The following is a 57,671-nucleotide window of genomic DNA, read 5'->3' on the forward strand; positions in this document are numbered from 1 at the left end:
CCTGTCGTTCCTTGCCGCACTCCGCTGGGTTCCCGCCACCAACTCTCCCGGACACCGCTCTCTCGACCTGGTTGGCACGCTCCTGCTGGGAGCAGCATTGATCTCGTTGCTCGTCCCCGTTTCCCAGGGGGCCGCTCTCGGCTGGCCGATCTGGTGCTGGGTGCTGTTGGTCGCGGCCCCATTCCTGTTCGCCCTCTTTTGGGTCCGGCAACTGCAGCTCCACCGCGCTGACACCGCCCCGCTCGTCCCGCCGCCGCTGTTGCGCCTCGCCTCCTACCGCCTCGGCCTCGTGATGGCCCTCATGCTGCAATCCGCCTTCGGCGCGTTCACCTTCGTGTATGCACTCACCACTCAAACCGGACTGGGCTGGACCCCACTACACGCGGCGCTCGTCCTACTGCCCTTCGCCCTCAGCTTCTTCGCCGTTTCCGTCTGGTCCGGGAAACTCACACCCCGTTTCGGGTTCCGACGGCTTCTTGTCATCGGCGGCATCATCCAGGCGGTCATGCTGTTCGCAACAGCCGTGTCCGTGCTCCTCCAAGGCACCGGCATGAACTCGTGGACGCTCGCCGGACTCCTGATCGGGGTCGGGGTCGGCCAAGCATTCATGTTCGGACCCCTCGTCGGCGCGATGGTCGCCGACGTGCCGCCCTCGTACGCCGGAGCCGCCTCCGGAGTGCTTCAGACAACACAGCAGGCAGCAATGGGCCTCGGCGTCGCCATCGCCGGCGGGTTCCTCATCACCGTCACCAACGGACCAGCAGAAACCGTTACGAGCGCCTACACCACTGCCCTGGCCGTCTCCATGATCGTCCAGGCCGCATTCGCCACCGCCTTCACCCTTGCTGCCCTCGCCCTCCCGAAACGCTGACATGAAGGCGGAGGAACGGAACCAGACCTGAGCTGCCATAGGTGGTGGTTTCCTCACCCTAGACGGGAGCTCAGGTATACGTGGCGCGAGTAGGTGCGGGTGAGCGCGTCGCGGCAGGTTCTCGAATCCATCGGTCAGGCAGGCCACTCTCACCGAACTGGAAGCGGTGACCGCCCAGGTACGCACGCTCGCATCCCCGCTCGGCCGGGAACTGCGATTCTGGAAACAGTTCCGAGTGGTACTCGGCGACACCGACGCCCACGCCCGGGAGACCGTGTCGTTCCTGCGCGCCCGCGCTCACGATGTCCTGACCGCTCTGCCCGACGAGGCCGTCCGGTCGTCGGCGTAATTCGCGCGCGATCGTGAACGCGGTCTCGGTGCCGGCGCTCAAGGGCACTCCCACCGAACAGCTACTACTGACAGGCGTTCGAGGAGGCGCCGAAGGCCACAGTGCCGTCGGCGGGTGCTGCCCCCGGTCTCACAGCCTGGCCGCAGTACAACGTCGGCACCACCAATCGACCGGACCAGATTTACGCCGGCGTCGGCGCTGCCCCGGTCGACCGGTCCACAACCATCAATATTCAGGTCCAGTCCGCCGAAGAGGCATTCGCGAAAGCGAAAACCTATGCGGCGCAACTGGCCCTGCAGCACGGGGCGAGGTGTAGCTAGTTGTTCGATTCGACAGCCAAGGTGGAAATCTTCGGTTGCGACGGGTAACCCCAGACGGCGAAGCCCCCGATCTCATCGCATCCAGCGGCGAGGTCGGGGGGCTTGTTGTCGTTTGTGGGGCTCACCGACGAGTGGGACTGCGAGCGCACTGTCGGTGAGCCGTGCGCACCGAACCGTTGCATTAGACGGTGCGCAGTTTTCGAGCGACCCACCCCCGGGGTCGCAACACCCGGTAGGCGGGCCGGTACGGCAGACCCCGCGTCCAAAGATCAACCGCCGCGCTCAGGTGATAGCCATACCGCCGCCCGCTCAAACCCCCGACCGGGGAAGCCGATTGGGTCGGGGGTGTCGAACGCCTCCACTTCGCGATGCAGAGACCGATTTACCGTGTCGAACTGCCTACGCAGCCTGACATATCAACGATAGAACCGCACCGCGATTCGAACCAGGGGTGCCGGGAACCGCCAGACCGCCGAAGTTAAAGATGGCCCGTCGACTTGTTCCACCGTGTCGACGGGCCGTGCGCGCCCCAGGTCCGACCAAGGATGAGGCACGCAGTTCTGGTGACCCGCCACATCGGAATAGGGGTCCAACGCGGCGGGCCTATGCGCGCCGAAGCCGCCACCTCGCGGTACCCAGCACGCATTCGGGGTGGCCCACCGAAGTGAATGTGAGTGTCAGCGTCCGGTGGGCCGTGCGCGCAAACGAGCCCTTGATTTCCCGTCGACGCGCAGTATTTGGTGCCTCACCGGAAGGAGCCGCGTGACTTGCGTTTCCGGAGAGGCACTGCTCCGCCGCAGCTCGGATAAGTCCGGCGTCGCCTCCGCAGATTATGTGCACTCAGTGCCGGATACCAGTCTTCATGCAGTCACAGATACTTGAGCGTTGAACTATCCCCAATTCGTGCACAGCATCTGGGGATAGCTCACGACTCAGTAGAAACGAAAGGTGGCCCGCCGAGTTGAGGTTAGGTGTTCAACGCGACGGGCCGTACGCGCCACCGACTGTCACGAACAGTGGCACGCAGTTCAGGTGGCCCGCCTGATGTTCGTCAGTAACACCGAGGCAGGCCATGCGCGCCGAGCCGGCAAAGGCAAACGCGCACCGGCGATACTACGTCGCTGGATCGGTGCGCATTCCCCTGCGGGCTCGGAACTGCGCCCAGGGTCGACCGTCTCCGGAATCGAACCGAAGTTTCTTCCATTTCTCAGTTGTCGCGATAGCGGAAACCGACGGAACAGGCCCCCGATTGGGATGGGAGTCGCAACCAGGGGCCCGGCACGTTCGGCAACGCCGACAGTCCAGTACGAAAAATAGTGCACCTCATCGGGACCTGCCAGTTACATACCAGTAGGAACGGAACGCCCCCGGCAGGCGTTTCTTGCCTGCCAAACGGAAGCGAAAACAGGTACCCCTGTAGGTTGACTGGATCCCCGTGAACAGGTCCAGTAGCTAGGCAAACAGCACAACAACTGAGCGTCCCCACCACCAAGTTGGCGCAGTGACCGCGAGTTCACCAAGGCCGAAGGCCACCCATCTGCGACTGCACTAGGGAAGCTGATTGAGTTCGGGTTCCCGTCGTAGTGCTTGAGCACAGTCATTCCGAACAGCAAGGGAGCCGTCTGGGGTCCGCTCCCGATGACCTAGAACCTCGTGATCTCGTCTCGGGTGGGCAGCAAAGTCTGTTCCAGAGCCTCATCGAAAAGTGGATTACTGAATGGGCTGTTCGGACTTTCATACCAGGGTCGAAGCAGGTCACCCGCCTCGACGCGAACTTCCTGTCCGGGTGTTTCGCGTGCTGCAACACGATTGACACTCTCGGTGAAGCGACGGAGGTACGCCTCGTAGGTCCGTCGGTACGTCTCTAGTCCGCCGCCCTCCTCAGGAAATGGACTCTCTCCCTTGCTGGACAGTGCAGGCAGCAGGGAGTGGTCACGACACCATGCGCCATCGACGATTTCTTCAATGTTGATGTGCATGACGATGGGCGCGGGTCGGTTCGGGTCGATCATCCAATCAGTATGTCCGGCTTGAGCTGGCATTGCGGGTGAGCGCCATCTGCACACCGCTTGCAGTGCCGAGCGACGGACGTTAATGACCGAACATGACCAACACCGCAGGCATTCTGAACGCCCACCATGCCTCAGCCGTGCCGCTCGACCTGTTCACCGATCGGGGCCGGATCGATCAACTACGGCGGCACAAGGCCCCCCCCCGATCACCAGTGAGGCCAGCCCGGTGGTAGGTCAGACGCTGTGTGGGAAGGCCGTGATCGAGATACCGCGTCGCGCCGGATCCGGGGCGCACTCCGGTGCCGCCGCGGCGGGCGATCGCAGCAGCGGTGGTGGTCATCAGGAAATCCTCGAACACTTTCCACATGTCGAGGACGAAGCCTCGCACGACGACGTTCCCGATGCGGTGCTCGATGGACCGATGCTCGGTGATCAGCTCCGACAACTGCAATGCCCAGTGGTAGCGCTCGTTCAATCTCGTTCGTGCCGGGGACGGTTCGGCGCCAGCGGTGGGCGGTGTGACGTCGGCGAGAGCGCAGCGACCCCTGGCCAGCCTCGTCTGCAGACGAGGCGGCACTACCGCGGAATCGAGCAGGATCAAGGTGGCGGTGAGCAGCAGCTGGTTTTCGGCGATGTCTTCGTCGTATTCGTCGTAGCGGATCACCCGCCGGGCGGATCACCCGCCGGCAGCGCGAGCGAAGAATCGTCGGGTGATCTGATCACCGCGCGCAGCCGCCCACGCAAGACCGGGCCCGAGTCTTCGACTTCGCGGTAGCCGGAAAGCAACCCGCGGGCAGTCGCGCGCTCGGCTGCCACGACGAACGCCTCGGCCAACACCGCAACCAGGTCGGTATCCGTATCGGCGAGCGCGGTGTGCTGCGACCACCACCCAGGGTCACCGGCGTAGCCCAACATCCAGATCACGCGGCTGATCGGTGTTTTCGGTTGCACCCTCACAGTGAGAGCACCGATGGTCACGGCACCGATCTTCTTCGGTGGCGGCCAATGCGAACACGCCGGGAGTCATCGTGGGTGTGACCGTGACCAGACCGGTGGCCGCGAACGCTGCAGCACCCTCCGCCGTCAACGCCACCTGCGGGAGGCACACCAGGCAGCCGGCGCAACCGTAACCGCATCGTGGCCGCTCGAAGAGGGTCACCGTAACTGGATCATTCACCGGTGGTCAGGCTCTTCTCCAGAGCAGCAAGGCCGTATCGGACATCGAGATCCACGGCGGGAGTCACCAAAGCGAAAATTCCTCGAGCAACGGGATAATCGCGCTGCCGAAATATCTGCGCCAATCCCCCATCACTGTGGACCGCCGGACGCATGAAATACGTGGGTCCGAACAGGTGCGTCCGGATCGTCGATCGCAGCGTTCAAGGCAAGATGCAGGTCCGCGACACGCTGCGGATACGTGCGGGCGGTGAGCCAACGTCTCAGGAGAAGATTTCGTGGGCTCCTGCGCCGGGTGCAGCGGAACAAATCCGAAGCGACGGCGCATCGCCGAGTCCACGAGAGCGATCGAACGGCCCGCGGTGCTCGATCGCGGAAGATGATCACCACAGTGCGTGGCAGAGTGAACGGCTCGGCGTTGTCCGAGGAATACATCAGATCGATTGCCTGCTCACACGCGCGATCATCGGATCGCCGCCATCTGATGTCCTCGTCGTTTCGCGGCGCGGAGTGTATCCGAAGCGACGAAGCGGTACGCAGCTCGGGCGGCCGACCCCCCGGGGAGTCAACACCCGGTTGGTTGGCCATGTGCGGCCGATCATCTGCCCGACATCAACTGCCGCGGCGGTGATATTCCCACTTCTTGTGGCAGTTAAACCCCAGGACAAGTTCCCGACAGACGATCGGCGGCGAAAACGTTCCAACCACAAGGCGGCGGGATCGTCGGCGCAGATTCCCGGTCCTCTTGCCGGAGTCTTGCTGAACGGGGGCAAGCCTTATCGTTCGCGTGTCCTGGACTTCTTCGTGGACTACTCCAACTATAGTTGCTATATTCACACTTTAGTTGGAACTGAGGAGGTGTCTGTCATGCAGCTGAACAGGCCGTTCGCCACGGTAACGCCGACCCTGGACGGCGACGTGCTTGCTGTCTTGGCGAGCGCGGACGTCACGTTCACGATCAGCCAAGTCCAGCGCATCCTCGCCACGGGCTCAGGCGAAGGCATCCGCAAGGTCCTCAACCGCCTCGTTGCGCAAGGTGTGGTGCTCCACGATCGGGTAGGTAGGACCAACACCTATCGGCTCAACACCGAGCATCTCGCAGCCGAGCCCATTATGGCGCTTGCACAGCTGAACTACACCTTCCTCAAATGCCTCGAAAAGCACCTGAACGGGTGGCACACGACGCTGCGGTACGCCGCAGTATTCGGATCGGCAGCGACCGGGCACATGAAGCTCGAGAGCGACATCGACCTGTTCCTGGTGCGCGCCGCTGACACCGGCCACGACGGTAACGAAGCGTGGGAGGAACGGGTAACCGAACTCGCCCGACTGGTCACCGCGTGGACCGGCAACGACGGCCGCATCGTCGAGTACACCGAGGACGAATTCCGTGCCGCGGCCGCTGCCGGCGAACCCGTGCTCCGAGACGTGGCGACACAGGGCCTGACTGTAGCGGGGACACGGAGCTGGTTCAACGCCCAGTTGCGCCCTGCTGCGAGGAGATCCTGATGGCGGGACAACGCGACTGCGACTCCGTTGTCACCGTGGGGCGCATGTCCAAAGCGACCGAATTCTTCGACGCTGCTGATCATCTCGGAGAGGAGATGCCCAACGCCGCCGGGGACTTGTACGTCGACGCGGGTATCGCCGCCTCGGACGTACTCTGCTGCCTGCGCCTCGGTGTGCACTCGAACAGCGGCAACCACAGCGAGGCCGTTGCCCTACTCAAACGTGCCGACAATGGATCCGAACGGCATCTGAACACACTGCTGAACTTGAAGAACAAGGCTGCCTACACCCACCAGGACCTGACTTCTGCGGAATTGAAGAAGATGAACCGCGCAGCGGAACACCTGGTCGAGGCAGCCAAGCAGGCAATGGCCGCTCGGAGATAGTCCCCCCGGATCCAGCGTGCCTGCAGTTGCGCACGTGCAACGTCGAGTCCTCGCCGGATCGACTCCCCGGCTCAACCACCTCGCCGATGGGCACAGGCGGGAAAAATCAGCTACACCAGAACCCCCGGCGGGCACCACCGATACCAAACAGCGAAATACAGGAACTCGCGAGCTCCTCTCAACAGGAACGACATTCGCCTTCCGGACCGGTTCGGGAGCAGACAACACCTACCCGATGAACTCACTGCTCCCGGCCAAAACCATGGCCACGACCAAGGGTTAGCAACACGTAAGGGACAAGATCACGATCATCCCCATCGCCTGTACGGACCAATGCCACACGACTCGCCCTGCGCAAGTGGAAGCCCCACGAACGAAAGGCTGCGGAACGGTGCACTCGACTCGTACAACAAGCGATTCATCCAACAACACCAACGAACACCCCACCCGCAACGAGACAATCCGGATGACACCTCGACAAGTTTCGGAAGCGTTCGATATCGACACCGAAACACTGGCCAAATGGGCGCGCCACGGCAAAATACAATTCACCCAAACCGCAGGCGGACACCGCCGCTACCGCCACCAGGACGTGCAAAAGATGCTCACATCCATTGCCTCAGAGAAATTTTCGGACCAAACCCTACAACAGTGAGCCAGCCGGCTTTCATCAGCAAGGTTTCGATCCCGGCCAAAGCGGTGACGGCACCAGGAAACGCCACGATGCCGGACGCGGACACCCGCACCAGCGAAAGAGGTGGATGTACGGGACAGGTGGTAGGCACCTACTTCGTGCCACAAGCCCACAGTTTCAGCGCTGCGGCCCTGGCCCTCCTGCATATGCGTAGGAGTTGCCAACCCACCTCAGCCACAGAAGGTTTCCAATCTGGTCGTAGCCTATGTGGCGATTGGTGTCTCATGATGTGAACGACGGTCGAAACCTCGTCCATTCCCGACGTACGGAAACTAGTCCACGCCGATGTTCATTGTGCCGCGTTGCCCGCTCTCACGGACGGCAACGTATCGATTCCGGTGTTTCTGAGTCGGTAACTCGCCCCTCTCAATGTCAAAGCCTAGGCAGACGTGCGCTGGACCGGAGAAAAGCGCCGACATCGTATGCCCCCAGCGGGGTCGACGATGCCGGCGCTCGGGCTCGTCCGGTCAGCTGCAGCGGACGATCTCCGGGTCATTCCTCGACGGCGACCACGGCGTCGAGTTCGACCAAAGCGTTCTTGGGCAGGACATGCGCAGGCAGTGCGGTCCGAGCATGTCTCCCGGCGTCGCCGAGGACATCGCGCAGAATTGTCGACGCGGCCTCGGCGACGGCCGGTTGATCGGTGAAGTCGACGCCACTGGCGACCCACACGTTGAGTTTCAGTAACTGGCGTACGCGATCGAGTCCTACCGCTTGGTCCAGGCGGGCCAGCAGGTTCAGTGCGGCGATCTCGGCGGCTGCCGCTGCCTCGTCGACGCCGGCATCGACGCCGACCCGGCCACTGAGGACGCGGCTGTCCGCAGCCCGCGATATCTGGCCGGACAGGTAGAGGGTGTCGCGGTGCCGGGTGAATGCCTCGTAGGAGTAGGCGGGTGCGCCTGGTTTCGGCAGAACGAGATTGCGACGGGCCAGCCGGGCGTGTGGACTCTCGATGTTGATGTCGGTCATCGGTTTCTGCCTCCTCAACGCTGGGAGAGGATGTAGGTACGGTCGGCGCCGATGTACCAGAGGTCCTCCGTGCCGATCGCGGCGTCGTTGTAGCGCCAAGGGATCTCCGCTGCCCCGAAGGACCCGATATCGAGGGCATGCTTGTATCCCGGGCGAAGCTCGTTGGCGAACGACTCCTGCTTACCCATCAAGTGTCCGACGTTGCGACGGCGGTAGATCGTGTCGAAATCGGTGTGCTCGCCGAGCATCCCGATTTCGATCATGCGGCGCAGGTGCGGGGCCAGGAACCGCATAGTGCCCTCGTGGACGTCCTCGCAGACGACTCCCGGACGTAGCTGCCCGATGATGCCTTCCCGTACGACGGTGAAGAAGAACTCGTAGGCTTCCATGGCCGCGGCAGTCCGCGGAAGCGAACGCGCCATGTCCGAGGTGGCCACCACGACGCCGTCGACGGATACCGCAACACCGGCATCGAGCTGGATGCACGTAGTCTCGTCGCTGATCGGATAATCGACCGGCGGGCCGGGGAAGAGCATGCGGTTGGACGAGTGCAGATTGGTGAAGTAGGGCTTCACCTCGAACGGAATCTCGTTGTCGCTCAAGAACTTCTCGAGAAATTCGAGATACCGGGCATAGATATCGCGCTCGGTGAATTCCGCTCCTGACTCGATTTCTTTCGACGCCCATTCCAGGGCATCTTCGATGGCGTGGACACTGGCGCGCGCTGCGATCACCTGAAACGGCAGGTCCTCGTTGTCGCGAACATCGCGCCAGTGGCCGAGTTCCATCGACGACGGTACGAGCTCGAGACCCCGATCGGTGAACTCTCGGGCAGTGCCGACCGAGATGAACTCCTCTTCCACACCGACACGGCGACCGAGTGCGAGCTCGGCGACCGCCTCACCCAAGGAGGAATGCTCGCTCACCGGGGTGCCGTGGTGGTCGGCGTCGGCGGGGGTGATGATGAGAACGTGTTCGGCGCCCGGAATCCACAGCGCGAAAGCTTGTTCCGTAGATGCGCGGCCTGTGATCTCGGAGAAGTTCGGCGGCGCGGTGACGAGCATCGCGTCGAGCCGGTTCTCTGCGGCGATGGTGCCCAGTCGTGCGAACCGGGTGTCGGGTGCCCCGAACTCGGCCTCGAGCCCCTTCAGGTGCTCGATCCCGGAGATCAGCTTCGTGGCCACCTCGGCGCCGTGCCGACGCCATCCGACGAAGCGGTCGACGATCTCGGCGACCGGGATCCGGCGGACACGCACAGGCTGTGAAGCGGCCTTTTCGGTGGTGACCGACAACGTCGTCGACAGGGCGAGCTGGTGGGCGTAGACCACATCTGCGGCTAGGGTCACGGTTCCATCGTCACTGAGGTCGGACACCAGCGCCGTCAACGAGGAGGCGACTTCGACATCGGCCACGGGACGCGGATCGAGGGTGACCCAGGGTGCGTAGAAGCGGATGCGCTCGGCAGGCACGCCGGCGGAGAGCACGTTGCCCTGTTCTTGCTGACGTACCAGCAGCACCGGGTCGGATCCGTCACGCGATGCGATCAACGGCGAGACCAGCGGATGGGAGTCGCGTCGGATGGCGGAGAACAACAGACTCTGCTGCGGGTAGAGACCGTACTCGGTCGCGAGGGCGGACTGGTCTGCGGAGAGGCGCAACATTGCGGTCCTTTCGTCGATATGGGGGGATGGGTCTATGTGCGCCGGCGGTCAGCTGATCCCGGCCGTGACCCCGATGTGTGACTCGACTTCGCTGACGTATTCGGCGAATTCGGGTGAGTACCGGTGCTCCTTGGCGCGTGGGCGAGGAATGTCGATGGTGATGTCGGCGACGATATGCCCGGGCCGCCCTCCCACCACGATCACGCGGTCACCCAGCCATACGGCTTCGGAGATGCTGTGGGTGACGAACAGAACGCTGCAACCGGCCTGCTGCCAGATCCTCTGGATCTCGAAGTTCATACTGTCGCGAGTCATGGCGTCGAGTGCGCCGAACGGCTCGTCCATGAGGAGCAGTTCCGGATCGGAGACCAGTGCGCGGCAGATGGCGACGCGTTGCTGCATACCTCCGGACAGCTCGTAGGAGTAGCGCTTCGCCTTGCCCTCGAGCCCGACCATCGCGAGCAACTCTTTGGCGTACGCCACGGCCTTCTTGTCTCGCGTGCCACGGAACTCCAATGGCAGCAGCACATTGTCGAGGTTGTTCCGCCACGGAAGCAGGACCGGGCCTTGGAAGACCATTCCGATCTCCTCGACGCCCTGGGCGATGGGGCTGCCCTTGATGAGGACCTCCCCCTCGGTGGGCGGTTGCAGTCCCGAAATCGTCTTGAGCAGTGTTGTCTTGCCGCTGCCGGATTGGCCGACGATCGACACGAACTGTCCATGTTCGACGTCGAAGTTCACGCCTTTCAGGACGGGGTTGGTGTCCCCGTCGCGGGAGCGAAAGGTCACGCCGACATTGTTGACGGAAATAGCGTTGTGACTGTTCATGATTGGCCTGTTTCGTCGGTGGGTTCAGGGCACGCTGGGTGCCTGGATGTTGTCGGACGGCACCCCGCTGAGGTAGTCGTTGCTGTACACCCGCTCGGGAGTCATCTCCACAGACGGATCGAGGCCCAGGAATTCGCTTGCCACGTCGATCATCTCCTGAATGCCCTCGTCGGTCATGAGCCCGAAAGATTCGTTCTCCCGGCCGAGGCGCCAGTTCAGCGCGCACTGCTCGGCGAGCGCAAGGACCACGGTCTCGGTCTCGTATCCCTGCACGTTCTTGTGGAATGATTCGGCTGCCTCCTGCGGGTTCTCGCACGACCACAGGTAAGCCCGCTGCATTGCCCGGTTGAATCGCTTGACGCGTTCCGGCTTTTCGGCCAGCTGCTTGTCGGAGAACACGATGCCGTTGCCGTAGACGTCGATACCGATGTCCGACCAGTTCAGAATCACCGGTTCCTTGCCGATCGCGTGGATCGCAGGCCCGTCCGACACCGACAGGGCCAGATTGGCATCCCACTGCCCGGCGAGCAGCCCGGGAAGTTTGGCGCTGCTGGCCGCGTGAACGACCTTGACATCGCTGTCGGACAAGCCGAGCCGGCTCAGCGCGTACGGCCACATCGCCGTCATCGCACCGGCTCCCTCGGTGGCCACGGTCTTGCCTTTGAGATCGTCCCAGCCCTGGATCGACCCGTCCGACATACCCACGACGGCGTATGCGGACCGGGCCTGTAGCAGATTGACCTGTTTGACGGCCGCGCCGCGACCCTGACTGAGTACGGTGACGCCGAAGTCGGCCCAACCGGCATCGACCTTCCCCGTGTCCACGGCCGTAACGGTGTTGCCGGAGCCGGAACCCGGCATGATCGTCACATCGAGTCCCTCCTCTGCGAAGAATCCCCGGTCCACGCCGGCGAAGAACGGGGCGTGCTTCGGCAGATAACCGACGTCGACCATGACGGTCATCGCGTTCTCGGAGTTCGACGACCCACACGCCGCGGTGATCGGGAGTACGAGCGCCACCGCGAGCGCAAGGCTCCACCTCTTTGTTCGTTTCATGACAGTCTCCCGGGTCACTTCGCGTGCGACTTCCACGGCATGAGCTTCTTGCCGGCGAAGTCGACGATGAAGAACAGCACGAGTGCGATCGCAGCGAGGACGAGGAACGCGGCGAACATCGACGCCAGGTCGACCTGGCTGTTGGCGAGCATGATCACGTAGCCGAGTCCCTTCGATCCAGCGATGAACTCGCCGACTACGGCACCGCCGACGGCGAGTGAGATCGAAATCTTGGCTCCGGAGAAGATGGATGGAAGGGCATAGATGAACTCGATCTTGGAGAGCCGCTTCCACGTCGATGCCTTGTTGATCCGGGCCAGTTCCTTGAGCTCGTGCGGCACCGAACCCAGTCCGTCGAAGGTGTTGATGACCAATGGAAAGAACGCGATTGCCATGGCTACGAAGGCCTTCGACTCGAAACCGAATCCGAACCATACGATGAACAGCGGGGCCAGAGCCACTTTCGGGATCGTATCGATAGCGACCAGCGCGGGGTAGAGAAAGGTGCGCAGAGTCGGCCAATAGTGCAGTAGTGCGCCGCAGAGCACACCGAGCAGCGTACCGCCTACGAATCCGGCGAGTGCTTCACCGATCGTGACCCAGGCGTTGGAGGCAAAGTATTCCGGTCGCGTGAACAACTCGTCGAAGGCCGCGAGCGGTCCGACGAGAATGTACTCGGCGGGACGGAACACCCACACTGCGATCTGCCAGAGAGCGAGGAGCCCAACGATTCCGACGACGGCCTTGGCGGCGCTAACCAACGAGTCGCGGCGCACCAGGGGTCGTCGGGTGGCGTGTGCCTGCTCGCTCGGCGCCGCGACGACGGGAGTGGCGCCGTGCCTGGAGTTGAGTTCGGGAACGGTCATGGCTGTTGTTCCTTGCCTGAAGGGGCGGGGACTGTGAGCATCCCGTCGACGCGGCGACGAACACCGTCCGGTGCCGGATCGGCGAGGTCGTCGGGCAGCAGGTCGCCGGGCATGTCCTGGTACGCGACCGGGCGGAGAAACCTCTCGATGGCGGCGCTGCCGACAGAGGTGGTGCGGGCATCGGTGGTAGCAGGGAAAGGACCACCGTGGACCATGGCGTGGCCGACCTCGACGCCGGTGGGCCAGCCGTTGAAAACGATACGGCCGACCAGGTTCTCCAGCGTCGGAAGCAAGGTGGCGACCGCTTCGTGATCGCCGGGCTCCGCGTGAACGGTCGCCGTCAATTGCCCTTCCAGCGACTGCAACGTCGAGCGCAGTTCGTCGAGGTCGGCGCACACCACCAGCAGTGACGTCGCGCCGAAGATTTCGGCCTGCAATTCGGGGTTCGCGACGAAATCCGCGGCGTCCACCCGCAGAAGTCTGGCAGCGGCACCGGCCGCGGTGTCGGGCGCGCTGCCTACGGCCAGTTCGGTCACGCCGTCGTGCGCTGCGAGTTCGCCGCCGCCGGCCCGATAGGCGTTGGCAATCCCGGTGGTGAGCATCGTGGCACCGGACGAACCGTTGATGACTTCGCATGTGGTGTCGACGAATTCGTCGAAGCCGGGGCCGTCGAGGGCAAGGACGAGTCCCGGGTTGGTGCAGAACTGTCCGGCGCCCAGGGTCAGTGAGGCGGCGAACTCGGATGCAAGGCGCGCACCGTGGGTTCTCAGCGCGTCCGGCATGATGACGACGGGATTGATACTGCTCATCTCCGCGTAGACAGGGATCGGTCTTCGGCGGGACGCAGCGGTCGCGGCCAGCGCCAGGCCTCCGTGCCGTGAACCGGTGAAACCTACTGCGCAGATGCGTGGATCGCCGACGAGGCTCTGCCCCACGTCGATCCCACCGACTAACTGCGCGAACACGCCACGTGGCATCGACGTGGCCGCGGCTGCCCTCGCGACGGCCCGTCCGGCGATCTCGGCTGTGCCGAGATGAGCCGGGTGCGCCTTCACGATGACCGGACAGCCTGCGGCAAGCGCGGATGCCGTGTCACCGCCGGCAGTGGAGAAGGCCAACGGGAAGTTGCTTGCACCGAATACGGCGACCGGACCGACGCCGATCCTTCGCTGACGGATGTCCGGGCGAGGCACCGGGGCGCGCTCCGGGATCGCGGGGTCGACACGCGCCCCCTGCCACAGGCCTGTGCGCAGCTCCGTGGCGAACAGACGCAACTGACCGCTGGTACGGCCGACCTCACTCTCGAGGCGCGGCCGGGCAAGTGCAGTTTCGGTGTGAGCGCGGTCGACCAGTTCGTCACGCGCTTGGTCGAGCTCATCGGCTATGCACTCGAGAAAGATCGCGCGCTGCTCCGCGGCGAGATCTCGATAGACGGTGTACGCGTCGGCAGCCAAGGCACACGCGTACGCCACCTGAGCAGCAGATGCCGAGTGGTATGCGGGCTGCAGGTCTTTACCGGTGACCGGGTCGCCCGAATGTAGGGCCTCCCCCTCACCGATGACCTGACGGCCACCGATCAGCATCCGACCGACAGGTACGTTACCGGTCGACGCCTGCCCATCTTCGGCGCTCCGGCCATCGACGGTGCGTGCGGTCCTCGTCATGCTTGCTCCTTTCTACGATCCGACGGGAGCCGTCAGGGCCGGTGTCAGGCGGTGAGCGGCGTTGATGATGTCTGCGAGCAGTGCGTCCTCGGCCTCCGTCAGATCGGTCAGCGGGGGACGGACCGGACCAGCAGAGTGACCGGTGAGGCGCATCCCGGCCTTCACGATGCTGACCGCATATCCCTGCTTGCGGTCGCGAATGTCCGTGTAGGGAAGCACGACCTCGTCGAGCAGAGTGCGCACCGTTGCTCTGTCCTTGGCGCGGACGGCGCGGTAGAAGGCGAGCGCGAACTCGGGGAGGAAGTTGAAGATGGCCGAGCTGTAGGTGCTCACCCCCAACTCGAGATAGGGCAGCGCGAACAGTTCCGCGGTCGGCAGGCCACCGATGTAGACCAGTCGATCACCGAGCGCACCGTGGATACGGGTGATCGCTTCCAGATCGCCCACCCCGTCCTTGAACCCGATGAAGTTCGGGCAGGTCTCTGCGACCGCGGCCAGGGCTTCTGCTCGGTAGACAGCGTTGGCCCGGTTGTAGACCACAACGCCGAGATCGGTGCTGTCGCAGACTGTCTTCAGGTAGTCGCGGAGCCCGTCAGATGACGCCTCGGTCAGGTACGGAGGAAAGAGAAGAAGGCCATCGGCCCCGGCCGCCTGCGCATCCCGGGCCATCTCGATGGCCTGCTTGGTTCCCAGGCCTGCCGGCGCGAGCACCGGAGTTCCCTCCGGCGCTCCGGCCACAGCAGCACGGACCAACGTGCTGATCTCCGATCCGGTGAGCGAGAAGAACTCGCCTGTTCCACCTGCCGCGAAGAGTCCAGCCACCTCGTAGTCGGCCAGCCGCGCGATGTTGTCCCTGTAAGAGGACTCGTCCAGCGTGAGATTTTCGGTGAAGTGCGAAACCGGGAACGACAGCAGTCCAGATCCGAGGTGTCCGGCAAGATGGTCTGGGGCAAATGTTGTCAAGAGGTTCTCCTCAACTAGGGATTGCGACTGACGTCACAGTACGAGCGTTTTCAATGCCGGTCCAACACCAATTTTGTATCCACCGATGCATAATTTGCATCATGTTTACGCTGAATCAACTCGAGAGCTTCATTGCAGTCGCCGAGACGTTGCATTACGGCCACGCCGCCGACCGGCTGTCGATCACGCAGCCACCGTTGTCGCGCCGCATACAGGCCCTCGAGAAAGAGCTCGGCGTGGAGTTGATCGATCGGACCGGGCGGGGCGTGGAGCTCACACCAGCCGGTCGTGCCTTTCTCGGGGACGCACGCAAGATCCTCGGAATGTCGGATCAGGCCGCACTGTCGGCCCGGCGTGTACCCACCGGCAAGACGGGCACGGTAAAGCTCGGATTCACCGGATCGGCGGCCCATTCGGTGCTCGACTCGATCGTCGAAGCCACCCGCGCTCGATTGCCGGGAATCGACCTCGTTCTGCGCGAACGGGTATCGGGAACCCAGGTCGAAGAACTACGCTCCGGCGCATTGGATCTCGGATTGCTGCGCCCACCTGTGCCCGCCGGTGCATTAGAAACCCGCCTGCTGCAACGCGAACCCCTGATGCTGGCAGTTCCGGTAGACCATCGACTCGCCGACAGTTCCCGAAATCCCACCATCACCGACCTCGACGGCGAGGCGCTGGTCATGTACTCCCCCGCCGAAGCCCGCTACTTCTACGAGCTGCTGGTCAGCACATTCCTAGATGCGCACATCGCACCCCGTTACGTGCAGCACATCAGCCAGGTCCACACGATCCTCGCGTTGGTCAAGGCAGGGTTGGGAATCGCGCTCGTGCCGGCCGCGGCGACCGCCATGGAAGTGCGCGGCGTCGAACTGCGCGAGATCGACGGAATCGAGGCGCGGCCCGTGGAACTGTTCCTCACCTGGCGAACAACCGAGGCCGAGCCGCCGGTCCTCACGGTGCGCGACCTCGTCATCGACGCTCTCAGGGACGAGAATTCGCTGGGCCGGGACAGCAGTGCGTGATGTCTACATTCGTGCTGACCGGCGCGGGCTCCGGCCCGACCGGCGCTGCGCGGGTCCGACCTGGCCTGCGGATCCGACGGCGGCGGCATCGAGGCCAGACTCGAATTCGAGCTGGGCGGCACGGCGCGAAGGCCGCCGCATGGTTCTCCCACCTCGCCCTCATCACCCCCGGGCCAAGATGTCAGCAACGAATGGCTCGCGCCGGTCACCGACGAGGCGTACGGGCTGTTGCCGAGCAGCTGAGAACCTGGCCGCGCCGGGACGCGTCTGCTTCCCTTTCCTGTGAGCATGTCAGAACAGCGGTAATCGTTGGTGCCGGAACATTCTTCGACGGCCGCGGCGGTGAATTCGGCGATCGGAGGTCGCCCACGCGGCTGCTCAGCTTTGCTGATGTGGCACCACATCGTGGTATCTCGGAGGTCGAGGTCCTCGTCGCCTTCGCGTGCGATGAACGAGTCCGGGGATTGGTGGGTCAGCGCGGCCAGGGCGCGGAGCTGCTCGAACGGGGTAGCGGGCCAGCGGCATCGGCGAAGCCATCGACGCCACCCTCGGCGGCAGCTACGAACAACTCAGATCCTTCGCGGCAGAAGCCGAATCCCGACTCGGGCACCTCGACATCCTCGTCAACAACGCGGGCGTCGAGGCGGCGACGCTCACCGCGGATCTGCCCGACGCCGACCTCGACACCATGCTCGCCGTCAACATCCGTGCGCCGCACGTTCTGGTGGCAGAGTTCGCACCGAAGATGGCGCATCGGGGCACGGGGGCGATCGTGAACATAGGCTCGTGGATGGCAACAGTCGGCAGTCCATTCGCCGCCATGTACACCGCCACCAAAGCAGCCGCCGAGCAGCTGACACGAAGCTGGCCAGCCGAATTCGGTCCACACGGTGTGCGCGTGAACACCGTCGCACCCGGCGCGACACTCACCCCGGGCAACGAGAATTCACGGCCCATCCTCGACGCCATGACCGCCAACACTCCAGCAGGAGTCCCCATCGACCCCCAAGACATCGCCAACGCAGTGTTGTTCCTGGTCTCCGACGACGCGTCGACGATCCACGGCATCACCTTGCACGTCGACGGCGGAATCGCCGCCACGCGAATGCCCGCCCGATAAATATCTACTCCCACTCTCGCCGATTAGACCTACCCGTACTTGTAAACCTGATCGACTCACTACATTCACTGAACCACAGTTGATTCCGGCGACCCTGCTCCGGCGAGTAACCGCGAGGACAGGGCGCGGTGGTGGCGATGGTCAGGACGAATACTGCAAGCACCAGGTAGAGGACCCCAAAGGCAATGTTGACGATGAATTGTGTTGATCCGAAACGGTATTTCGGTTTCGTCTCGGTGTCGGTCATGGTCGGCCTTGGCGGACGACGGCGAGTGGTTGGGAGGCTGCACTGCGTTCACGGCCGATACGGACGAGACTCCGGACAAGTCCTCGATACATCCGTCGAGGACGATCTCGATGCCAGGTTCGGAAACGACCCGGCGAACTCCCGTGCCACCGTCTCGGCATACGGATCAGGGCCCATGTCGTGGGCGTTCGTACGATCACGTGGTGTGCGAGTGATGCTCATCCGGGTGCGTCCTAGCCTGGATCCGTCACCGTTCGTTGCACCACCGCCGACGTTGCCGTGTCGGGCGAGTGGCCTTCCCTTACAAGGGTGCTCGATGGACTTGGCCGTTGGTAGGGCCGAAAGGCTTATGTGCCAAAATATTCGGATCATTTTGATGAACCAGTCGAGCGGTTTCCGCTCCTCGCCCTGAGCACCAGAGGCGGGTGGCGAGTGGAACGGCCCGTCGCCCGCGAGACTTCTCGATGAAGAGATGTCCGGTTGGCCTGCTTTCGGTACGTGGTCGGGTTAGAGCAGGAGATGCGAGGTCGACTCCGCTCGGAGATCGTGTCGCGGCCTACCCTGAGCGAACATGCGCTCGTTTTTCACGTGACTGGATGTCATGATGGACTCGTCGTCGCAACCGGATATGTGGGCTGAGCATGTTCGCTACGCTTCGAAGGACATGAGGAATAGATCCACTATTCGTTTCGATGCAGTCGAGACTGACTCAGTCGTCATTTTCACCACACCCGCGTTTGCCATCAGGACCAGGAGGACGTCGGAGTAGTCGAGGTCCGGACGAAGTTGACCTTGGGCCTTCGCTCGTTTTATGAGCTCGACGCATCCTTCTTCGATGTGAGCTGAGATGTCGACCATCATGTCGCCGGCGAGGAGTTCGATCAGCACGGATGCGAGGGCCCTGTCCGAGGCTTGCCTCGTACAGACGTCTCTCAATAATTTTTGAAGTGCGCGCCATGAGTCCTTTTCTGCGAGTGCCTCATCCATCGCCCGTACACATCCGTCGATGTCGGCTGCGAACACCTCCAGTAGCAGATCATTTTTGGTCGGGAAGCGTCGGAAAAGAGTCGCCACACCTATTCCTGCGCGGCGCGCGACTTCGGACATAGACGCCTCGGCGCCGAGCTCGGCGAAGACGACGCGTGCGGCTTCGATCGCTCGATCACGATTGTGCTGTGCGTCTGCCCTCATGCGGGGCGACTGCGCGCCCGCAGTGCGAGTGACCGAAACCGAGTCTTCAACCATGCGCAGATCGTACGGGCTGAGCGGCTGGGCACCGTGATCCGCTACTGTCATGAAGTGGAAGGCATCTTTCACTTAGTGAGGTAGGGCAATGACGATGCAAGCAGTGCAATTCGAACAGTACGGCGCGCCAGAGGTTCTCGCCGTCAGGTCTGTCCCTGTGCCAGTGCCGGACCCGGGCCAAGTGTTGGTCAAGGTCCGAGCATCCGGCGTTAATCCGCACGACACTGCAGTTCGGTCAGGACGCCTACGAGCCTTGACCGGCCGCAGCTTCCCCAAAGGGGTCGGGGTCGACTTTGTAGGCGAAGTCGTAAAGGCGGGGAGCCGCGTCGCCGCGACTGCGGTGGGGAGCCGCGTATGGGGGGTGCTCCCTGGCATCGCCCAGAAGGGAACGGGGTCCGCTGCGGAGTACGTTGCTGTTGACGCCGGCCGAATTTCGGCCGCCCCGTCCACGCTCAGTGCGACCGAGGCGGTATCGCTTCTCGCAGGTGGCACCACCGCGATCACTGCGCTCCGCGATGAAGTGGGGCTCAGGGAGGGGGAACGAATCCTGGTCCGCGGCGCAACCGGTGGAGTCGGAACTGTCGTAGTTCAGTACGCGCGTGCACTGAACGCACACGTCACGACCTTGTCGAGTGCACGCACCACATCTCTGGCGACGAAGCTCGGCGCCGATACTGCGTACGACTACAACGTCACAAGCCCAGCGGAGCTCGGGAAGTTCGACGTTGTGTTCGACGCCGTCGGCACCGATCTGCGTCAGTTCAGGAAGCTTATCGCCCCTGGTGGGCGGATGATCTCCGTCGCGCTCGGCGACTGGACCTCCCTCGCGTACGTGCTGACCTCTGCGATCTTCGGGCCACGCCGCATCCGCTTCTTCAGCGGCTCTCCGACGACCGAACTGCTGACAGATCTGGCGACCCTCGCCGACAGTGGCGCCCTCACCCCTGTCGTCGAAGAGACGTATGCCATGAAGGACGTCGTCGCCGCCCATCATGCGCTTCACGCCGGCGGTGGCAATGGAGGGAAGCGGGTGCTGTCGATCAGTTGAGCCGACCTCGTCGCAGTAGCCCCAAGCCGGACCGAAACCAAAACTGGAAAACACCTTCCAGATATCGCAAGCGTGCGCTACCTTACATAAGTGGAAAGGGATTCCCACTAATTCCGGGCCGGCGGGATGCGTACAGCCCGTGACACGACTCGTCGATACGACGTTGGACATCGTCGGCCCCCCAAATATCAAGTACCAACGGAGGATTCATGACCCAGACAGATCTCGACAAGCAAGACCAGACGTCGGCCAACGCTCAAGGCCCTGATCGCATCGACCCGCCGTTGCCTGCCCTCTCCCCAGGGATGCAACTCGCGCGACCCGAACACTTCCAGTTCGAGGGCTCACCCGGTGCCGAATGGCGCCCCCTTCCTGGATATCCGTTGGAGGAGCGCGACCTCGGGTTCGCCCGCTTCAGTGGGGGCGCAGTCGGCGGCAAGCTCTTCCGCGCGAGAAAAGCGTCCGAGGGCGAGGAGGTGGCTCACGAGATCCCCTGGCATTCCCACGATCTCGGATTTCACATGGGATACGTCATCAACGGGTGGGCAGAGTACGAGTTCGAAGGAGTAGGCCGCATCCGGTACACGGCTGGGATGGCCGGATGGCAGCTTCCCAATAATCGGCACCGGGAATTCGGTTCATCCGACGATTTTGAGGCAATCGAGATCACCTTTCCGGCAAACATCAAGACTACCGCACATCTTTACGATCAAGAAAAAGGAGAATACTACGATCTGATTGTCGAAGGACAATAACAAGTAGAACTTCCCCTTGGGGCGACATCTTTCCGTAAAAGATTAGGATTATTGTGCACACACTAACGGTTCTGTACGGACCGCAGGACGACATACGTAAATTCCGAGAATATTACGAAAAGATACACCTTCCCATTGCTAAAAAAATTCCCGGCATCCGTTCTGCAAAAATAACTTTTGACGTCGCATCGATTGATGGCCCATCCCCGTACGTTGCGATGTTTGAGGCGGAATTCGATTCTGAGCAAGAAATGATTGCTGCGTTCGCATCTCCCGAAGGGAAGAGGGCGATGGACGATTTTCCCAACTACAACACTGGCCCAGTTCACTTGATTCATGGCCCCTCAAGGCCAGCCTGGAAACCAGAGCAGTAACCGCTCAGCATGTCCCCCAAAAAATCCTTCACGTAGAGAGTTGCTCCATGCGTCACAATGCTATAACGGCTTCGCACAGACTGTGGAATCCAGCCCATGAGCCATCAGCAGTGGTGGGCAGCGGCGAAGTGATCGAATTCGAAACGATTGAAGCCTCCGGTGGGCAATTCACGCCGGATTCGACTTCCGACACGGTGGCGGCCGCGGATTGGGATCTCATCTACCCCCTCACCGGACCTGTGCATGTAAAAGACGCCGACCCAGGCGACACGTTGGAGATCGAATTTCTGGACATGCACACCGCCGACTGGGGATGGACTGCAGTCATCCCAGGACTCGGGCTATTGCCGGAGGACTTTCCCGGGCCACACTTCCACGCATGGGACCTCGCCAATGGCAAGTTTGCCGACTTTCACGACATCGTTCGACTTCCCATCCGACCTTTCTGTGGTCTGGTCGGCGTCTGCCCCGATGTCGAGACTCCGACATCCGTAATCCCGCCAGGGGACTTTGGGGGGAACATCGACTGTCGCGATCTCATTACTGGAACGAAACTGTACCTACCAGTCAAAGTTCCGGGAGCACTACTCAGCTTGGGTGATTCCCACGCTACACAGGGCGACGGAGAGGTGTGCGGCAGTGCCATTGAAGCGTCGATGCACGGAGCAATACGTGTGACGCTCCACAAGGACAGACCCATCACGTCCCCACACTTCACCACTAACGGCCCACTGCGTCCAGGAATCGAAGACCGTGGTTATTACTCGACAATGGGCGTCGGACCAGATCTCATGACAGCCACGCGCGATGCAGCTCGCGCGATGATCGAACACATGAGCAAGGAATACAAACTGGACCCACTCGACGCATACCTACTTTGCAGCACAGTAGTGGACCTCAAGATCACAGAGGTCGTCGACACGCCGAATTGGATTGTCAGTGCCTACCTGCCGCGGTCTGTAATTCTCTAGCGCACTCAAGGTTAAGTCACCAGCCCCTTTGTGATTCGAATTCTCTCGCACGATCACAGTTCGTATGGCACCGAATGCCGATTCCGGAATCATCAGCCGATCTATGTGATCGACATCCCACGTTCACTCGGGTTCTCAAAACTGTTCGCGCTAATAGTGATCCTGATAGAAAGGCCGACAATATGGAAGAGCGTCTCAGCCCCGACTTGCCAGTCCCGTCAGACGGCGAAAGCATCAATCTCGCTGACCCGAGCATGTTTGTCGAGCTGACTAGTGACAGTTATGTCAATGTTCCACCTCTAGGACTGCAGGTTCGAGACCTCGGACTTGCCGGACTGACGAATGGTCTACTTGCGGCGCAGGCGGTTCGGGCCTCACCGGACTACGATACCCTTCCTGGCCATTGGCACATGCACGACCTGAAATTGCAGGTGGGATACGTCGTATCGGGCTGGGTCACTTACGAATTCGATGGCGTCGGAGTGAAACGATTTGATCGCGGTGCCTGCATTGTCCATGTACCTCGAAACCGACTCCGCATGCTCGCAGTCTCGCCAGACTTCGAAGGGATTTGGTTTAAGAACCCACATCAGGAAGTCGTCACGTTCTGGCAATACCAGCCTGACGATGACACATATCTCGAAACAGCGATAGACGTAGTTGTAAATTAGCGATAAAAGCGACACTGCACACACAGAACGTGCACCACAGAGAGAGATCCAATATAATGCTGAACGTGTCGGTCCTTCTTGAAGATTCAGCTCGAAATTATGGAAGCAGACACGCGTTAATCTTGGGCGATCGTCGAATGTCTTACGCGGCGGTTAATTCGGCGGCGAATCGAATTGCTAATCTGCTTGTCAGTCGCAATGTCAAACCGGGCGACAAAGTCGCGTTGTCGTGCCCAAACATCGCAGAGTTTCCGATTATCTACTTCGGAATCCTCAAAGCAGGAGCAGTAGTTGTACCTCTGAATGTTCTGCACAAACAGCGAGAAGTGACCTACCATCTTCGAGATTCGGAAGCGAAGGCGTATTTTTGCTTCGAGGGAAGCACTGAACTGCCGACGGGACAAGAAGGGTTCTCGGGTTTTGAACTAGCGGAGAAGTGCGAACACTTCTTTGTTATCGAATCTGGATCGAAAGACCGTCCGACGTTCGAGGGTGCGGAGTTCCTCTCCGAGGCACTGCAGGATCAAAGTGACGATTTTCAGCCGATTTCAACCAGCCCTACCCACACGGCGGCAATCATATACACCTCCGGCACCACCGGAGAAGCCAAAGGGGCTGAACTTACACACGCAAACATCGTGTTGAATGTCATCGCCATGAATATGATGCTAGAGAACCGCCCCGGATTGGACACACATATCGTTTCCCTTCCCCTGTTCCATGCGTTTGGTTCAACAATGCAGATGCTGTCCGGATTCTCCATGGCATCGACGTTGATCCTGATCCCACGATTCGACGCTGAGCATGTTATCAACATTATGGAAAAGGAAAACGTCACCTTTTTCGCCGGCGTGCCGACTATGTGGTGGAACCTGTTGCATGCATTGCACCCAGGCGTAAATACTGAACACATTGCCAGCAATCTTCGCGTTGGCGTGTCAGGAGGAGCAAGTCTGCCGGTTGATATTATCAACCAGATCAAATCGAAGCTGGGGGTTACCATCTTTGAGGGTTACGGTCTGTCCGAGGTAACAACGGCAGCAACCTTCAATCAACCTGGACGGCCGGCGAAACCAGGCTCTGTTGGCACTCCGGTTTGGGGCGTCGAATGCAAACTGATCCGACCCGATTGGAGCGAGATCACCAGCGATGACGAGATCGCCGAGATTGCTATCCGGGGCCCCAACGTCATGAAAGGCTATTACAATCGGCCCGAGGAGACGGCAGAGGCAATACGAGACGGGTGGTTCCGATCGGGCGACCTAGCGCGGAGAGACTCGGATGGTTATTACTACATCGTCGACCGATCCAAGGACATGATAATTCGTGGCGGATACAACGTGTACCCACGAGAGATCGAAGAAGTCCTGACGACACATCCGGACGTCTCTCTGGCAGCAGTTATTGGTGTCCCACATACGACCTACGGCGAGGAAATCAAAGCCTATGTGATTCGGTCGAAGGGCAGTACTATATCTGAAACCGAGCTCATCGCCTGGGCCAATAGTCAAGTGGCTGCCTACAAGTACCCACGGATCGTCGAATTCGTAGACAGTCTTCCACTGACAGCTACAGGGAAGATCCTCAAGCGCCAGCTCACGTAGTTCGTTCTGCCAGGATTGCAGATCTTTGGGCTACAGACCGCTACTTGACATCTCTCCTCTAATGTTGAAAGTAGATTATGAAACTCGCGAATGTACGCGGCCGCCTTTGTATTGTTACAAGATCGAACACCGGTATCGATGTAAATTTGGCTAGCGAGGGACGGTTTTCCTTCGATCCCCAATTGGTTTTCGAAAGATGGGATGAATTTGTCGGCTGGGCTGAGCAAAAAATCGTCTCCGAAGAGTTTACTTTCGCAGACTCCGACCTCGGCGCCCCCGTTCCGGCGCCAAGACAGATCTTCGCGATTGGACTGAACTACAGAAAGCACGCGGACGAGGCAGGATTCGCTGTGCCGGAGTCGCCTACCGTTTTCACAAAGTTCCAATCCTCGTTGACTGGATCGACGACCATTGTCACTCTGCCGCCGCAAGGAACGACTGACTGGGAAGTCGAGATCGTGGCAGTGGTTGGGCGCACGGCTTCCCATGTACGTGAAGCGAAGGGTTGGTCGTACGTCGCTGGCCTCACGCTCGGACAAGACCTGTCCGAGCGGAGCATCCAGGCCGAAGGGCCGTCCCCGCAATTCAGTCTGGGCAAATCATTCCCTGGTTTCTCACCCATCGGCCCGTTGCTCGTCACTCCCGACGAGTTTGGAGATCGTGACAACCTCCACATCGGATGTGCTGTGAACGGGATCGAAATGCAAACGGGCAACACAAGTGACTTGATCTTCTCAATCCCAGCTCTGATTGCCCGACTTTCTCGAGTTGTCACGCTGTGGCCCGGCGACCTTATTTTTACTGGCACACCTTCCGGTGTCGGCTTCGGGCGCACGCCAAGTGTTTTCCTGAAGCGCGGAGATTGTCTCGTCAGCTGGGCGGACGGTATCGGCGAGATGTCTCAGACTTTTGTCTGATCGTGACACGTCAGTAGATGGGGGCGCTTCCCGCGAGATAGCGCATGAGCGGTGAGCTCGATCCCCCTCGGCGAGACCTCGTCGAGGGGGATCGATTCTTCGAGGAGAAGATTGAGAGCATTCTGTCCAATGTGTTTCTGCGCGACAGCTTCGGAGGAGCCGTTGTGTGGAGTATCGATCTACACGCTAGTTGCCGCAGGAAGGTTCATGGGGTTCGAGCATGGAATCGATCGACCGCACATGAACACCCCGACCACAGTGGACTTCATATCGCTCCTCGACGCCACACCACCGCAGTACCAGAGATTCGGATAGCAACGAATGAGAACGGTTGCAAAACAACATCTCTCGTTCCGATCCACATACTCGCCAGAGAGATTGGGACCATGAACCCCGAACGCACATCGCTGCCCACCCCCACGCCGCACCGGCTCCTCACTCGTCATCCGAATCCCCAGGGGCCCCAACCGACTTCTTGACCCCCAGAGAGGTTGCCAACCTTTCCACGTCACCACCTCAACCGTCGCGCGCTGGACCGATGCGGGAAAGATCGGCTCCAACACCACTCTCGGCGGGCACCCCCGCTACCCCCGCGCGCCGACATCGACGCTTTCCTCTACCGCAACCGCGCAATCACCCAGCGTTCGTTCGGGTGCCAGGGACTGTCTCTAAATCGGTGTTTCGGTCCGACTAGCTGAGTGAACGCTCAGCGAGGAGGTGCCGAGATGACGACACTGGAAGATGTGACGAAGAAGAGGGCCGAGCCCTCCGCGGAAGCTGCGGCGGCCGCGGAGCTGGTCAGGTTGGCGAAGGAGCAGGGTCTGTCGCTGACCGGGCCGGACGGTCTACTCAAACAGTTCACCAAAACCGTCCTGGAAACCGCACTGAACGAGCACCTCGGACACGACAAGAACCAAGCCCTACCCGATCGGGAATCGACGAATATCCGCAACGGGACTCGGTCGAAAACGGTGTTGACCGAGGCGACCGGTCATGTTCCAATCGAAGTCCCTCGTGATCGGGAAGGGACGTTCGAGCCGCAGATCGTCAAGAAACGCCAACGGCGACTCAACGGGGTCGATGAGATCGTGTTGTCGTTGTACGCCAAAGGATTAACGACCGGTGAAATCAGTTCGCATTTCGCTGAAATCTACGGGGCCTCGGTCTCGAAGGAGACCATCTCGCGGATCACCGACAAGGTCCTCGAGGAGATGCAGGACTGGGCTGCCCGTCCGCTCGACGAGGTGTACGCGGCAGTTTTCGTCGATGCGATCGTCGTCAAAGTTCGGGACGGGCAGGTCGCGAACCGACCGATTTATGCCGCGATCGGCGTCAGTCTCGACGGACGGCGCGACGTGCTCGGATTGTGGGCCGGCACCGGCGGTGAGGGCCCAAATTCTGGATGTCCGTGCTGACGGACATTCGCAATCGGGGTACCCGGGATGTGTTCTTCCTGGTCTGCGACGGATTGAAAGGTCTACCGGAGGCCGCCCTAGAACGTGTGGCCGGCGACCACGGTCCAAACGTGTGTAATCCATTTGATCCGCAATACCTTTCGGCTCTCGGGACGTCAACACTGGGACGCACTCAAACACGATCTCAAGTCGATCTACACTGCCCCGACTGAGGCCGCCGCGAGTGCAGCGTTCGACGATCTCGCAGACCGTTGGGGCAAGCAGTATCCGGCGATCATCCGATTGTGGACCAACGCCTGGCAGGAGTTCATCCCGTTCCTCGATTACGACACAGAGATACGGCGAGTGCTCTTCTCTACCAACGCGATTGAGTCCCTCAATGCCCGCTATCGGAGGGCGGTGAAAGCTCGTGGCCATTTCCCTACCGAGGCGGCTGCGCTGAAGTGTCTGTATTTGGTGACGCGTTCGCTCCACCCGACAGGCAAGGGCCAGGCACGATGGATAACGAGGTGGAAGCCCGCTCTAAACGCGTTTGCGATCACGTTCGCCGATCGTTGGCCGGGATCGGAAACTTACTGATGGAAAACCGCCGAAACACCGTTAAAGAGATAGGCCCCCTTTTTCATACCGATTGTACTGTTTATGCTGGAGGTGTGCGGTCGGCATGAGATCGACTGCGCGCGGACAGTGGGTCATCGGAGTTGTGTGCTCAACACCGACGACGTTCGAGCGCCCCGGCTCGATCATGCAGAGCCGGGGAGGCTGTCTTCTCGGCTGGCGGTGCCTGCAACTGACCAGTGCCGATCATACTGTCGAAGGCGATGTGGTGTAGTTGTACGTCGTGTTCGGCGTGAGAGTAAAGAGATGCTCAACGTGCGCAGGCCGGTCCGGGTGGTGTAGTTGCACACGTAGAACGGGCCTTGAATGGCGTGGACGCGGAACGACATTCGACTGGTGCCGGAGGGAACGGTAACGACCACGTCTGCGCCGACCCTCGTGGGAGTGCGCGTGTGATTCCACAGTGCCGGGGGCGCCGCAGCGCCGGTTGCCGGAGGTGCCACAGTCGTTGTTGCCGGAGCAGGCGCTGTCGTTGTTGCCGCGGAGGCGTCGGAGTGGCTGTTGTGGTGGTGGTACGCCCGGCTCACCGACCGTGTATCCGCGGGCTGCTCACCGGCCCGGTCGGTGAGCCGCACCAGACTGCGCGCAGAAGTTCCTCCATTCTCCGGCGCGCATGGCTCGCCGGCCACGGTCTCCGGACACTGTGGCCGACGTGCCACCCAAGGCCGACGGCTTTCCGCTTGCCGAAGTGGCATCTTCACTCGCCCGATCACTTCGGCGTTGACATCGAGTAGGCCCTGCTTCCTAGCCTCACGTGGACGTAGCGCACCGGCTGACGACAATGGGGGTGACGAAAGGCTTCGCCGAGGTTCGCGGCCATAGTGATGCTGGCTGGGGCGCCCCCAAAACGACCGTGCGTCTCCTGAACCCGCCATGCTGTGCTGACTGCTGAACCACGGGACCGAGGACGCGAACCCACACTGACGACCGATCACCAGCGACAAGGTTCACGCCCACGGGATCTACGGCTTTCCGAGTCCTACACGTGCATGGCGAGCGTGCCGCCGACGTTCACCACGCAGGAGAACCGAAACCACGGGAAATCCACACACATCACCGCGACCAGACCGGCACCCAGTATCACGAGCAACAGAACCACGTTCACCATCGCCTCACCGCTCCCTCTGGTATCGAATTACTGACTCGCACAGCACAAGACACAACGCTCAAATTCATGCTGGGCATGCGCGCTAAGCAGCTGTGCTCAAGCTGCGATCACACCCCGAATCGGTCGGACTACCGATTCGCGCATCCTCGACGGCGCCGAAAACCCACTGGTGGTCAGCTCTCCAGCCTCAATATCCACGCCACGCTCACCTGCAGGCGCGACTCCCATCACCTGTCGCCACCACCGCTCACGTTCCTCGGATTCGGTCCACATAATTACATCCATCACTGCCGCCTCATCGACCCCCGGTTTGTTACTCAGATCACTTTCTCCAGAAACGTCGAGTAAGAGAATCAAAGCGACAAGAAAACCGAACACGCACTACCTGAGGCGATCCCAGCCATCGCGGCTCGCCCGTACCGATCCGAGCACACAAGACGAGTACAGTCGAAAAAGCAGTCTGCGAACTGACCAGCAGTTCAATCCACTCGGTCTACCGTCGACGTTGACGCGTTCACTTCGCAGGCTGCACAACACTTCTCATCCCATCCCGCGGCAGCCCGATCGGCACGGACGGTCGGCCGGTTATACTGTCCGGGTGCTCACTCCTTGCCAAGCACGGGCACACGGCTCATCGGCGCAGCACTCACACGCCACCCGATGAGCCACCCACACCACTCCCCCGGCCGCCGAATCGGCAGAGCCGGCGGCCACCACGTACACCTTCCGACGCCCCGACAACTGCACACCCTTCGGCCGGGATGCCGTGACCGTGAATCACAGACAATCGGAAACCGCTACTCGGTAACGTGTTTCACTTCTCAGGTTGCGGCCAAGATTCTCACAGAACGGGACCGTGCGTCCATTGGCGTTGATCAGTCAGGTTCTGCGTTTACCGTAGCCTGCCCGCCGCGATGGCCCCGCCTCCAACCTTGCCCCGAGTGCAGGAATCATCGTCCGAGACGCGATCCGAATGAAAAGGGGCTCCACCGAAAAGGGAGTGAGACTTCGCCGGTGGAGCCCTGGTGCGTTGGCAACCGCGACAGATGCCAGCACACCGAACAGGGCCGTCGACGCTCATGTGCGAGGCCGACAAGTCCCGGCGCCATCCTCTCGGGGTTGGGTCGAGAACACGGCGACGCAATCGACCCTACGACCAGGAACAGGTCGCAGTGTTCCGGACACTCCGGACACACCGCCCTGCTGTCCATCCGTGTCCGGCATCGGAGATTGCTTTACACCAAGAACAGCCTCTATTCGAACGCGAACCCGTCTGCCTGGACATGCTTCCGGGGCACGAAATTGCCGAAAGGCGTTTTCTCCAGAGCACCACCGTCACCAGTTTCGCACGTCCGGCGAAGTGGGTAGCCGGAGCCAGCGGACACTGCCCACCTCCCGGCCCAACAGACTAGACGAGCTACGCGCGGAACCTCACATGACGCCGCCGATCGTTGCCCTTGCGTTCACTGCCGACCCGATCAGCGCCTGTCACAAGGCGATCCGCGACAGATGGTACCGATCCGCACCACAATCGGCGGCCGCTGTTGAGCCACCCAACGTCTGGCCGTTACTCTCCCTCGCCGAGGGAACAGCTCTGCAACGCCGCCAGCTCCTCACGCGCTCTCTGGGCCACATCCGACCGAAACCCCATCAGCGCCATCGAGGCCACCGCTTCCGCGCCGACCGCCGACACACTGAGAAGGTCCGCGATCGCCTCACGCGCAGCCCTTCCCCCCCTTTGAGGTAACGATCACCTCGAGCACCTCCACGGGACGATCGAGAGCCGCCACCAGCGCAGTGAGCTCCTCCACCCGCGATGCGCCCTGCTGCTCGCGACCTCCGGCAGGGCGGCGCCGAGCAGACATCGGTGCATCCACCGACGGCCCGTCCCACCGAAACAACTCCACACCCAACTGGCCGTGCTCGGTGAGATGGAGGACTTCGAAACCGCCGGCGTCCTCCGGTCCGGTCAGTCGCACGAGCACACCCGTGCGACTGTCGAACGCCAGATCAACCGGCACACCCGACGACTGAGTCATGGTGATCGACCACGCCGCTCTTCCCCCGACCACATCCAGGCACAGCCGAGTCGAAACCGGGTTGATCGCCATCAGCGCTGGCGAAGCCTGGGCACGCAGCAGACTTACCTCAGCGCGCGAGGGTGATCAAGGAGCTTTAGGCGGTCGGTAGCGAAGGCCGACGCCCCTCAACGGGGAAGCTTTATCGATCACCGGTACATTGTGACCGGTGAGGAATGGCCGGGCAGCTCCGTCCGCTACCTGAACTCTAGGTTGCAACCGTGGACCACTGGTACGTCTAGGGCCCGTCTCTCAACCGGGTATCGAACTTCCGAGACAAGGTCCGCGTACACGGGTCCGGCCCTCAATTCATCTACCCCACACCGTTTTGCGAGAATCAGCTGAATAGGTCGCCAGCCGCTTCGCGTCCTGCGATGCGGCCGAAAGTCACCGAGCGCAGGACGGAGAGCGCTCCGGGGTACTCCTGGTACCAGACTCCGGTGAGAACCCCGGCGGCATAGAGGTTCGGGATCGGTGTGCCGTTTCCTGTGACTACTCGCGCGTGCGTGTCTGTGCGAACACCGCCGAAACAGAATGTGATCGCTGCGGATCCGGGAACCGCCTTGAAGGGCGGTTGCTGTATCGGGCGCGCCCAGTTCGACTTTTCGATGGCAAGACCGTTGGTGCGCTTGCCGTCTGGTCGTGACGGATCGAATTCGCCGTCTTGGACAGCCCTGTTGAATTCGTGGATGGTATCTGAGAACTTCGCGGCGTCGATGTTCATCGCCGTGCCTAGTTCTTCGATGGTGTCCCCTTCGAAAGGAGGTACGTCAGTTTGGTTCAAGAACTCGAATCCTGGCAGCGCTTCCGTTTCGGCGTCGTATACGAAGTAGGCGAGGTTGTCGTGATCGCGCCACACGGTCCACGCGAGTTTCTCGTTGAGACCTTCGAAAGTTCGACTCCCCTCGTCGATGAATCGCTCGGCATCTGCGTTGATCATGAGCCCATAAGGTGCGCCGAACACGCCGGGGTCGGGCTTCGTGGACCGGGGATCGACCAATTCGACGTGCAACATGTCGAATTGGCCGGCGGTGCTGCCGCCGATTTCGGTGACCATGCGCAGCCCGTCACCACGGTTGTATTTGAGGCCGGGAGCGACAGGCCGGATCTCGTTCGCCCGTGGGCCGACGTATTGAGTCAGCATTTCGTAGTTGCCTTCGAAGCCACCTGAAGCAAGGACGACCTTCTTCGCCGCCAGTGTTCGCGTGAGGCCATCAGCATCTCGCACCACGACCCCGCTGACGCGTCCTTGGTCATCTTGTGTGAGGCGCACCGCCTCGGTTTGGTACAGGAAGCGCGATCCCGGATGCCCTTCGATTCGAGCGGCGAAAGCCTCGATCAGTGAGAGCCCTCCGCCCTCGACGGCGCCGTAGTTGGACTCCATGGCGAACGGTGGGGCGGCGTGCGAGACGCTCACACCGTTGGCCTTCAACCAGTCAACCGACTCATGTCCGAGTTTGCGCAGTAGAGAGAAGTATTCGCGGTCGTACGCGGGGTCCGAGTCCAGGACTCGTTCCATGATAGCGGGATCGACGGTCCCGTCTGGGTCGACCATGACGTTGACCCAGGACCACCTTGTGGCTCCGCCGCGGTCCGTTTCGGTACTGCGCTCGACGATTGCGACCGAGGGGCTCGCTCCTCGTTCTGCCGATTCTTCGAGGAAGCCGAGGGCTGCTGACAAGCCTCCGGCCCCGCAGCCCACCACGACCATGTCGAATGATTCATCTGTCATCAGGTTCGTATCTCCTCGTGTGTTGGTTATTGAGTGATTGGACTCGCATAGATCGACACAGTCGAAAAAGTCTCAGCGGGAATAGTTTTCGGTGAAGAATCTCAGTTTGTCCAAGATTCCGAGGGTCTCGGAAGACGACACTGTGGGAATCAGGAACACCGATCTTTCGACACCGAGCGCCTCGTAGGACTCGATCACCGCGGGATCGGTCGGGGCGCCGAGCACGGTGACGGGAATGGGCGGTCGCGCTGCATCGGCTGCCTTGTTCTGAAGTTGGACCAGCATTGCGCGAAGCGTTGAAGGCTGCTGACCGATCATGTTCGGGAGCCAGGCGTCACCGTATTTCAGTACTCGATCGAGCACGGTTGGACCCATTCCACCCACGAGAATCGGGGGGTGCGGTCGTTGCAGAGGTTTCGGCCACATGTAGCTAGGTGCGATGTCGATGTGATTTCCGTGAAATTCCGCAACTTCTTCGGTCCAGAACCGCTTCATCAGCTCGAGACGTTCTTCCATCAACGACAGCCGTGTGGACGGGTCTGTTCCGTGCTGTTTCATTTCCTCGCGTAGCCAACCAGCACCGACGCCGAACAGGAACCGGCCATTGCTCAGGAGATCAATGGTGGCCACCTCTTTGGCGGTGTGTATCGGGTCTCGCTGAAATATTGTGCAGATTCCGGTACCGATCTTGATGCGCTGGGTAACGGCGGCGGCGCAACTGAGCGCGACGAACGGATCCAGAGATCGGTAATACGAGTGTGGAAGCTGCCCACCTCCCGGGTACGGTGTGGCTCGCTCCACTGGAATATGCGAATGCTCAGGGATGAGAAGGGATTCGAAGCCCCGCTCTTCGACCGCAATGGCCAATTCGTCGGGGCGAATTCCCTCATCTGTCACAAACGTCGCAACTCCGAATTCCATGAACGTTCTCCTTCTCTGGCGGTTCGGGCGCCACCGGTGAATAGTTGGGCGACTGACCTTCTGTGCGCCCCGGCCACGGTGAATGAAGGCGCGCTGCGCTTTTCGATCAGGACCGACAGCAGTCGGGTCGTGGCGATCAGCGCCGGCGCGAACCGTACAAACACGGCTTCACCATGACTTCACGGTCGAGGGCTGTCTTTCTCCGGCTTCGCGAAACTGATCGTCAGGACTGCGCATACAGCCGCGATCAGCCCGAATACCTGAAATGACGCTGTATAACCTGCGGCGGGAGTGCTGGCCGCGTCGACGATCAGGCCTGTGGCATACGGTGCGATCAGTCCACCGGTGGTGAATATGGCGATCAGTACCCCGAGAGTTCCCGCGGTCTGCCTGGGTGGAGACAATTCCACGATGGCGGCTTGCACCAAAGGCAAAGTCGGCAAGGAGAATCCATACCCGAGTGAAATGGCGGCCACAGCCACAGCCGGGGTGGTGATCGCCGGCATCGATACCAGGACGGCGCCACTGATCAGAACACCGACAGAGGGAATGATGATGCGAACGAAACGCGTCGTGGAACCGCGGCGGAACAGGCGATCGCTCAGAACCGAGGTGGTCAGCGCGATTGCCAACCCGAGAATGGCAGGAAGTCCGGACAGCGTTCCTGCTTCGAGCCGACTGTAGCCCAAGCCCACCTCGAAGTAGGACGGTAGCCATGTCAGAACTGCTGACCCGAGCGCGAACACACTCATTCCGAGTGCCGCACTGGTGACAAAGGTCTTCGTCAGGAAAATCCTGGACCAGGGCACTTTCGCGATCTCCTCAGTCCCGACCTCGTCAGCATTCGGTTCACCTGCACTTTTCCCCAGGTACGGACCCTCTTTCCATCTGGCGAGCCACACCACACACCAGACGGCGGTGGCAACGGCCAAACAGACGAGTGCTGCTCGCCAGCCGAACTTCACGGTGACAAACGCGAGGGCGGGGATCACAGCGAACTGAGTAAACGCGGCAGCACTGGTGAGTACCGCGCCGGTGAATCCGCGCCGCGATGCAGGGTGCCAGGAATACGTCGCAGTGAAAATAAGTGGGGCACTTGGCCCCTCGGCGAGTCCGAGCAGGAGCCGACTGATGATAAGTGTCGCCAGACTGGCTGCAGCGATGAGCGGTACGGCAGTGAAAGACCACGCGAACGCGAGGAGCACCATTGCCCAACGCAGTGACATCCATCGGTTCAACAGTCCGGTGAGCAGCCCGCCCGCCGTCAGAGTCAGATAGAACAAGCTGCCGACCAATCCGATCTGAGACGAACTCAAGCCCAGTTCGTCGGCAATCGGTTGGGCGATGATTCCGAATACAGCTTGATCCGAGTAATTGAGGATCGTGAGGAGAAGGAGCAGTGAGGTCATGCCCCATGCACGTCGGCTCGATGGTTCCGAAGGTAAGACGCGTGTTCCGACTGAATCGTCATCTCTGACATCCATTGTCATGGTCTTCTCAGTTCACTAGAAGTAGTTTTCAGGTGGGTTGGCAAGTAGTGCTCGGCGAATCGCGCGACACCTCGCTTCGAAGGGAGGCTGCGGATGTAACTCCTCCGAACCGATCACACAAATCCGTCGAGGGTTCGGAAGAAGTCGTCGAAGTCGTCGTTGAACAGAACATGGCCGGCATTTTCGACCACGCGTACGGTGAAGCCGCGCTGTTCCAGGATCGCGGCGGTTTCCGGTGTGACCATCGATCCACGGCCCGCGAGCTGGAGCAGGGCATGAGCGTGCGCGGCTTCGGGTAGGTAGTTTCTGCCTCGAAAGTGCTTCATCGCGGTAAGGAGATCGAGGTCGAGCATGTGCCCGGCCGCGACTGCCGTCTCGATGTCCTGATCGCTCCAGCGGGGGCAGTTTTCGCTCAGCGCGGCAGCGGATGGCGGGAACGTCTCTCGCAGCTTGTCGAAATAGTCTCCGGGCACAATTTCCTGATCGAACCCCGGTTCACTCAATACCAAATTCTGTGGTTTGAGGTGCTCACTGGCCAGCGAGAGGAACAGGCCGCCGAGCGAGTGGCCGATGGCGAGGTCTGCACCCACGGGCAGGGTGTCGCACAGGTCCTCGACGAACGCATCGGGGTCGGTGTAACCGCCGCGGGCGCTGAGTCCGTGTCCTCTCAAATCTGGTGCCAGCACACGATATCCGCGCCTGTTCAACTCCGGAGCGACCGCATGCCAGACGCGACCGTCCACAGCGCCCCCATGGATCAACACGGCCAGTTTGTCGCCTTGACCGAATTCGCGAATCTGGAGCTTCACGAGGCAACACCGTCCGCAGGCGCCGAGGCGAGATGGGCGAGTAGGGGTTCGACCACCGATTCCGGGGAGGATTCGAGAATCCAGTGCCCGACGCCCGAGAGTTCAATGCTGCGGTAGGGACCGTCGACCCACTGCCCGCAGCTCTCGCTCGTCGAACGCACCAACGCGGGACTGTGTGACCACAGGTACAGCGAGGGGACGTTGACGCGACCTATCGCTGCCATATCGTCGAGTGGAACCAGATGCCATGCGATGGCCGGAACCAGGACTTCTTCCGTCCCGACGCGTGCCACGGTGTCTTCAACGACCGGGGCCGGCATTCCGGAGTCGAGCAGAAAGGTCCGGAGACCGTTTCCGTTGTCGGCGAGCAGCGCTCGCGCCGCTGGCTCTGCTGGGCTCATCTTCTCCAGTCGATTCCAGGCTTCGGTTTGTGCGGGAACGGTCTCGATGGCGTGTGCGAATGCGGCCGGATGCGGGAAGACGAGGGCAGTAACTGATCGCACGCGTTCAGGGGCGACCGCTGCCACAGCCCAGGATTGCAGTCCGCCCATACCGAATCCGATCACATCGAAATACTCGAGTTGCGATGCGTCGGCGATCGCGAGCACATCGTCGACATAGTTGGGGACGGTGTAGGTTTCGAGGGGAGGCCGCGCCCCGGGTGAGTAGCCGCGTTGATCGAAGGTGAGCAGGCGGATACCGGATCTCGCCAACAGCTGCCCTAACCCTTCCCAGCTGACTGCGCCCTGTGGAAATCCGTGCAGGGCAAGGACAGGGCGTCCAGCCTGCGGTCCCCATGCGCGCATGTCGAAGGTCATTCCGCTTGCTGTTGTCAATTTCCACGTATCCGTCATCGGATGTTCTCCTGAGTGTTTCGACGTGCTGGTGGTGGTGAAGACTGTTGTAGGTCGGGCCGAAGCGGGTTGCTTCATCGCCTTTCGAAACTCGGCTTGTCGAGGTGGGACGAGAGCTGTTTCTCCGTGTTATCTCGCACCCTTGCTGCCGTCGTTATTTCGACTGAGCGACAACATATTTCGGTTCCTTCACGGGGCTGTCGCGCTCCGGATTGGCCATGATCGAAGCGAGGATGCCTGCACCGATTGCGACCAACCCGAAAATCTGAAATGCCGACGCGTACCCGGCGGCTGGAGTGCTGGCCGCATCGACGATGACTCCGGTCGCGAAGGGCGCGACCAGGCCGCCGATCGTGAAGACTGCGACCAGCACACCGAGCGTGCCGGCGATCTGGTGTGGTGGGCATATCGAGGCCATAGCAGCCTCGATGAGTGGCAGGCACGGCATCGAAAACCCATATCCGACCGATAGAGCTGCTACTGCCACCGCGGGGGTGTCGATTGCAGGGATAGTCGCGAGGATGATGCCGCTGACCACCAAAGCAGTTGCGGGCAGGATCACGCGGGCGAGGCGGGTGGAGCGCCCACGGCGCAAGAGCAAATCGCTGACTGCCGAGGTGATCAGAGAGATGACCAGTCCGACCAGCGCGGGGAGTCCGAAGATCATTCCCGCTTGCAGCCGGCTGTAGCCGAGACCGACTTCGAAGTAAGACGGCAACCATGTCAGCACTGTCGCGCCGAGCGCGAAGGCACTCATGCAGAGAAGGCAGGAGAAGACAAAGGTACGGTTCCAGAGAATCTTCGACCAAGGGATCGAAGCGGGAAACATATCCGATTCAACGGAATCAGAGGATGTGCTGTGACCGTGGGGGCCGTCTGACCAACCGCCGACCCAGATCCCACACCAGAGAACCGCGGCAACCGCGATGCACAGGATCGCTGTACGCCAACCCCAGGTCACGCTGACGTAGGCGAGTGCCGGAATGACGGCGAATTTCGTGAAGGCAGAGGATGCCTGTAGGCATGCTCCTGCCACACCACGCCTGACCGGTGGATGCCACGAGTAGACGGCGGTGAAAATGAGGGGAACGCTCGGCCCCTCGGTCAAACCCAGCAGCAGTCGGAATGCGATCAACGTCGCCAGACTTGCTGACACTACGAGCGGTAGCGCGGTGATCGACCAGATCAACGCGAGTATGACCAGGGCCCACTTCAAGGAGATCCAGCGGTTGATCACGCCTGCCATCAGGCCGCCGATGGACAACGCTGCGTAGAAAAGACTTCCGACCAATCCCAGTTGCGATGAACTGAGGCCGAGTTCTTTGGCCACTGGCTGCGCGATGATTCCGAACACTGCCTGGTCGGCTTGATTGATCACTGTCAAAGCCAGAAGCAGTCCGGTCATCCCCCATGCCCGTCGCTGGGATCCCGAACTCTGCGTTGTCTGCGATCGATTCGCATCCAGAACGGGTTGAGTGTGCATGACTTCCTTTCGACAAACTGGGGATGAATCTCCACGGCGGGAGATCGGAGAAGGACCACATAGGGATGGACGTGATCGAATGTGCCTGTTGCAGAGTAATTCTTGCGTGAGGCTGCGTTTCCTGAGACAACAGGGCAATTTGACTATCGGAACGTCTGGCCGAACCGACCATCCGAGGTACGCGAAAGGCGTAGGTTCCGGTCCACCTGGGCATGATTTTGAGTCGTCATGAGTACGGGATGATGTTTGCCACGCCCAGCGCACAACCCTGACGAATGATCAGAACTGGCGAGTCGGGCCAACCCGCATCCCGGTTTGCACGAAGCTAGTGATTCACCGTGGGTGAACCCGTCACCGCTCTATTCATTCGCTGCTTCCTTGCTACAGGGGTTACGGTCGGAGTACTGCGTTCACGATCAAGGACGGTAGAGACGGGAACGTCAAATCCTGTCCCCATGCCGCCTGCGGTTCCGTGAGCTCTATGTGAGGTATTCGGTTGGGCAGCAGGCGAAGAAAGATGTCCCCTTCGATCCTCGACAGCGGTGCTCCGAGACAGAAATGGCCTCCTGCCGCAAAAGCCAAGTGTCTGTTCGATTTCCGTTCGATGTCGAGAGCATCCGGGTCCTCGAAAGCGCGTTCGTCTCGGTTCGCTGCGGCGATGGCGAGAAGCATGTGTGTACCCGCTGTGATGTCTTCTCCGTGAAAGTGCATGTCCTCACCGGCGTATCGCTGCAGGAAGTGCACGGGCGAGTTGAACCGCAGCACTTCTTCCCATGCTTGGGGTGCGAGATCGGGGTTGTCTGCGAGTTTCTGGAATTGGTCTCGATGGTTCAGGAGCGCGTGAACCGCATTTGTCATCGCAACCATCGTGGTGTGGTAACTGGCGACGAAGAATCCGACGAGGGTGATGACGAGTTCGTCCCGAGTCAGCTTCGTTCCGTCTTCCTCTGCCTCGAGCAGTGCGCCGACTGCGTCGTCGCTGGAGAGCTTGCCCCGCAGTGAGTCGATGATGTCGCCGATGTAATCGAAGTAGAACTGTGCTGCCTCGTCCGCGGCGGCGAGACGTTCGGGGTCGACTTCCGAGTGACTGAGCACAGCATTGAGGGCGGGCATACGTTCGAGCACGGTGTGGGCATCTGCCGCCGGTGCATGAAGCAATCTGCATGCGATCTCAGCCGGGATTTTGGTTGCGAACTCCGATACGAAGTCAGTGTCCGTGTCGAGGGCGGCCAGACGATCGATGCCGGCAGTGATGATCTCTTCCACCCACGGCCGCATCGCCTTCATTGCGCGGCCCGAGAATGCCGACGAAGCGAGCTTCCGCAGTCGCGTGTGGGACGGCGGGTCCATCTCTGGAAGAGACAAACGGTAGAACTGCGATGCCGGCCCTGATCCGATGTGTTCGGGGAACGCCCCCGGAACTGGCTGCACTCGGGCCGACGGGGTTTTGAACACGCGGCTGACGTCACTGTATCGACTCAACACGGTGATGGGCTTTCCGTTGATGACGGTGTGCGATACCGGGGCATTGTCGCGCAGGTCGCGATATGTCGGGAACCTGTTCGACAAGAAGTCGGGGTCCGTGGGATCGAAAGTGGCGATAGATTGCATTGTTGGCCTCTCTGAGCATGCGCGCCGCGCCTTAATGTGTCCGGCATCACACGATGTTGGACAAGGTTATCGATTCGCAGACTTTCGATCGCCGGGTAATCCCTGAAAAGAAGTACGAGTTTCTTGGTGATTCAACAGTCCGCGACCTGGCCCTGACCCTGTCCGACTACTGTCCGGAGCTTCAACGGGCAGCAGAGATGCAACGCTGCCCGGTAAGGCGCCTTGCGCTTTACCGGGCAGCGTTCTCACGTCCTGAAGAGATGACTTATGTGGTTCCGAATCTCCTTTGCCGCAATCAGTTCGGCTCCTCGAGGCGGACCCGGGTCACTCAGGCGGGCACCATATTCTGGGCATACGATTTGAGATCGAAGTTACCTTGCCGTGCAACGTCCAGGGGCAGCCCTCGTGGGTGGCCGAGTATCCGCCGAGCAGTGATATGGTCCGCCGGTTTGTTGACCGACTCGACGCACGTCAGTTCGCTGTCACGGAACCTCAGCACGGAAAAGGCGGACGATGTCTGATCGCCGAGCACAAGTTCCACGTCGCTTCCGGTGGAGAGTCCCGCAATTTGCAGTTTCGAATCGAACTGCTGACTCCAGAACCATGGAACTGCAGCGTATTCCGTTGCCGCTCCCATGATGTGCGCAGCGACGAAGCGGGCTTGATCCGTGGCGTTCTGGACGGATTCGATCCTCACGCGATCCCTTCCATTCCCAGTGGGGAAGCGAGCGCAATCGCCGATTGCGAAGATTGCCGGGTCGCTGGTACGTAGGTAGACGTCGACCTCAACCCCGTTGTCCACTGCCAAGCCCGCCGCTTCTGCCAGTTCGGTACGTGGTTCGACTCCCACGCCGACGATCACCAAGTCCGCGGCGACCGATTCACCATTCACAAACTCCACTCCTTCGACCGATTCCCTGCCGAGAAACGACGAACACTGCTCCCCGAAGTGCAGTAGCGTTCCACGTTCGGTGTGCAACCGTGCGAAGTGATGCGATGTTGGCCTCGACAGTGAGCGGGCCATAGGCCGATCGAGTGGATCGATGACTGACGTTTGTTTTCCCAATTTCGTTGCCGCCGCTGCTATTTCCATGCCGATGAAGCCAGCGCCGACTGCGACGACCTGGGTCGCCGTTTCCAAAGCAGAGCGGATACATTCCGCGTCGTCGAGTGTTCGTAGCTGTTGTACGCCGGCCAAATCCGCGCCGGGAAGGGTGAGGATGCGGTTTCTCGCGCCGAGCGCCAAGATCAGATAGTCGAACTCCAGTCGTTCACCTGACTCGAGAACGACGGCGCGACGGTCACGATCGATCCGGGCGGCAGTTCCGTACTTCAGGTCGATCTCGTGCTTTGTGAAGTAGGCGGCGGGCCGAAAGGGCGTGCTCATATCCGCACCGATCGCTGTCAGGAGCGCAGCTTTCGACAATGGTGGCCGTTGGTACGGCAGTCCGGGTTCGTCACCGACGAGAATGATTCGCCCCTCGAAGTCGCGCTCCCGCAGAGAGTCGGCAGCTTGGAACCCGGCCTGGCCGGCACCCAGGATCACCACGGAAGTGTGCCGTTTCCTCACACCGATCACTGCTCCTGTGGCAGTCGAACCACAAGTCCGTTCAAGGTTTCATCGAGAACCAACTGGCAGCTGAGTCGGCTGTCGTTGCTGCGAGGAGATGTGGTGCACTGCAGCATTTCCTCCTCTTCCAGCTGCATTGTCGGCAGCACGGTGTCGGCAGCATTCTGCACATGGACGTGGCATGTGGCGCACATGACGTTGCCGCCACACTCGCCGGTGATGCCGTAGATATCTGCTCCGATAGCGGTCTCCATGACCGATTGCCCTATCTGACCGTCGACAGATCGATGTGATCCGTCCGAAAGTACATACGTTACGTTGACCATTGATGCTCCTCACGGATCGGTGTATCGAGAAACCGTCAAACCTGTTCGTTTTGAACCTGGAACGTCATCTTTCCCAGCCCTGTAATTCCGGCCTCGACACGATCGCCATGCTGCAAATACGCTGGGGGGTCGAGCTGGAAGCCGCAGCCAGCCGGGGTGCCGGTCAGAATCACATCACCCGGCTCGAGCTCCATGCTCGCGCTGACGGATGCAATGAGTTCGGGGATGGATGCGAGCATGCTGGTGGTCTTACCATCTTGTCGCACAACACCATTGATGCTGAGTGTCAGGCGCAGATCGGCGGGCTCCGGCACCTCGTCGGCCGTCGCCAACCACGGCCCCAGCGGGCAGAAGGTCGCGTAGCCCTTGCCCCTGGCGATTTGCAACTGCAGTGGATGATCGAGGCCTGCGCCCAGGGCGATGTCACGGGCGGTGATGTCATTGGCGACAACGTAACCCGCCACATGATCGAGCGCGTCGACCTGCGAGATTCTCCGCCCCGGCTTGCCGATGACTACGCCGAGTTCGATCTCGTAGTCCAGCATAGCGGTCTCGAACGGCTTCACCACCGGGTCATTGGGCCCTGAAACACAATTCGACGGTTTTAGAAAGATGACTGGTTCAGTGACTTCTGCACTCGGACCGAGAACTTCAGTTGAATGCTGCGGATAATTGAAGCCGATAGCAATAACCTTGTTCGGTCTGAGGATGGGAGGACCAATTCGCACATCCGCCAGGGAAATGCGGTCACGTTCGAGCGTCAGCTGAGGCTCGACGATCGTACGGATGGTGGACCACAGGGCGAGGATGTCCTTCATGTCGTGCAATCGCAGTCCTGCCCGCGCCAGAATCGGCACCAACGCGACTACCGTATCGTCGTCGACGAGCACCCCTGGCTGCTCGATACCCACTGGACCAAAGTTCACAAGCCGCATGACAATTCCTCGAGTTTTGTTGAACAAAGCAATATTTGAGACCCGGGACACCGTTAGCGCGATGATCCTGTCCCCCTGTGACGTCGCTGACCCGCACCTCTCGCACGTGCGCGGAACACCTCTCGCCTGACTGTCGACATCAACCTTAGAATGCGAATGTGCACACATCTTCAGGGAAACGACAACGCAAGACGCGAGTTTTTCGTGCATCCACCAACGCACTCACACGGTGAACTTCAGACCGTGCAGATTCACTCGTTCAGCCCATGGTTTGCTGTGCACACCCTAGAGCTGCACTCTGGCCAATGTAGGTCCAATCATGCTGTGGCGGTAGACCTTCCCTCAGCTTTCAGTGCGAGCAGACTCGTGACTCCAGCGGCAATCGCTGATAGCCTTCCACTTCCCAGATCGACTCCGATCCGGAGTGGCGGCTGAAATGAGGAAGACCGATGACTTCCCGGACTGGGGACGAGACGAAATATCCACTCGATGCGCTGGACCGCCGACTGATCGATGTGCTGGTCCGCGACAGTCGAATCTCGATGCGCTCTTTGGCCGAGAAGACTCACATATCACGCGCCCACGCGTACGTTCGGGTGGAGCGACTGCAGCGAGAGGGCGTGATCAGAGGGTTCACCACGCAGATCGAGCACTCCAAGGCCGGTTGCGGGTCCTCGGCATTTGTATCTCTGACGATCGAGCAAGGGTCATGGCGAGGACTTGCACACCAACTACGGAGCCTGTGCTGGGTTGACCACTTCGCATTGCTCGGCGCTGACTTCGACGTCTTGATTCTGGTCCGCGCTCCGGACAACTCGACCTTGAGGCGCCTCGTGCTCGAACAGCTGCAAAATCTTGAAGGAGTGCGTTCGAGACGACATGGCTACTTCTCGACGAGGCTCACGGGTCGGGGCCACGATGGGTGTAAATCACCTCGTCCGCCCCTCGCGGTTCCACGTGGCAGGCACGCAATCCGCATCGACAGAATGCTTTCACCGACCGTCCGGAACCATGTTCCCCGTACCTCGACGACGTCCAGACTGTCTGAAACGCTGAACGCTGTACACCACGCCGGAGAACTATCACGAGAGGTCGCCGATCATATGAACAGTTCCTTGCTATGGGGATGAACCACGACGATGCACGCGCGTTGTGCGAAGCGGTTGCCTACCGGCTCGCGCATGCCGATCCCGATCTCTCGTCTCGAGTTCGGGCGGAGTTGCCTTCCTACACGAAGCTTCCAGATGCCGAGCACCGGCGGACCGTGCAAGATCTCACGCGTCAGCTTCTCGAAGGGATGGCTGCCGGTGTCGGGCCGTCCGGTGAAGCCCTCCAGTTCACCCGCCGGGCAGCACGCCGCAGAGCACAACTGGGTGTATCGGCATACGACGTACTGAAGGCTTTTCACATCGTCAGCCGCGAACTCTGGAACGCCCTGCAATCGGCCCCCGAAGCCACGGACTCGGTGCTTATTGCCCTCGTCGAACCGATGGGTCGTTGGACCGAGGCAATGACCGCCTCGGTGGTCGACGCGTTCGTCGACGAATCACCCACCACCCATGCCCAAGAGGCGGAAGTCCGACGCCGCTTCTTCGGTGAACTCGGCGATCGAACCCGCGGCGAGTACGTGGCAGAAACCGCTCGGGCATTGGCCTTCGACATCCATGGTCAGTTTCAAGCCATCTGTTCACCGCGCTCGTTCTGGCCCGATGCGGAAGTGGAGAGCCTGCAGCGCGCAACACGCAGACTCCCGGGGGTCGTGCAATGCGGAGTGCGCGCTTCCGGAATGTACGTGCTGGTCCAAGACAGCGATGTGGACGCAGTAGTCAGATCGGCGCACGGAATCAGTGGGACCGAGGTGCCCATCGGGATCGGCCTTCGTCGTGAGGGACTCCACGGAGCGCATTGGAGCATCGTGGACGCCGAGCGAACGCTGCGTGTCGCCGAGATGCGCGGCGCGCAGTCGGCGCTCTTTTTCGACACCTGGCTGGAATCGACCTTGCTCGACAGTGAGCCACGCTTGGCGCTGCTCTTCGACACAGTGCAAAAAGTCAGGCACGAACATCCCGACCTCGTCGCCGCGGTTTTCGCCTTCGCAGAATTCGGATTCTCGCAAGCCCAAGCAGCGAAAGAACTTCACCTGCACCCGAATTCGATTGCTTACCGACTGAACAGGTGGAAAGAGCTCACCGGTGCTGATCCTCGAACCTTCTCCGGTCTCGCCAGGTCGATCATCGGATGCCGAATCGAAGGGATTCGTGAGTAGACATACTCGGATGATTCGACCGTCTTTGCTGAATTGAGCCTTGCCGAGCGAATCGTCGGAGCGCGCTCACCTTGATAGTCGATGATCAAAATCGAACTCTGGATGCAGAATCTCGTCACCGACGCCATCGCACCCGTGCTCGTCGGAACGGCCACTGCTGTTGGGCGGCAGTTCAATCCACTGAAATGACTGTGGCCCGCCGAAAGTGATTTCCCCTTCGGCGGGCCACAGCTCTTCACTCCGAAGACGCATGTGTTCTTACACTGGCTCTGAACGTCCTAGAATCGAATTCGGCGAAGCCGGAACCATCAACGAGCCATCGATGCCCCTTTCGAGCGCGACCCGTTCCCTCACGATGTACACCGACATGCTCGGGTCTGCTTGGTAGTCCTGAAAATTCGGGTGATCGTCGAACAGTCGGGCCATCTCCGGGTTGCTGAACAGTTGGTTGACTGCGTCCTCGTCGGTGAAATACAACTCCAGCATGGTGTGGAATTCGGGATCGCGCTCTTCCGGTTCGGGAGAGTTCTCGCGATGCACCGAATGTGCCACGACGCTGTTCTGTGTGTACTTCAGGAACCCTGGAATTCTGTGTGTACTTCAGGAACCCTGGAATCTCGGAGAGCAGACTCAATGCCATCGGCGTGTGTCGCTGGAAGTAGTGGTCGTCCGACATCTGGGCGCCGAGCTCTGGGTTGTGCCGCCACATCGAGACAAGTTTGATCACTGGCGTCCTTTCCTCATGCAGAATCGGTCCGCGGGAGCGTGCTCCGGACCGAGAGTTCACTCTGCCCAGACCTGACTACGAATGCTCGACGAATGCGAAGACACGTGCGGGGCCGGCGGTGCCTCCGACAATGGGAAGCGGCGCCACCACGATCGTGGCGCCCTTCGCTGGGAGCCGGTCGACATTGCGAAGTGAGGTCAGTCCGTACTTGTCGGAGCCGAGTAGGTAGTAGTGCCCAGGGCCGAATTCGCCTGGATCTGCGCTCTCGTCAGGAAGCTCCAGTTCCGAATCATCGCCCGAACTGACGCTGTCGATGCCCACTGCTTCAACTCCGTAACCACTGACCGCGGGATTCTCGGCGAGCCATTTTGCACCATCGAGCGAAAGACCGGGCCAGCCATTAGGATTCAAGAAACGGTGCGGGTCATCACCATAAGCGCTCCACCCCGAACGGAAAATGACCCACGACCCTGGCTCGATCGATCCATTCTCCTCCTCCCACTCGACGAAATGCTTGGCCTCGAGCAAAAAGGTCGGATTCGCCAGTACCTCTTCGGTTTTGTCGATGACAGCTACAGGTCCTACCAGCCGTGCCGGGGGAATTTCGTTGACGGACAATCCATCCCGTCCACTGATCCAGTGACGGGGGGCGTCCACGTGAGTTCCGACATGCTCGCCCAACGTGATATCGCTCCACGCCCAGCCTGGTCCGTTCTCGTCGAAGTTGCTTACCTGATTCATCGAGAATCCGGCGGTCGGCGCGAACGGAGGTGGGACAGGCACGGTTGGAGTGCCTGCGTGGAGGGGGGTGGTGAGGTCGACGATTTCGATTGCGCCAGTGCTGATACTTTTCACGAAGGATGACAACGCGGTCACAGAATGTTTCCTTTCGGCGGGTCGGTGCAAGAGCCGACGCGATGAGCTTGGAGTCGATAGGCGGAAGTGTTATCAACCTGCAGTGGTGAGGCCGAGGTACGCGTGAGCCTCGACCTCGATCTTCATATGCGGCGCCATGAAGCCGGCCACATATCCCGATCCGATGAATCCGCGAGCGGGCATACGTTCTTTCAATATCTCGTTCAAAGGGCCGAACAGATCGCGATCACTGAGCGTGACACGGATCTCGTAAATATCGGCAAGAGTCCCGCCCTGAGAGACCAGTACCTTCTCGATGTTGTCGAAGGTAGTCTCAGCCTGCTCTCGAAAGCTCTCAGGCAAGATGCGCTCCTCTACTGTGCCAGCGAGATTGGTGAGCGCCGATGTCCCCGAGATGTGCAGAAAGTCGCCGATTCGAACCGCTCGATCAAAATGGCCGGCAGGCTCGGCCAAACTCGGCGGATTCACCGCAACCACCGCCCCGTTTTTCGTATCTGTGTTCCCCACTGGTGTTCCTCTCCAGATCCTCGTTCGATCAGCTCTCGGATATGACGAGCAAACCGACCGACGAATTCACCGGCGTCCGGTTCCGGGGTGCCGGCCGTAAACGTTCACGTGCAACTCGATCTCTATTCGAATGCCGTCGTCGGTTCGATTCGCCGAGACTTAAGGTTCATTCATCGGGCCGGTTGACGTCTAGTGAAAAACCCCAGACTCTTCCCCCTGCGATTTGTGGAATAACCAGAGGGACCGCGACCCCGGTGTGGAGCGCAGGCTCAACGGTGCCGCATCCCTACCGCGGAGGACCACTTGAGCTGGTGGGAACCACTTGAGCTCCTGGCCGACACCGGCAATTCAGCGCGTTGCTGATCTCCTCCGCTGGCGCAGACCGATTTTGTCCTGTCTGTCCCAGCGAGCCGTGATCGTAGCCACGTCGACCAAGAGCAATGCGTGTGCGCTCGTATGCACATATGAGCGGCACTACGTGTCCGCACTCGACGAGACAAGAGCAACCTGAGGGTTTTGAAACCTACTGATAGGAAACATTATTCATATCGAACCGAAATTGGGGACATGTTTGCCTGCCCAAGCCTCGGGTTCGTCGGCACTTGCGCTCAGACATACCGAGAGATGCATACTGGATCGAACAGTTCCCTTGCATGCAGCCTTCTCGGAGACCCGCGTGCGTCGGGCGCGCTCCCACAAGGCTGCATGATCGCATAAGCACTTGAGGGGAGTGATGACCAATAGCGTCTTCCCTGAACCGACCGCACCACTCGCGTCACGGACAGCCCGCGGGATTCAAGAAGATGGAACTGACGATGCGCTCGATGGGTCTCCCGCAATTTTAAAGGTTCCACCGTCTCGAAATCGTTGGCACCCCGATCAGAGCCGGATTTCATGCTCGCCGAATTCATGACCGCGATGCCGAAAGCTGAGCTTCATGTTCATCTCGAGGGCGCCATCGAAGTTGCGGACATGTTCAGGTACGCGCAGCGCAATGAGGTCAATCTGACGTGGGGTACCGAGAACGAACTTTGTGCCGCATACACCTACAAGAACCTCGGCGACTTCCTCGCTCTGTTCTGGCAGGGATGCCGGGTGTTGACAACGAGAGAAGACTCTTACGACCTCACGCTCGCGTACTTACGGCGCGCTCACGCTCAAGGTGTCGTGTGCGCCGAAATATTATACGCACCACAGAATTTCCTTCCCAGAGGTATCACGGTCGACCACAGATCGGTGGCAATTTAGACGCTCTTGCCCACGCGCGCGAAGATCTGGGAATCGACGCAGAAATTCTGGTACTCGTGCAACGTCGCCGTAGCGAGGCGGAGGGCCTCGAACTGCTCGACCTCATCCGCCCTCACTGCGATTCGGTCCATGGGATCTCGCTCGGCGGACCCGAGACGAACAACCCGCCAGCGAAGTTCGCGCGCGTCTACGCCAGAGCACGCGATGAGGGGTATCGCCTCACCGCCCACGCCGGCGAAGAGGCACCTGCCACCTACATCGCCGACGACATAAACAAGTGCAAGGTCGAACGAATAGACCACGGATACACTGCGTTCCAAGGCCCCCTTCTCGTGACCCGACGCGTCGATGAAGGGATACCTCTGACGATGTGCCCGCTGTCCAATCAGCGTCTTCGAATCTCCGACGACCTGAGCACTTACCCGCTCGCCCACCACCTCCAAGCAGGAGTAAGCGTCAGCGTCAACTCCGACGACCCATCCTATTTCAGCGGGTACGTCAACGAGAACTTCGAAGCACTCGTCACGCATCTGGGCATCGGAAAGGCCGAGCTATTGCAACTGGCCCGCAACAGCTTCACTGGCTCGTTCGCCTCCTCGTCACAAATCGGCGTGGGCCGCGCTGCGGTCGGCAAGTTCGAACAGTTCTGGAACAACTGACCAGATGCTCGCGAGCTCCAGCCAGAGGGATCGTCAACTGACCTGCACGATGCAGTCATCCGCACAAGCTGTTGCTGTGCGACTGTCTAGGCCGTTCGAGTGGTAACGGGGCGTGTTGAAGGGGCCGCAAATACGGGAGACATGCCATCCATGAGTTCTTCGAGATGTCGACGTGACCACCCGCACAGTGAGTACACCGTTCTCAGCAGATCGCGGCCGGCGGCGGAGAGACTGTATTCCACGCGAGGGTTAACAGTCCGGTGTCGCTCGACCAATCCCTCGCGTTCCAAAGAACGCAACGTCTGTGTGAGCATCTTGTGGCTGACTCCGTCGAGTGCGCGACGCAAGGCTGTGAATCTGAGGCAATCGTCGCCACAGGCTTCCAGAACCGGGAGGGTCCATTTGTTTGTCAGGGTTTCGAACACCGCACGAGCGGCAGCGCGAGCCTGCTGCTCGCGGTCGTCGATCTCCAGGTCTGGGTTCTCACTTGAAAGTGCGTAATTCTGCGCCATCGAATTCCTTCCTATGGTCGAGCTATGACAATCTTGAAGACCTACGCCCGACTCTTCGTCGAAGATACCGAGAGTGCGTTACCTCTTTACGAATCTCTGGTCGGCCGCCCCGCGGACCTCCGGTTTCAGTTCGAAAAAGCAGATATCGCGGCTGTTGGCGACTTTCTGATCATTGGAGGGCCTGCAGTGGATACTGCAAAGTACCGAGGGACGCTCGGGCCTGTGATTGTGGACGACCTGGATGTCCTGGTTGCCGAGTTGGTGCGGTCTGGTGTTTCCACCAGCCCCTCAGCAGAGGGCAATGTTCTGCGGTTGATCAACCGCTTCGTCTCAGCGAGCGCAGGCTTGTCGAACGACGCGATGCGCCTGGCAAAGTTGTCAACGTAGTCGTCGAGCTCGGCGTCGGGGTAGGCTCGGTTCACCCCGCCGTACTTTCTCCGCAGTTGCTGCGTCGAAGTCGTCACTGCCGAGGACGATTTCGAGTGCCCGTGCCCGTGCCCGTCCGACGAGCAGAGGCAGATGCTGGATTCCACCACCTCCTGGGAAGACACCTGCCCCGACCTTCGATCTGCTCGAAGGTCGCCCGCTTGAGACTGGCGAATCGCATGTCATATGCCAGGGCGATCTCAGATCCGCCGCCCCGAGTCCCCCGGATGGAGGCGATGGTGACCACCGGGGAGGCGGCCCAGCCGTATCGTGGTGTCGATGAACGTCGGCGGAAAAGTCGGACCGGGCACCAAGGGGAAATCGGCCACCTTGGAGACGTCGAAATGATTGATGAAGAAGTCTGGGTCAGCACTGTCGAATACAACGACCTGCAATGTTTCGTTGGACTCGATGAGATCGACGACTCGCCGGAGCTCGAGGAGTGTGTCCGGGTCGCACAGGTTCACGGGCGGATTGCTGGACGTCACCTTCCAGTATCCCGTTGCTACCTCGGTGATCGTGAACTGGGTCAAGGATTCGGTCATTCGAAGATTCCTCCATTCTCGGGGGCGCTACGCACCCCGGAGCGGAGTACAACGCAGCGCACGCGACCATCTCCAATCAGGAGGATGCACATCATCCTGATGGTCAATCGATGCCAGTGCCGCGTCGCCTAGGCTCTATCCAGTCCTGGACGTGACGCCAGATGCGGCTGCGCTCGAACTCAGAGACTCAACTTGGACGTGGAGAATCGACATCGAATCGGACCCCTTGCACGTCTCGGCTTAAGCAAAACGGCTACGGTAGGATTCTCAAATGGTCACTGCTACACAGATAGTCGCGATGGCATTGGCTTGCGTCGTATTGATCGCGGTGCCCGGCCCGAGTGTGATGTTCGTTGTCGGGCGTGCCTTGACTCATGGGCGTTCGAGCGCTCTAGCGAGCGTTGCCGGCAACGCTGTCGGGTGCTACATGGTGGGCGCCGTTATCGCGCTCGGATTCGGCACCGTACTCGAACGGTCCGAAATCGTGTTTAACACAATCAAATGGGTCGGCATCGCATATCTGTTCTGGCTCGGAATTCACGCACTCCGTTATGCCCGTTTTTCGGCAGAGCCGAGCACGGAACTGGCTCGCACAGAGTCGATTTCGGGATCCGCTCGCGCTGGCATAGTAGTGGGACTGACGAACCCGAAAAGCTTCGTCCTCTTCACGGCAATCGTTCCGCAGTTCATCGATCCGGAGGCGGGAAACGTTCCCCTACAGATTCTTCTCCTAGGCGTCGTTCCCCTGTTCATCGGCTTGGCCACCGACACATCGTGGGCCCTACTGGCAGGTCGCGCCAGGACTTGGTTAACGAAGTCGCCTAGCTCGATAGTCACCTTTGGACGTATCGGCGGTCTCTCGATCATCGGGGTTGGTGTCTCGGTCGCAATGTCGGGGGACGGACCCTAATTCTTGTCATACCAAACCCAACCGGCGTGAGAATTGGGCCACTGTTCTCCACTGCCTAAGCAGGACCTCTGTTCTACCGAACATCACCCAAAATCGCTTTGCTCAACGTTCTCACCGAAAATAGCGTGACCTCACCTCCTACTGCGGCCGTACGGGCGGCGGAGCCGGAGGGACTCTTGGTCGCTGCTCAACCAGCTGATTTTCAGTACTCTGTGGATGCAGTCGCTTATCCCATACGGTCAGGGCCGTCGTCAAAACCGTTCGCGACGTCGCGAAATTGAAGCGGACGGACCCCTCCCCCCTGAGCCGAAGATTTGACCCGAGTTGAGCGCAACCCGCGCGCAATCATGGAAAAGCTTTGCGGGTCCATCGATGTCAGTTGCCACGGCAAATGTTTCGCTGTCGGTGACACGCTCTACACCCAGACGTATGCAATCAAGCCAGGCGAGGTAAGTCCCTTCCGGTGGAATCCAGGAAACGTGCGGAAGATGATCCCGATTCAGTTCACCGAGCAGCGTGCGGTTAGCGTCGAGACCGGCCCGGAGGGCGTCAAGCCACGCAGCCCCCTGCTGAAACGCGGCCGTGTGGGAAATGCCCCCGAGATGGATGGGCGCGTAGTCGATTTCCGCAGGAACTCTGCGCAGATCATCGGCGGCGTCAGGCCCTGCGATAGCAATCGCAGCCTTGAGCCCAGCAAGGTTCCACCCCTTGGACGCTGAGGTGAACGCGTTCGTGTTTCTCCGAATTCGTTACCGTGAGATAAGGGATGAACGTCGCACCGGCAAGCACCAGCGGTCCGTGGATCTCGTCGGAGAGCCCACGGATGCCGGCGTCTCGTGCTACTCGCGCGAGCGACTCCAACTCGGACCGGGTGCGCACGGTGCCCGTGGGGTTGTGAGGGTTGCACAGTAGGACGACGCACCGACGACCTGATGCCTGCACTCGTGCGATAGCGTCGCCGATGGATTCGATATTCAGTCGTCCGGGGGGGGTGAGCGGTGCCTCGGCGATGATGCGATCCGCATGCGAAATGTATGAGAAGAACGGTGCATGGACCGGTGTGGTGACGATGACTGTGTTACCAGGTTCGGTGCTGACGCGAAGTATCTCGATGATCCCGGTCATCACGTCGGGCAGCACCCGGGTGTCCGAGATCGGGAAATCGGGCCAGTCCCATCGTGTTGAGGCGAAACCTGCAACGGCCTCGGCATACCCGTGCCTCAATGCGTACCCCGTGTCCCCGATAGCGACGGCTGATGCAGGGCGTTCGCCACCGCAGGTGCCAACGGTACGTTCATCTCCGCGACCCACGGTGGAAGTAAGTCCCAACTGTGAGGGCTCCACTTCTGGCTCGTACGACGCCGCAACTGATCCAAGGACAGCTGCTCTAAGGAGTTTGGGTCTTCGTTTTGCATTTAGTTGCTCCAGGTAGCGAACCTTGCGAACGACGATCGACGAGACACCACGGGGTTGGAGGAGTTCAATTCGCATTTGCCGATCGACTGTCTTCGGAGCTGATTTGACGGCATGCGAACTGCGCATCCGCCCCTAGTCTGGTGAGCTTGCCGACCAAGTCGTCCACAGCTGGCTTGAGCCTGTCATTCGTGATCGGGTCGAGTGCGTCCAAGATGAACAAAGCCGATGTAGTGTCGCCGCGGAGCTGTGTGCGTTGTGCCTGACGCCAATTCCAACGCGGAAGGTCACACCGATGTCATCGAGCCAGATGCCGCCGAGAACTGACTTCCGTCCCGCACGAGCCAGCCAGACTCGGCGAGTCGATCGACAATCGGTGCGGAATCCCGATCCAGCGGAACCCAGACATTGAGTCCGTCGAAAGTGTCAGGAACCTCGATATCATGTTCTGACAGTGCAGATTTCAGAAGGGTTCGGCGTCGCTCGTAGACAGCGCGAGCATCGGCGAGGCCGTCGAACACCTTCGGATCACTGAGCAGTTCAGCACTCAAGCGCTGCTGCAGGTGACTGACCCAGTTGGCGCCCGACCGGAGATGAGTGCTCAGCCGAATACCGGTGTCGAGGTCCGAGGCGACCACTGCCACGCGCAGATCGGGCCCGAGAAATTTCGACACGGAACGAACAAGCGCCCACCGCGTCGTGCTCATCGGAGCGAGCCGACAATACCGATTGCTGGACACGGCAGAGAAGTGATCGTCCTCGATTACCAGAACGTGAGGGAACTCGGCCAGGATGCTTCCGAGAATCGCCGCTCGGTCGGCGCTCATGCTGACCCCGGTGGGGTTGTGCGCACGAGGGGTGCAAATAATCGCGCGCACACCACTTTCGAGAGCACGCAGCAGCCCTTGCGGGGTAATACCCGAAGCGTCGATGTCCATCGGTACCGCTCGGAAGCTGTTGGCTTTGAGCGTTCCGATGCTCGCCAGGAAGCACGGATCCTCGATCGCGACAGCGTCACCTCGGGTCAGTGCCACCGGGCACTGCGTGTGACCGCTTCCACCATCACCTCCGACAACGCAACCCACTTCGCCGCCACTCTCGCCCGCATCGTGAGAACCTAAATGTCTCGCCACCTTGGTGCGCGACCCTGCATCGAGACACTCTGTCCTGAGTAATCCCGGCAAACACGGTAAAAATTTGTGAGATTAAGCCGCGCAGCGACGCGAGTGGGAGAGAATCTGCCTGCCGTCACAGCATCGGAGAATTGTCGGACGCGCTGAACTCGGGTGCGTAGCCCATCTGGGCGAAGAAATGGAGAAACGCGGCGATCAGTGACGCGATCAGGCCCCTGAGGCGTGGGCTCAGATTTGCAGTATGACCACGGCGACACCTACGCACCCGACCTCGTCGGCCTGGATCGCCCGGTATTCCTCGAAGTAGCGTCAACTGTTCCAGTCAAGAACTTGGACGACGGGAGAAAAACAATTCGACATGCACCATTTCGACTTGGCCTTTGCGATCTGAGAAGTAGACTTCAAGCAGATATTCTTCGAGTTACTTGAGGCTTTTGCAGCATACATAAAGACCGTTAATTGGAGCATTAGCAAGCAGTTTTTTACATAAAACTTGACCCTGCTGTAAACAGTCCGCTGTTTGACGCCGAGGCTACCGCGGATCATCAACACGTAAATCCGCGTCGACTGGTTTTGCTGCGAGATCACGACCGATAGCACTTCTTCGTAGTTTATTACGAGCCAATGGCAAGTAAACCAATGTCGCTACCGCAATTCCTACAATCCACGAAATGTCCGCGCCTCCAAATTTCTCCACTGCCGGCCCGGTATATAAGCCTGTATTGACGAATGGCACTTGAGCGAACAATGCTACGACATAAGCAAGGATCGCCGGCCAGCTCACCAAGCCATAGATGCCATTCACTTTGAAGAGCTCTTTAATATCGTAATGACCTCGGCGAACAAAATAGTAATCGGCCAAATTTATGGCGGTCCAAGGAACCAGTAAAGTCAACAGGAATAGAGTAATATTAAGTACAGTATGCTGGATTTGTCCATCCGCCAAGACCACTGCAAAAGCAATCACCGTGCTGGCCAAAAGGATGAAAACAGCCCGAACTCGCGGAGCTGCACGATTGTGCCCTTTCGCTGACACTGCACTGAGCGCGGTCAGAAACATGCCATAAGTTCCGAATGCACCTGCAGGGACCGTTCCGACAAGTAGCGCAATCAGAATTACCCAGCTGACACCGGGTACTTGGTCACTCAACATTCCGATAGCATCTCCGGCCACTTGCGCCGAACTGATCGTTGCTGCGACCGCCCCCAAGACCATCACCCAAGTTGCGCCCAGCACAGCACCCGCATACGTCCAGATGAAGGTCTGACTCGAAGGAGTGTCTTCTGGCAAATATCTGGAGTAGTCGGAAACATAGGGCGCCCACGTCAACTGCCAGGCGACATAGATTGCTATTGCCAGTAAAACTGTTCCTAAACCCGCATCCGGGGATGCCACTGGAAGTTCACCAGGCAGGTTTCGAAACAAAGCGACAGTTAAAATGGCAAATAGTCCCACGCTGACAAACGTGACAGTCCGCGCAGCTATATGAATTAACTTATATCCCACAATCGCCACGAATGCTGGAATAAAGGTGACGATCAATGCAGCTACAGGAAGAGGTACTGCAAACTTTTCGACAATAGCACGAGAGCTTACGACACCACCCTCCACTGCAAATCCCATGTACATGCAGATTACCAGCACAGCAGGCAGCGCAGCGCCGACGAAACCGAATTGTGCTCGGCTCTGAATCATTTGAGGGACACCCATGCGAGGACCCTGGACTGAGTGATAAGCCATGAACAAGGCGCCTACCATATTGCCGACTATGATTGCGAGGATCGCCAAAAATAGATTCAACCCCAACAAGACAGCCAACGCGCCATTGACGAACCCAGTGATCTGCATATTGCTGGAGAACCAGACGAAAAACAAATCTCGCGGTTTGCCGTGCCTTTCCGACAATGGAATGTGATCTATAGAGTGACGCTCAAGACGAACTTCACCTTTGTTTTCCTTCATCCTTTCACACCACTAACTGGAGCGACCGCCTGTGCAATTGCACCGAGGGCCGGCTCATGGTCTGGGCGGTGGTCTACGGGACTGTCACATGACGAGAATTTTGCAATGACCACATTGTTCTTTGGGTCCAGCCAGAGGTACTGGCCATAGATACCGACAGCATAGAAGCTGGATCGGTCAGCCGGCACCCACCATTGGTTTCGATAGGTACCGGGAGCCCCGAGATTACCGTTAGGGAAGTCCCCGCCGCCACGCGTTTGGTCAATCCACGAGAGCGGAACGACCGTATCGTCGGCGTATCGTCCACCTCCGAGGAGCAACAAACCAAAGCGAGCTAGGTCTCGGAGTCGCATCCCCATTCCAGCACACGCGTAAGGGTCCCCGTGTGCGTCGACAGTGATGTATGCGTTGGCCTCCGCCCCTAGCCGTGACCAGATGCGAGTCTCGAGAAGCTGGCTGTATTTCTCCCCGGCCGCTCGCTCAAGAACCCACGCGAGGACATCCGTTGTTCCGGAACAGTATTGGAACTGTGCACCGTGTCGTCCATTGCCTTCAAGATTCGTCAAGAATTCACGGGTTCCGCGAGCGTCACCGACAAGCCTTGGCCTCCATCCCGCTGCCCGATCTGCAGCGTTAACTTCGCTGCGGGTATCGAGGTAGGTCATGTCGTACTTCGGCGCAGCCGACATATCAAGAAGGTGGCGTACTGAGGCACTTCCGAACGACGTGCCCTTCAGTTCAGGAACGATGGTCGAAACAACGTCGGCAACGCTTAGCACGCCCTCGCTGACCAGGATGCCCGCAAGCATTCCACAGAAGGATTTAGAAATGGACATCACGATATGTCGCGAGTTTGCCGCACTTGCGCCGCGATACTCCTCATGGAGGATCTTTTCTCCTTGAAGAACAATAATTGAATCGGTTCGTGTCAAGTCGAGGAATTCAGCGGCACCGACAAGGGCACCTTCTTCACTCGGCACTTGCAGCGATGCCCACCAGTCCTGATCATTGACTGTTTGCAGCGAGCGCTCGTCTCCATCACCTTTTGCTATCTCGGCGCATGGAATCAGATTATCAACCCGGTTGAGGCCATGGCGATGGTACGGGGGAGTTGCCCATGTTGCAGAGTCCGCTTCAAGTGGGGCGCTGTAAGAGGTCATAGAGGAAGTGTGGCTGCTGTCACAGCACGCTGTCCAAGACCGATTCTCTGCCTTCAGCCATACCTTTGCGGCATAATCAGGGAGTGGATCTTCGACATCTACGGTACTTCCTCGCAGTCGCTGAATTGGGGACCGTCACGGCCGCTGCCGCGAGCCTCCACATCGCGCAGCCTGCCATCTCGCGACAACTGCAGACGCTGGAGCGAACCCTCGGAATTTCTCTCTTCGATCGCCATGGCCCGAAGTTGTCTTTGACGGCAGCGGGGCGAGTGATGGTAGATGTCGCAGCTGATATCGTGAGCCGCGCCGACCAGGCTGGGATGCTGGCTCGCCATATCGCCACCGGTGAGCTGCCTCGAGTGAACGCGGTAGCGTCTAGTACTACGATCGAGTATGTGCTTGCCCCGTTTGTCGCGGGATTAAATGCTGGCGACACGTTTGTCAGCGTCGATGAGGTTCCGCCTCAAACTGTTCACACTGCCGTCCGCACTGCCTATGACCTGGGTGTCGCAGCTACTCCCCCTCCTGTCGACGTTCTTGCGTGGCGTCAACTGACCGAAGTTCCATTGCGTGCCTATGTCAGCCCTGGCCATAAGTTGTCTGACCGATCATCAGTGAACATCCAAGAACTGATCGACGAGCCCTTAATATTGCCCTCTCCCCACGATCCGACCCGTCAAGTATTTGACCGAGCGCTCGTTGCGGGTGACTTGATCCTTAGACCACAGGAAGTCGTCTCATCTCCTTCAATGCGCCTCGCTCTTGCGGCAACAGGACGCGGAATTGCGATTGCGACAGATCTGGTTCGATTTGGAGCTCATCCTGTCTTTGTCAAAGACCTCCATGGATCACCGATCCGTCTTGCGATCCATGCCTGTTGGGATCCACGCCACTATGCGGCCGGTGCGCTCAGCGACCTGGCCGACCAGCTTGCGCTCTTTGCCGAGACAAAGGTTCGATCCGACGCTGAACGTGGCTAAGAATTGACCCTTTTTGAAAGGATCCGGTTATTGCTCGTCGAGTCCCCGGGGCGGGCTGATCGACGAGAATCTCCGTGTATGTCGCACACGCGACA

Annotated in this window: 54 protein-coding genes and 3 pseudogenes (1 of these 57 only partly in view); 22 read left to right on the forward strand and 35 right to left on the reverse strand. The window is 60.1% G+C overall.

Features of this window, described 5'->3' with window-relative positions:
- Positions 1-871, forward strand: partial view of an MFS transporter gene (locus ABIE52_RS00260; RefSeq protein WP_354541367.1) — the 3' portion only. The gene continues 581 nt to the left of window position 1, outside the view; the window shows 871 of its 1,452 coding nt (coding positions 582-1,452); its start codon lies beyond the left edge, outside the window; its stop codon occupies positions 869-871.
- 70 nt (positions 872-941) lie between these two features.
- Here the strand turns inward: ABIE52_RS00260 and ABIE52_RS00265 are convergent, their stop codons facing one another.
- Positions 942-1,262, reverse strand: coding sequence for a hypothetical protein (locus tag ABIE52_RS00265; protein WP_192713541.1), 321 nt, complete (start codon positions 1,260-1,262; stop codon positions 942-944).
- Between the two features lie 59 nt (positions 1,263-1,321).
- Between ABIE52_RS00265 and ABIE52_RS00270 the strand changes: the two genes are divergently transcribed.
- Positions 1,322-1,540 carry a hypothetical protein gene (locus tag ABIE52_RS00270; protein ID WP_192713540.1) on the forward strand — a complete coding sequence of 73 codons (219 nt, stop codon included), beginning with the start codon at positions 1,322-1,324 and terminating at the stop codon, positions 1,538-1,540.
- 1,643 nt (positions 1,541-3,183) lie between these two features.
- Here ABIE52_RS00270 and ABIE52_RS00275 read toward each other — a convergent pair.
- From ABIE52_RS00275 to ABIE52_RS00290, 4 genes are all read right to left on the reverse strand, one after another.
- The gene (locus ABIE52_RS00275; RefSeq protein ID WP_192713539.1) at positions 3,184-3,552 is read right to left on the reverse strand and encodes a hypothetical protein; all 369 of its coding nucleotides are present in this window, start codon (positions 3,550-3,552) and stop codon (positions 3,184-3,186) included.
- 175 nt (positions 3,553-3,727) lie between these two features.
- A complete protein-coding gene (locus ABIE52_RS00280) occupies positions 3,728-4,216 on the reverse strand; it encodes a 5-methylcytosine restriction system specificity protein McrC (RefSeq protein ID WP_192713538.1) in 489 nt (162 codons plus the stop codon).
- Positions 4,213-4,530: a 5-methylcytosine restriction system specificity protein McrC gene (locus ABIE52_RS00285; RefSeq protein ID WP_192713537.1), complete on the reverse strand. Its 318-nt coding sequence runs from the start codon at positions 4,528-4,530 to the stop codon at positions 4,213-4,215. The genes ABIE52_RS00280 and ABIE52_RS00285 overlap by 4 nt, the downstream gene beginning before the upstream one ends.
- 330 nt (positions 4,531-4,860) lie before the next feature.
- The gene (locus tag ABIE52_RS00290) at positions 4,861-5,163 is read right to left on the reverse strand and encodes a hypothetical protein (protein WP_192713536.1); all 303 of its coding nucleotides are present in this window, start codon (positions 5,161-5,163) and stop codon (positions 4,861-4,863) included.
- 432 nt (positions 5,164-5,595) lie between these two features.
- Here ABIE52_RS00290 and ABIE52_RS00295 point away from each other — a divergent pair, with 432 nt between their 5' ends.
- The 3 genes from ABIE52_RS00295 to ABIE52_RS00305 all read left to right on the forward strand — a co-directional run bounded on the left by ABIE52_RS00295 (position 5,596) and on the right by ABIE52_RS00305 (position 7,278).
- Positions 5,596-6,237, forward strand: a complete 642-nt coding sequence (locus tag ABIE52_RS00295; RefSeq protein WP_192713535.1) for a nucleotidyltransferase domain-containing protein — start codon at positions 5,596-5,598, stop codon at positions 6,235-6,237.
- Positions 6,237-6,623 (forward strand): hypothetical protein, encoded by a 387-nt coding sequence (locus ABIE52_RS00300; protein ID WP_192713534.1) that lies wholly within the window; start codon positions 6,237-6,239, stop codon positions 6,621-6,623. The genes ABIE52_RS00295 and ABIE52_RS00300 overlap by 1 nt, the downstream gene beginning before the upstream one ends.
- A 466-nt stretch (positions 6,624-7,089) precedes the next feature.
- Positions 7,090-7,278: a MerR family transcriptional regulator gene (locus ABIE52_RS00305; RefSeq protein WP_192713533.1), complete on the forward strand. Its 189-nt coding sequence runs from the start codon at positions 7,090-7,092 to the stop codon at positions 7,276-7,278.
- Between the two features lie 531 nt (positions 7,279-7,809).
- On the opposite strand, the gene ABIE52_RS00310 is transcribed toward ABIE52_RS00305, so the two are convergent.
- From ABIE52_RS00310 to kdgD, 7 genes are all read right to left on the reverse strand, one after another.
- The gene (locus ABIE52_RS00310; protein ID WP_113683773.1) at positions 7,810-8,286 is read right to left on the reverse strand and encodes a RidA family protein; all 477 of its coding nucleotides are present in this window, start codon (positions 8,284-8,286) and stop codon (positions 7,810-7,812) included.
- 14 nt (positions 8,287-8,300) lie between these two features.
- Positions 8,301-9,947 (reverse strand): aminopeptidase P family N-terminal domain-containing protein, encoded by a 1,647-nt coding sequence (locus ABIE52_RS00315; RefSeq protein ID WP_192713532.1) that lies wholly within the window; start codon positions 9,945-9,947, stop codon positions 8,301-8,303.
- Between the two features lie 48 nt (positions 9,948-9,995).
- The gene (locus ABIE52_RS00320; RefSeq protein WP_113683775.1) at positions 9,996-10,775 is read right to left on the reverse strand and encodes an ABC transporter ATP-binding protein; all 780 of its coding nucleotides are present in this window, start codon (positions 10,773-10,775) and stop codon (positions 9,996-9,998) included.
- 24 nt (positions 10,776-10,799) lie between these two features.
- A complete protein-coding gene (locus ABIE52_RS00325) occupies positions 10,800-11,831 on the reverse strand; it encodes an ABC transporter substrate-binding protein (protein ID WP_192713531.1) in 1,032 nt (343 codons plus the stop codon).
- A gap of 14 nt (positions 11,832-11,845) precedes the next feature.
- Positions 11,846-12,697 carry an ABC transporter permease gene (locus ABIE52_RS00330; protein WP_279217878.1) on the reverse strand — a complete coding sequence of 284 codons (852 nt, stop codon included), beginning with the start codon at positions 12,695-12,697 and terminating at the stop codon, positions 11,846-11,848.
- On the reverse strand, positions 12,694-14,280 hold the full coding sequence (locus ABIE52_RS00335) for an aldehyde dehydrogenase (NADP(+)) (RefSeq protein ID WP_354541443.1): 1,587 nt from the start codon (positions 14,278-14,280) through the stop codon (positions 12,694-12,696). Before ABIE52_RS00335 ends, ABIE52_RS00330 begins: the two co-directional genes overlap by 4 nt.
- A 93-nt stretch (positions 14,281-14,373) precedes the next feature.
- A complete protein-coding gene (gene kdgD, locus ABIE52_RS00340) occupies positions 14,374-15,324 on the reverse strand; it encodes a 5-dehydro-4-deoxyglucarate dehydratase (RefSeq protein ID WP_192713529.1) in 951 nt (316 codons plus the stop codon).
- A gap of 101 nt (positions 15,325-15,425) precedes the next feature.
- On the opposite strand from kdgD, the gene ABIE52_RS00345 reads away from it, so the two are divergent.
- Positions 15,426-16,349, forward strand: coding sequence for a LysR family transcriptional regulator (locus ABIE52_RS00345; protein WP_192713528.1), 924 nt, complete (start codon positions 15,426-15,428; stop codon positions 16,347-16,349).
- Positions 16,350-16,821: 472 nt separating this feature from the next.
- On the opposite strand, the gene ABIE52_RS00350 is transcribed toward ABIE52_RS00345, so the two are convergent.
- Positions 16,822-17,067 carry a hypothetical protein gene (locus tag ABIE52_RS00350; protein ID WP_354541368.1) on the reverse strand — a complete coding sequence of 82 codons (246 nt, stop codon included), beginning with the start codon at positions 17,065-17,067 and terminating at the stop codon, positions 16,822-16,824.
- On the opposite strand from ABIE52_RS00350, the gene ABIE52_RS00355 reads away from it, so the two are divergent.
- Complete coding sequence (locus ABIE52_RS00355) at positions 16,966-17,469, forward strand: SDR family NAD(P)-dependent oxidoreductase (RefSeq protein WP_354541444.1); 504 nt, start codon at positions 16,966-16,968, stop codon at positions 17,467-17,469. The two genes, ABIE52_RS00350 and ABIE52_RS00355, sit on opposite strands and share 102 nt — an antisense overlap.
- An 895-nt stretch (positions 17,470-18,364) precedes the next feature.
- Here ABIE52_RS00355 and ABIE52_RS00360 read toward each other — a convergent pair.
- Positions 18,365-18,961: a TetR/AcrR family transcriptional regulator gene (locus ABIE52_RS00360; RefSeq protein ID WP_192713527.1), complete on the reverse strand. Its 597-nt coding sequence runs from the start codon at positions 18,959-18,961 to the stop codon at positions 18,365-18,367.
- Between the two features lie 88 nt (positions 18,962-19,049).
- On the opposite strand from ABIE52_RS00360, the gene ABIE52_RS00365 reads away from it, so the two are divergent.
- The 8 genes and pseudogenes from ABIE52_RS00365 (at position 19,050) to ABIE52_RS00400 (ending at position 27,295) form a co-directional block, all read left to right on the forward strand.
- On the forward strand, positions 19,050-20,009 hold the full coding sequence (locus tag ABIE52_RS00365) for an NAD(P)-dependent alcohol dehydrogenase (protein WP_354541369.1): 960 nt from the start codon (positions 19,050-19,052) through the stop codon (positions 20,007-20,009).
- Between the two features lie 209 nt (positions 20,010-20,218).
- Positions 20,219-20,764 carry a cupin domain-containing protein gene (locus ABIE52_RS00370; protein ID WP_192713526.1) on the forward strand — a complete coding sequence of 182 codons (546 nt, stop codon included), beginning with the start codon at positions 20,219-20,221 and terminating at the stop codon, positions 20,762-20,764.
- Positions 20,765-20,817: 53 nt separating this feature from the next.
- Positions 20,818-21,138: an EthD family reductase gene (locus tag ABIE52_RS00375; RefSeq protein ID WP_192713525.1), complete on the forward strand. Its 321-nt coding sequence runs from the start codon at positions 20,818-20,820 to the stop codon at positions 21,136-21,138.
- Between the two features lie 47 nt (positions 21,139-21,185).
- Entirely contained in the window at positions 21,186-22,109 is a 924-nt protein-coding gene (locus ABIE52_RS00380; RefSeq protein WP_192713524.1) for an acetamidase/formamidase family protein, read from the forward strand.
- A gap of 182 nt (positions 22,110-22,291) precedes the next feature.
- Positions 22,292-22,780 carry a cupin domain-containing protein gene (locus ABIE52_RS00385; RefSeq protein WP_192713523.1) on the forward strand — a complete coding sequence of 163 codons (489 nt, stop codon included), beginning with the start codon at positions 22,292-22,294 and terminating at the stop codon, positions 22,778-22,780.
- A 56-nt stretch (positions 22,781-22,836) separates the two neighbouring features.
- The gene (locus ABIE52_RS00390; protein WP_192713522.1) at positions 22,837-24,384 is read left to right on the forward strand and encodes a long-chain-fatty-acid--CoA ligase; all 1,548 of its coding nucleotides are present in this window, start codon (positions 22,837-22,839) and stop codon (positions 24,382-24,384) included.
- A 77-nt stretch (positions 24,385-24,461) separates the two neighbouring features.
- Positions 24,462-25,301, forward strand: coding sequence for a fumarylacetoacetate hydrolase family protein (locus ABIE52_RS00395; RefSeq protein ID WP_192713521.1), 840 nt, complete (start codon positions 24,462-24,464; stop codon positions 25,299-25,301).
- 725 nt (positions 25,302-26,026) lie between these two features.
- A pseudogene (locus ABIE52_RS00400) lies at positions 26,027-27,295 on the forward strand (IS256 family transposase).
- 1,018 nt (positions 27,296-28,313) lie between these two features.
- Here ABIE52_RS00400 and ABIE52_RS00405 read toward each other — a convergent pair.
- The 12 genes from ABIE52_RS00405 to ABIE52_RS00460 all read right to left on the reverse strand — a co-directional run bounded on the left by ABIE52_RS00405 (position 28,314) and on the right by ABIE52_RS00460 (position 42,251).
- On the reverse strand, positions 28,314-28,442 hold the full coding sequence (locus ABIE52_RS00405; RefSeq protein WP_354541370.1) for a hypothetical protein: 129 nt from the start codon (positions 28,440-28,442) through the stop codon (positions 28,314-28,316).
- 1,715 nt (positions 28,443-30,157) lie between these two features.
- Positions 30,158-30,553: a hypothetical protein gene (locus ABIE52_RS00410; protein ID WP_192713520.1), complete on the reverse strand. Its 396-nt coding sequence runs from the start codon at positions 30,551-30,553 to the stop codon at positions 30,158-30,160.
- Positions 30,554-30,857: 304 nt separating this feature from the next.
- Positions 30,858-32,252 (reverse strand): FAD-binding protein, encoded by a 1,395-nt coding sequence (locus ABIE52_RS00415; RefSeq protein WP_192713519.1) that lies wholly within the window; start codon positions 32,250-32,252, stop codon positions 30,858-30,860.
- Between the two features lie 72 nt (positions 32,253-32,324).
- The gene (locus tag ABIE52_RS00420; RefSeq protein WP_192713518.1) at positions 32,325-33,173 is read right to left on the reverse strand and encodes an LLM class F420-dependent oxidoreductase; all 849 of its coding nucleotides are present in this window, start codon (positions 33,171-33,173) and stop codon (positions 32,325-32,327) included.
- 179 nt (positions 33,174-33,352) lie between these two features.
- Positions 33,353-34,657, reverse strand: a complete 1,305-nt coding sequence (locus tag ABIE52_RS00425; RefSeq protein WP_192713517.1) for an MFS transporter — start codon at positions 34,655-34,657, stop codon at positions 33,353-33,355.
- Positions 34,658-34,776: 119 nt separating this feature from the next.
- Positions 34,777-35,472, reverse strand: a complete 696-nt coding sequence (locus tag ABIE52_RS00430) for an alpha/beta fold hydrolase (protein ID WP_192713516.1) — start codon at positions 35,470-35,472, stop codon at positions 34,777-34,779.
- Positions 35,469-36,326: an alpha/beta fold hydrolase gene (locus tag ABIE52_RS00435; protein WP_192713515.1), complete on the reverse strand. Its 858-nt coding sequence runs from the start codon at positions 36,324-36,326 to the stop codon at positions 35,469-35,471. The genes ABIE52_RS00430 and ABIE52_RS00435 overlap by 4 nt, the downstream gene beginning before the upstream one ends.
- A gap of 154 nt (positions 36,327-36,480) precedes the next feature.
- Positions 36,481-37,809 (reverse strand): MFS transporter, encoded by a 1,329-nt coding sequence (locus ABIE52_RS00440; protein WP_192713514.1) that lies wholly within the window; start codon positions 37,807-37,809, stop codon positions 36,481-36,483.
- A gap of 390 nt (positions 37,810-38,199) precedes the next feature.
- Positions 38,200-39,420 (reverse strand): cytochrome P450, encoded by a 1,221-nt coding sequence (locus tag ABIE52_RS00445; RefSeq protein WP_192713513.1) that lies wholly within the window; start codon positions 39,418-39,420, stop codon positions 38,200-38,202.
- A gap of 328 nt (positions 39,421-39,748) precedes the next feature.
- Positions 39,749-40,990, reverse strand: coding sequence for an NAD(P)/FAD-dependent oxidoreductase (locus ABIE52_RS00450; RefSeq protein WP_192713512.1), 1,242 nt, complete (start codon positions 40,988-40,990; stop codon positions 39,749-39,751).
- Positions 40,991-40,995: 5 nt separating this feature from the next.
- The gene (locus tag ABIE52_RS00455; protein WP_192713511.1) at positions 40,996-41,316 is read right to left on the reverse strand and encodes a 2Fe-2S iron-sulfur cluster-binding protein; all 321 of its coding nucleotides are present in this window, start codon (positions 41,314-41,316) and stop codon (positions 40,996-40,998) included.
- Between the two features lie 35 nt (positions 41,317-41,351).
- Positions 41,352-42,251, reverse strand: a complete 900-nt coding sequence (locus ABIE52_RS00460) for a fumarylacetoacetate hydrolase family protein (RefSeq protein ID WP_192713510.1) — start codon at positions 42,249-42,251, stop codon at positions 41,352-41,354.
- 449 nt (positions 42,252-42,700) lie between these two features.
- On the opposite strand from ABIE52_RS00460, the pseudogene ABIE52_RS00465 reads away from it, so the two are divergent.
- Together ABIE52_RS00465 and ABIE52_RS00470 are read left to right on the forward strand one after the other, a co-directional pair.
- A pseudogene (locus ABIE52_RS00465) lies at positions 42,701-43,179 on the forward strand (Lrp/AsnC family transcriptional regulator).
- A gap of 192 nt (positions 43,180-43,371) precedes the next feature.
- A complete protein-coding gene (locus tag ABIE52_RS00470) occupies positions 43,372-44,517 on the forward strand; it encodes a PucR family transcriptional regulator (RefSeq protein WP_192713509.1) in 1,146 nt (381 codons plus the stop codon).
- A gap of 258 nt (positions 44,518-44,775) precedes the next feature.
- On the opposite strand, the gene ABIE52_RS00475 is transcribed toward ABIE52_RS00470, so the two are convergent.
- The 3 genes from ABIE52_RS00475 to ABIE52_RS00485 all read right to left on the reverse strand — a co-directional run bounded on the left by ABIE52_RS00475 (position 44,776) and on the right by ABIE52_RS00485 (position 46,627).
- Entirely contained in the window at positions 44,776-45,105 is a 330-nt protein-coding gene (locus tag ABIE52_RS00475; protein WP_354541445.1) for an EthD domain-containing protein, read from the reverse strand.
- A 214-nt stretch (positions 45,106-45,319) separates the two neighbouring features.
- Positions 45,320-46,120 carry a cyclase family protein gene (locus tag ABIE52_RS00480; protein WP_354541372.1) on the reverse strand — a complete coding sequence of 267 codons (801 nt, stop codon included), beginning with the start codon at positions 46,118-46,120 and terminating at the stop codon, positions 45,320-45,322.
- Positions 46,121-46,192: 72 nt separating this feature from the next.
- Positions 46,193-46,627, reverse strand: coding sequence for a RidA family protein (locus ABIE52_RS00485; RefSeq protein WP_192713507.1), 435 nt, complete (start codon positions 46,625-46,627; stop codon positions 46,193-46,195).
- Positions 46,628-47,494: 867 nt separating this feature from the next.
- Between ABIE52_RS00485 and ABIE52_RS00490 the strand changes: the two genes are divergently transcribed.
- Both ABIE52_RS00490 and ABIE52_RS00495 read left to right on the forward strand, forming a co-directional pair.
- Positions 47,495-47,875 carry a hypothetical protein gene (locus ABIE52_RS00490; protein WP_192713506.1) on the forward strand — a complete coding sequence of 127 codons (381 nt, stop codon included), beginning with the start codon at positions 47,495-47,497 and terminating at the stop codon, positions 47,873-47,875.
- A gap of 56 nt (positions 47,876-47,931) precedes the next feature.
- Positions 47,932-48,534 (forward strand): adenosine deaminase family protein, encoded by a 603-nt coding sequence (locus ABIE52_RS00495; RefSeq protein ID WP_354541373.1) that lies wholly within the window; start codon positions 47,932-47,934, stop codon positions 48,532-48,534.
- An 86-nt stretch (positions 48,535-48,620) separates the two neighbouring features.
- Here the strand turns inward: ABIE52_RS00495 and ABIE52_RS00500 are convergent, their stop codons facing one another.
- Positions 48,621-49,046 carry a winged helix-turn-helix transcriptional regulator gene (locus ABIE52_RS00500; protein WP_192713504.1) on the reverse strand — a complete coding sequence of 142 codons (426 nt, stop codon included), beginning with the start codon at positions 49,044-49,046 and terminating at the stop codon, positions 48,621-48,623.
- Between the two features lie 24 nt (positions 49,047-49,070).
- On the opposite strand from ABIE52_RS00500, the gene ABIE52_RS00505 reads away from it, so the two are divergent.
- Complete coding sequence (locus tag ABIE52_RS00505) at positions 49,071-49,433, forward strand: VOC family protein (protein ID WP_354541374.1); 363 nt, start codon at positions 49,071-49,073, stop codon at positions 49,431-49,433.
- A gap of 239 nt (positions 49,434-49,672) precedes the next feature.
- Here the strand turns inward: ABIE52_RS00505 and ABIE52_RS00510 are convergent, their stop codons facing one another.
- Complete coding sequence (locus tag ABIE52_RS00510) at positions 49,673-50,017, reverse strand: hypothetical protein (RefSeq protein ID WP_354541375.1); 345 nt, start codon at positions 50,015-50,017, stop codon at positions 49,673-49,675.
- A gap of 271 nt (positions 50,018-50,288) precedes the next feature.
- Here ABIE52_RS00510 and ABIE52_RS00515 point away from each other — a divergent pair, with 271 nt between their 5' ends.
- Complete coding sequence (locus ABIE52_RS00515) at positions 50,289-50,927, forward strand: LysE family translocator (protein ID WP_192713503.1); 639 nt, start codon at positions 50,289-50,291, stop codon at positions 50,925-50,927.
- Positions 50,928-51,065: 138 nt separating this feature from the next.
- On the opposite strand, the pseudogene ABIE52_RS00520 reads toward ABIE52_RS00515, so the two are convergent.
- The 4 genes and pseudogenes from ABIE52_RS00520 to ABIE52_RS00535 form a co-directional block, all read right to left on the reverse strand.
- Positions 51,066-52,342: pseudogene (locus ABIE52_RS00520) on the reverse strand (MalY/PatB family protein).
- Positions 52,343-52,627: 285 nt separating this feature from the next.
- Positions 52,628-53,473, reverse strand: coding sequence for an aminotransferase class I/II-fold pyridoxal phosphate-dependent enzyme (locus ABIE52_RS00525; RefSeq protein WP_192713502.1), 846 nt, complete (start codon positions 53,471-53,473; stop codon positions 52,628-52,630).
- Between the two features lie 532 nt (positions 53,474-54,005).
- A complete protein-coding gene (locus ABIE52_RS00530) occupies positions 54,006-55,436 on the reverse strand; it encodes a purine-cytosine permease family protein (RefSeq protein WP_192713501.1) in 1,431 nt (476 codons plus the stop codon).
- A complete protein-coding gene (locus tag ABIE52_RS00535) occupies positions 55,433-56,596 on the reverse strand; it encodes a serine hydrolase domain-containing protein (RefSeq protein ID WP_192713500.1) in 1,164 nt (387 codons plus the stop codon). The genes ABIE52_RS00530 and ABIE52_RS00535 overlap by 4 nt, the downstream gene beginning before the upstream one ends.
- An 83-nt stretch (positions 56,597-56,679) precedes the next feature.
- Here ABIE52_RS00535 and ABIE52_RS00540 point away from each other — a divergent pair, with 83 nt between their 5' ends.
- On the forward strand, positions 56,680-57,576 hold the full coding sequence (locus ABIE52_RS00540) for a LysR family transcriptional regulator (protein ID WP_192713499.1): 897 nt from the start codon (positions 56,680-56,682) through the stop codon (positions 57,574-57,576).
- Positions 57,577-57,671: the final 95 nt, after the last annotated feature.

Source organism: Rhodococcus sp. OAS809 (genome assembly GCF_040546695.1).
Lineage (GTDB): Bacteria > Actinomycetota > Actinomycetes > Mycobacteriales > Mycobacteriaceae > Rhodococcus_F > Rhodococcus_F qingshengii.

Coding starts and splice junctions, on each gene's coding strand:
- ABIE52_RS00275 (WP_192713539.1), bottom strand. CDS start 3,552: ATGATCGACCCGAACCGACCCGCGCCCATCGTCATGCACATCAACATT.
- ABIE52_RS00290 (WP_192713536.1), bottom strand. CDS start 5,163: ATGTATTCCTCGGACAACGCCGAGCCGTTCACTCTGCCACGCACTGTG.
- ABIE52_RS00295 (WP_192713535.1), top strand. CDS start 5,596: ATGCAGCTGAACAGGCCGTTCGCCACGGTAACGCCGACCCTGGACGGC.
- ABIE52_RS00300 (WP_192713534.1), top strand. CDS start 6,237: ATGGCGGGACAACGCGACTGCGACTCCGTTGTCACCGTGGGGCGCATG.
- ABIE52_RS00305 (WP_192713533.1), top strand. CDS start 7,090: ATGACACCTCGACAAGTTTCGGAAGCGTTCGATATCGACACCGAAACA.
- ABIE52_RS00310 (WP_113683773.1), bottom strand. CDS start 8,286: ATGACCGACATCAACATCGAGAGTCCACACGCCCGGCTGGCCCGTCGC.
- ABIE52_RS00315 (WP_192713532.1), bottom strand. CDS start 9,947: ATGTTGCGCCTCTCCGCAGACCAGTCCGCCCTCGCGACCGAGTACGGT.
- ABIE52_RS00320 (WP_113683775.1), bottom strand. CDS start 10,775: ATGAACAGTCACAACGCTATTTCCGTCAACAATGTCGGCGTGACCTTT.
- ABIE52_RS00325 (WP_192713531.1), bottom strand. CDS start 11,831: ATGAAACGAACAAAGAGGTGGAGCCTTGCGCTCGCGGTGGCGCTCGTA.
- ABIE52_RS00330 (WP_279217878.1), bottom strand. CDS start 12,697: ATGACCGTTCCCGAACTCAACTCCAGGCACGGCGCCACTCCCGTCGTC.
- ABIE52_RS00335 (WP_354541443.1), bottom strand. CDS start 14,280: ATGCTGATCGGTGGCCGTCAGGTCATCGGTGAGGGGGAGGCCCTACAT.
- ABIE52_RS00345 (WP_192713528.1), top strand. CDS start 15,426: ATGTTTACGCTGAATCAACTCGAGAGCTTCATTGCAGTCGCCGAGACG.
- ABIE52_RS00360 (WP_192713527.1), bottom strand. CDS start 18,961: ATGGTTGAAGACTCGGTTTCGGTCACTCGCACTGCGGGCGCGCAGTCG.
- ABIE52_RS00365 (WP_354541369.1), top strand. CDS start 19,050: ATGACGATGCAAGCAGTGCAATTCGAACAGTACGGCGCGCCAGAGGTT.
- ABIE52_RS00370 (WP_192713526.1), top strand. CDS start 20,219: ATGACCCAGACAGATCTCGACAAGCAAGACCAGACGTCGGCCAACGCT.
- ABIE52_RS00380 (WP_192713524.1), top strand. CDS start 21,186: ATGCGTCACAATGCTATAACGGCTTCGCACAGACTGTGGAATCCAGCC.
- ABIE52_RS00385 (WP_192713523.1), top strand. CDS start 22,292: ATGGAAGAGCGTCTCAGCCCCGACTTGCCAGTCCCGTCAGACGGCGAA.
- ABIE52_RS00390 (WP_192713522.1), top strand. CDS start 22,837: ATGCTGAACGTGTCGGTCCTTCTTGAAGATTCAGCTCGAAATTATGGA.
- ABIE52_RS00395 (WP_192713521.1), top strand. CDS start 24,462: ATGAAACTCGCGAATGTACGCGGCCGCCTTTGTATTGTTACAAGATCG.
- ABIE52_RS00405 (WP_354541370.1), bottom strand. CDS start 28,442: ATGGTGAACGTGGTTCTGTTGCTCGTGATACTGGGTGCCGGTCTGGTC.
- ABIE52_RS00410 (WP_192713520.1), bottom strand. CDS start 30,553: ATGGCGATCAACCCGGTTTCGACTCGGCTGTGCCTGGATGTGGTCGGG.
- ABIE52_RS00415 (WP_192713519.1), bottom strand. CDS start 32,252: ATGACAGATGAATCATTCGACATGGTCGTGGTGGGCTGCGGGGCCGGA.
- ABIE52_RS00420 (WP_192713518.1), bottom strand. CDS start 33,173: ATGGAATTCGGAGTTGCGACGTTTGTGACAGATGAGGGAATTCGCCCC.
- ABIE52_RS00425 (WP_192713517.1), bottom strand. CDS start 34,657: ATGGATGTCAGAGATGACGATTCAGTCGGAACACGCGTCTTACCTTCG.
- ABIE52_RS00435 (WP_192713515.1), bottom strand. CDS start 36,326: ATGACGGATACGTGGAAATTGACAACAGCAAGCGGAATGACCTTCGAC.
- ABIE52_RS00440 (WP_192713514.1), bottom strand. CDS start 37,809: ATGCACACTCAACCCGTTCTGGATGCGAATCGATCGCAGACAACGCAG.
- ABIE52_RS00445 (WP_192713513.1), bottom strand. CDS start 39,420: ATGCAATCTATCGCCACTTTCGATCCCACGGACCCCGACTTCTTGTCG.
- ABIE52_RS00455 (WP_192713511.1), bottom strand. CDS start 41,316: ATGGTCAACGTAACGTATGTACTTTCGGACGGATCACATCGATCTGTC.
- ABIE52_RS00460 (WP_192713510.1), bottom strand. CDS start 42,251: ATGCGGCTTGTGAACTTTGGTCCAGTGGGTATCGAGCAGCCAGGGGTG.
- ABIE52_RS00470 (WP_192713509.1), top strand. CDS start 43,372: ATGGGGATGAACCACGACGATGCACGCGCGTTGTGCGAAGCGGTTGCC.
- ABIE52_RS00500 (WP_192713504.1), bottom strand. CDS start 49,046: ATGGCGCAGAATTACGCACTTTCAAGTGAGAACCCAGACCTGGAGATC.
- ABIE52_RS00505 (WP_354541374.1), top strand. CDS start 49,071: ATGACAATCTTGAAGACCTACGCCCGACTCTTCGTCGAAGATACCGAG.
- ABIE52_RS00510 (WP_354541375.1), bottom strand. CDS start 50,017: ATGACCGAATCCTTGACCCAGTTCACGATCACCGAGGTAGCAACGGGA.
- ABIE52_RS00515 (WP_192713503.1), top strand. CDS start 50,289: ATGGTCACTGCTACACAGATAGTCGCGATGGCATTGGCTTGCGTCGTA.
- ABIE52_RS00530 (WP_192713501.1), bottom strand. CDS start 55,436: ATGAAGGAAAACAAAGGTGAAGTTCGTCTTGAGCGTCACTCTATAGAT.
- ABIE52_RS00535 (WP_192713500.1), bottom strand. CDS start 56,596: ATGACCTCTTACAGCGCCCCACTTGAAGCGGACTCTGCAACATGGGCA.